Origin of the sequence: Paracidovorax wautersii (assembly GCF_900113035.1) — a bacterium.
Lineage (GTDB): Bacteria > Pseudomonadota > Gammaproteobacteria > Burkholderiales > Burkholderiaceae_C > Paracidovorax > Paracidovorax wautersii.
Genome location: NZ_FONX01000010.1, coordinates 1 through 56502, shown reverse-complemented (window position 1 = coordinate 56502; position 56502 = coordinate 1). Strand labels below are relative to the sequence as shown.

Below are 56502 nucleotides of genomic sequence, written 5' to 3'. Positions count from 1 at the left end.
TGCCCGGGCCGCCGCACGACACACCCCCAGGAGTCCACCGCCATGCGTACCCCCGTTTCCATCGATAACGACGAACCCGGCATCGACCCGTCCGCCGACCCGAATGCCGAGCTGCCCGAGGGCGAGGACATCAACGACCGCCTGAGCGCGGAAGACGACGTGGCCGACTCGATCGAGGACGTGTCCGCCCATGCCTTCGACGACATGCCGCAGGACGGCCCGCTGAACTTCGACGACGGCACCGACATGGGCCACCCGCGCGGCAACACCGCCCGCCAGGGCGGCACATGGAAGGACGACGGCGCCGACGAGGGCGACCTGAAGCCGCCGGCGGAGCTGATGTCGGACACCAACGGGCCGAGCGACCCGGACCTCAAGCGCCAGGGCTGAGCGCGCCGTTTTTCGGCGCCTGTTCAGCCCCGGCTCAACGCCCGGCCGGCGCCAGCGCGGCGGCCAGGTGGTCGATCAGCGCCCGCAGCTTGGGCGGCATGTGCCGCGCTGCGGGAAACAGCAGGTACGCCGTGCCCTGGTAGAGCGTGTCCACCGTCCATTCGGGCAGCAGGCGCACCACGCGGCCGGCCGCCAGCGCATCGCGCGCGACGAAATCGGGCACGCAGCCCACGCCCAGGCCGGCCTCGATGGCGGCCAGGCGCATTTCGCTGTGGTTGACGGCGCAGCGGCCCGACACGGCGACTTCCACCGCTTCCCTTTCCTTGCCGCCGGATTGGCGCACGAAGCGCCAGCGCGCATCCCCGGCCTGCTCGCCCAGCGGCAGGCAGCTGTGCGCCATCAAGTCCTGCGGGGTGCGGATGCGGGGTTGGGCGGCCAGATAGGCGGGGCTGGCGAGCGCCCATTGCTGCACCGGCATCAGGGCGCGCGCGGCCATGCCGGGCGGTGGGTCGTCGGTCAGGCGCACGACCAGATCGACGCCTTCGCGCAGCGCGTCCACGGGCCGGTCCACCACCATCAGATGCACGTCCACCTCGGGGTAGGCGCGCAGGAACGCCAGCAGCGGCGCCTGCAGCACATGGCGCGCGAAGGCCTTGGGCGCGCTGAGGCGGATCAGCCCCTGCGGCGTGCCCACATGGCCCTGCGCCACGCGCAGGCTGGCCTGGGCGGCGGCCACCATCTCGCGGCCGCGCTCCAGCACGGCCAGGCCCGCCTCGGTCAGGCGCAGCTGGCGCGTGCTGCGCTGCAGCAGCGATACGCCCAGGGCGCCTTCCAGCCGCGCCACCTGCCGGCTCACGGCCGAAGGGGTGAGCCCGTGCCGCCGCGCCGCGGCCGAGAAGCTGCCCGACTCGGCCACGCGCACGAAGGCGACGAGTTCATGCATCACGTCCTGGAAATCGTCTGTTCTCACGCTGCACAGCTCCTGTTCTGCGGGCCAGTCTAGTCAAGGCCGGGGGGCGCGGCGAACATCCGGGCCTTCGTTTCGCATTCTCCCGAGCCCACCGCATGCAGCCTTCGACACTGGCCGACCGCCCCACCCTGCCCCCGCTGGCCCGCGCGCCCGTGCCCGCCGCCTTCGGCCGGGTCGAGGCGCTGCTGCTGCTGGTGGCCGTGATCTGGGGCGGCAGCTACAGCGCCGCCAAGCTCGCCACGGCGCAGGTGCCGGTGCTGCAGTTCCTGGTGCTGCGCTTCGGGCTGACCTTCGTGCTGCTGCTGCCGGCGCTGCGGGGCCTGCGGGCGGCGCAGTCGTGGCGCGCGGCGCTGGCCGGGGCCACGCTGCTGGGCATCAACCTGCTGGTGATCTTCGTGTGCGAGACCTTCGGCGTGTCGCTCACCACGGCATCGAACGCGGCGTTTCTGATAAGCCTCTGCGTGGCCTTCACGCCGCTGTGCGAATGGTGGCTGCTGGGGGTGCGGCCCAGCCGCACGGTGCTGGCGGCGGCAGGCCTGTCGCTGCTGGGCGCGGGGCTGCTGGCGTTCCAGCACGGCCGGGCGTCGGCGGGCCTGAACGGGGGCGACGGGCTGATGGTGCTGGCGGCGCTGCTGCGCGGCGTGATGGTCTGCCTCACGCGGCGCCAGGGCCAGCGGCACGGGCTGCCGGCGCTCACGCTCACCGCCGTGCAGATGGGCGTGATGGCAGCGGGCTCGGCCCTGCTGATGCTGGCCACCCACGGCACCGCCTGGCCGGCGCTGCCGCGCAGCGTGCCCTTCTGGGCGGCCATGGCCTTCCTAGTACTGTGCTGCACGCTCTTCGCCTTCTTCGTGCAGAACCATGCGGCCACGCGCACCAGCCCCTCGCGCGTGGCGCTGCTCATGGGCAGCGAGCCGCTCTGGGGCGCGCTCATCGCCGTGCTGTGGATGGGCGAGCGCATGACGGCGGAGGGCTGGGCCGGCGGGCTGCTGATCGTCGCCTCGGCCTGGTGGGTCACGCGCCGCAGCGGCCCCTAATGACGACGGGCGCCCGAAGGCGCCCGTGAAGTTCAAACCGCTCTGCTTTTCATAGCATGCAGCGCTTGCCAATCAAGCGCTGGAGCCCCAAAGCATGCAAAAGAGCGGGAGCGGTGCCCCAGGTCAGCGCACCACCATCAGCGTGAACGGCCAGACGTAGGCCTGCATGGTCACGAACACACCCACCAGGCAGGCCAGGGCGATGGAGTGGAAGAACACGTAGCGCAGGATGTCGCCTTCGTGGTTGAACCAGCGCGTGGCGGTGGAGGCGACGACGATGGACTGCGCGTCGATCATCTTGCCCATCACGCCGCCGGAGCTGTTGGCCGCGCCCATGAGGTTGGGCGACAGGCCCAGCTGGTCGGCCGCGACCTTCTGCATGCCGCCGAAGAGCACGTTCGAGGCCGTGTCCGAGCCCGTCAGCGCCACGCCGATCCAGCCCATCAGCGTGCCGAAGAAGGGGTAGAGCACGCCGGTGTTGGCGAAGGCCAGGCCCAGGGTGGTGTCGGTGCCGGAGAAGCGCGTCAGGGTGCCCAGCGCCAGCATCAGCACGATGGTCAGCAGCGAGTAGCGCACCATCCACAGCGTCTTGAAGAAGGTCCGCACGATGGCGACGGGGTTGTACTTCATCACCAGCGCCGAGACGATGGCGGCCAGCAGGATGCCGCTGCCCGTGGCGGACAGCAGGTTCAGCGTGTAGACGGCGCCTTCCGGGTGCGGCGTGGTCACCACCGGCGGCATCTTCATGATCATGTTGTGCAGCCCCTCGATCGGGAACTTGGGCGCGAACAGGCCGTTGAGCCAGGCCTTGACCGGCGGCAGGCCCCAGACGAAGACGAACACCGACAGGATCAGCCAGGGCGTCCAGGCCGCGACCAGCGCTTCCTTGCTGTGGCGCACCACGGGCTGCGCCGGCTTGGCTTCGGAGGCGCTGATGTCCTTTCCGCGCATGGCCGGCGAGGTCCAGACCTTCTTGGGCTGCCACACGCGCAGGAACAGCACCAGCGAGACCATCGAGACGATGGCGGCGATGATGTCCACCAGCTCAGGCCCCATGAAGTTGGCGACCAGGAACTGCGGGATCGCGAAGGACAGGCCCGTGACCAGGATGGCCGGCCAGATTTCCTTCATGCCCTTGAAGCCCGCGAAGGCCCAGATCAGCCAGAAGGGCACCAGCAGCGAGAAGAAGGGCAGCTGGCGGCCGATCATGGCCGTGACGGCGTGCAGGTCGTAGCCGTGCACCTGCGCCAGCGTGATGACCGGCGTGCCCAGGGCGCCGAAGGCCACCGGCGCCGTGTTGGCGATCAGCGACAGGCCCGAGGCGGCCAGCGGCGAGAAGCCCAGGCCGATCAGGATGGCGGCCGTGACGGCCACCGGCGTGCCGAAGCCGGCCGCGCCCTCGAAGAAGGCGCCGAAGCAGAAGGCGATCAGCAGCAGCTGGATGCGCCGGTCTTCGGTGATGCCCGAGAGCGAATCCTGCAGCACCTTGAAGCTGCCGTTCTGCTCGGTGAGCTGGTGCAGGAAGATGATGTTCAGCACGATCCAGCCGATGGGCAGGAGGCCGGTGAAGCCGCCCAGCATGGCCGCGCGCCCGGCCATCTCCGCCGGCATGCCATACGCGAACACGGCCACCAGCAGGGCCGCGATCAGGCCCATGCCGGCGGCGATGTGCGCCTTGATGTGGAAGAAGCCGAGTGCGCCGAGCATCACTACCACCGGAATCGCGGCCAGCGCGGTGGAGATGAACATGTTCCCGAACGGGTCGTAGATTTGCTGCCAGATCATGAGTCTTTGTCTCCGATGCGTTTGTTTGTTCGTCTGTTTCGGATGGATGGATAGGCACGGCAAACCCATCCCATCGCATGGCGGCTCCATGCCAGTCGCCCGAATGTATGGGGAATGTATGGAGAATGTTTCATCGCGTGCGTGAAATCCCGTCCGCGCGGGTTGAGCCGATTTCAAACGCGTCAGCGGCGTGTCAGCAAGCGCAAGCGGCGGCGCACCCGGGCCGCAGGGCCGCGGGCCGGGTGGGAACGGATGGACGGACGAACGAAAGGGAGCGCGCAGGGGCAGGGCGGGGGGGCCGCCCTCGCGCTCAGGCAATCAGGCGATCAATCGATCGGAAGATTCAGGCGCAGGCGGAGATGACGCCGCCGCCCAGGCAGACCTCGCCGTCGTAGAGCACGGCGCTCTGGCCGGGCGTGACGGCCCATTGCGCCTCGGCGAAGTGCAGGGCGAAGCGGCCCTCGGCATCCGCATCGGCCAGGGTGCAGGCCGCGTCCTGCTGGCGGTAGCGCGACTTGGCCGCCAGCGCGCCGGCGGCGGGCGGGTGGCCGGCCACCCAGCTCGCATCGGCCGCCTGCAGCGTGTGCGAGAGCAGCCACGGGTGGTCGTGGCCCTGCACCACGCGCAGGGTGTTGGTGTCCAGCTCCTTGCGGGCCACGAACCAGGGCGCGTGCTCGCCCGCGCCGCGCTGGGCGCCTTTTTCCTTCACGCCGCCGATCCCCAGGCCCTGGCGCTGGCCCAGCGTGTAGAACGACAGGCCCTGGTGGCGGCCCAGCACGCGGCCGCGCTCGTCCTTGATGAAGCCGGGTTCCTTCTGGATGTAGCGGTTGAGGAATTCGCGGAACGGCCGCTCGCCGATGAAGCAGATGCCGGTCGAATCCTTCTTCTTGGCGTTGGGCAGGCCGATCTCCTCTGCGATGCGGCGCACCTCGGTCTTGTGCAGTTCGCCCACGGGGAACAGCGTCTTGGACAGCTGCGCCTGGTTCAGCCGGTGCAGGAAGTAGCTCTGGTCCTTGGACGGGTCCAGGCCCTTGAGCAGCTCGAACAGGCCCGTGGCCGCGTTCTGCCGCACCCTCGCGTAATGTCCGGTGGCGATTTTTTCCGCGCCCAGGCGCATGGCGTGGTCGAGAAAGGCCTTGAACTTGATCTCGGCGTTGCACAGCACGTCGGGGTTGGGCGTGCGGCCGGCCTGGTATTCGCGCAGGAACTCGGCGAACACGCGGTCACGATAGTCGGCGGCGAAGTTGACGTGCTCGATCTCGATGCCGATCACGTCGGCCACGGCGGCGGCATCGACGAAGTCGATGTTGGACGAGCAGTATTCGCTGTCGTCGTCGTCTTCCCAGTTCTTCATGAAGATGCCGACCACCTCGTGCCCCTGCTTCTTGAGCAGGTGCGCGGTGACCGCGGAATCGACCCCGCCCGACAACCCGACTACCACCCGATGCTTGCTGTTCATGGGGCCGATTATCCCCGTGGCGGCGCGGCGGTGCCCGCGTGGGGCCGCCCGCGCAGGCCGGGCGCGTCACTATCGAAACCATAGCTGCATGCGCTGATGGCATGCGCGCCGGGGCCGGTTGCCATGCCCGACGCGGCGCGCCACCGTTCCATGGCTGCACCGCTGCGTTGCGCTGGCGGGGTCTGGCGCATCGGCCGGATGGCCCCATATGCTCAGCCATGGCCCGCCGCGTGCGGGCCCCCACGCCGACCCGAAGGACCCCGCCATGACCGCTTCCACCGCCTCGCCCATCCTCAGCCGCCAGCCGCTGGCCGGCGGACTCTGGCCCACGCTGGACCCGTTCCTCTTCTGCGCCCACCACGACGACGCCTATCCCGCCGGCACGCCCGAGCTGGGCCCGGACGCATCGCTGGCCGGCCGGCAGATCGGCCAGGACTTCTCCGGCAAGGACGGCTGGAGCATGTACCACGGCGACGTGGTGCCCGGCTTTCCGCCGCACCCGCACCGCGGCTTCGAGACCGTGACCATCGTGCGCGAAGGCCTGATCGACCACAGCGACTCGCTGGGCGCCTCGGCCCGCTTCGGCCAGGGCGACGTGCAGTGGCTGACCGCCGGCCGCGGCGTGGTGCATGCCGAGATGTTCCCGCTGCTCGACGCCGCCGGCCCCAACCCGCTGGAGCTGTTCCAGATCTGGCTGAACCTGCCCGCCCGCCAGAAGATGGTGGACCCGCACTTCACCATGCTCTGGTCCGAGCGCATTCCGCGCCTGGTGCTGCGCGAAGGCGATGCGCAGGAGGGCCCGGCCGCCCACGTCGCCGTGATCGCCGGCCGGCTGGAGGGTGCCGCGCCGCTGGCGCCGCCGCCCGGCTCCTGGGCCGCGCAGCCCGCGTCGGACGTGGCCATCTGGACGCTGCGCCTGGAGCCCGGCGCCCGCTGGACGCTGCCGGCCGCCGCCGGCGAGGGCACGCGCCGCATGCTGTATCACTTCGCGGGCAGCGGCGTCACCGTGGCGGGCGAGGCCACCGGCCACGCCGCGCTGGAGCTGCGCGCGGGCGAGGCGGTGACGCTGGCCAACGGCGGCACCGAGGACGCCGAATTCCTGCTGCTGCAGGGCCGCCCGCTGGGCGAGCCGGTGGTGCAGTACGGCCCCTTCGTGATGAACACGCAGCAGGAGATCATGCAGGCGCTGCAGGACTACCGCCGCACCGAATTCGGCGGCTGGCCCTGGGGCGACGCCGCCCCGGTGCACGGCCCCGAGCCCCGGCGCTTCGCACGCCGCCCGGGCACCGAGGCGGACGAGCTGCCCGCCGAAGCCGCCACCACGGCCTGATCCCGCCTGATTCGGCCTGACGCGGCCGGAAGGGGGGGGAGGGCAAGAGGAAGGAAAAGGGGGCAAGGGAAAGCCCCCGGCCCCACGCCCGCCGCAGTCTTGCCCCATGGCCGACAATCGCGGGCTCTTTTTTTCTCTTTCAGACACCCAGGACCGCCACCCATGCAGATCGCCAAGGACACCGCCGTCACCCTCCAGTACAAGATCACCGACCCCGTCACCGGCAAGCCGCTGGATTCGGGCGACGTGGCCTATCTGCACGGCGGCTACGAGAACCTGTTCGCCAAGGTGGAGGCGGCCCTGGAAGGCCAGGCCGCGGGCCAGACCGTCACGGTGGACCTGGCGGTGGCCGATGCCTTCGGCGAGCGCGACGAGAGCCTGGTGCGCACCATCCCCAAGAGCGAATTCCCGCCCGGCGTGAAGGTGGGCGGCCAGTTGCGCGGCGTGGGCAACGACGGCCACCCCGCCGTCTTCAACGTGGTCAAGATCAAGGGCCCCGAAGTGCACCTGGACGGCAATCACCCGCTGGCTGGCCGCGCGCTGCGCTTCACGGGCAAGGTGACCGAGGTGCGCGCCGCCACGCAGGACGAGATCGCCCACCGCCACGTGCATGGCGGCCACGGCCACCACCATTGATTTGATGGTGCGGCGGGCGGCCCATCCGCCCGCATGCCCAACCGCTGTTCATTCGATAGCTGAAGGCCCTTGATCTGCAAGGGCTGGCGGCTCAAATCATCTTGATCCGGGCAGGGTGGGCATTCAGCCCCGCGCCTTGATCGCCGTCTGCGTGATGGCGCGGCCCAGGGCCTCGAAGGCGCGGCCGGCCTGCTTCTGCTCGTCCAGCCCCTCGGCGCAGGTCGCCACGATGATGGCGCGCCGCCCGCCGTCCTGCGGATCGATCACGCCCATGTGGCAGGCGCGCTGGAACTGCGTGCCGGTCTTGTGGATGAAGCGCACCGTGCGCGGCAGGCCGGCTTCGAGCCGGTAGGCGTCGTAGGTGTCGAACTTCAGGTCCTTGTAGAGCTGCTGCTGGTGCTGCGCGTTCACCAGCTGGCCGCGCACCAGGCGCTCCAGCATGGCGCCGTAGTCCACCAGCGGCGCGGTGTTGTCGCCCCGGCGGTAGAAGCGCGCATAGGCCTCGTCCATGGTCCGCACCTGCAGCTGCGATTCGGGCATGCCGAGCGCCCGCGCCAGGGCCTGCACGCGGCGCGGGCCCTGCGGCGCGCCCGCGATGCGCACCAGGTCGTCGTGCGAGAGCTTGCGCGCATCGGGGTGGAATTCGGCATAGACGCCGTAGCGCACCTCGGAAAAGTCGGTGATGCGGCCGGCGCGCGCGCCCAGCAGGCTGCGCGCGCGGCGGGCCACCACGTCGGGCCCGGCCGAGCGCAGCAGCATGTTGGCGGCGGTGTTGTCGCTTTCCATCAGCATGCGGCGCAGCAGGCCCTGCACGTCGTGCCGCGTGCCGTTGTCCTGCCAGACCACGCCGCCCGATCCGTCCACCTTGTCGCCGTCCTGCACCGCCAGTTCCTGGTCTTCGCGCAGGCGGCCGGCTTCCACCTCCTGCAGCACGGCGATGGCGATCGGCAGCTTGGCGGACGAGGCCAGGTACCAGGGCCGGTCGGCCTGGTGGGCGAAGACCTCGCCCGTGTCCAGCCGCTTCACGTACACGCCCAGCTGGCCGGGCGTGGCCTTTTCGATGCGCTCGACCTGCTGGCGCAGGGCGGCGACCCAGGCGCCGTCGGCGGCAGGTTTGTCCGCCGCCCTGGGCTGGGCCAGCGCGGCGTCAGGGCTCGTCGCCGCCGAGCAGATCGCCGTCCACAGCGCCAGCGCGAGCAGCAGCCGCGCGCGGTTGGACGATGGTGGACGCGGCAGCAGCCGTGGTGGGGCAGGGTAGGTCATGGGGTTTCCCGTGGGTCAGCAGGCCGGACTGGCAGATCGCGATGCCGACCTGCCGCAGCGTGCGGTCGGATCGGGTGGTGGAGGGCTCGCCCCGCGTGCAGGCGACGACGATGGCGCGCACCGCGTGCGGGTGCAGGGCATCGGCCGGCCGGGTGATGAGGCCCGAATCGCAGGTGCGGGCGCGCTGGGTGCCGGTCTTGTGGGCGAAGGTCACGCCGGCGGGCAGGCCGGCCTTGATGCGCTGCGGGCCGGTCTGCACGCGCTCCATCACGCCCAGCAGGTAGCGGGTGTGGGCGGGGTTCAGCAGCCGGCCCTGCGCCAGCTGCGCGAGCAGCTCGCCATAGGCGTCGAGCCGGCCGGAATTGAGGCCGGTGGCGTAGTAGGCCTCGAAGGCCTCGCCCACGCCCAGCGGCCGCAGGCTGGCGGGCGCCACGTGCAGCAGGCGCGCCAGCGTGTCCTTGACCTCGCGGTCGCCGCGCTGGGCCTTGAGCTCCAGGAAGTCGCGGCCCGACAGGTGCAGCGCCTCGGGCGTGAGCTGCGCATAGGCCTGGCGGCGCACGTCGGCCAGGGTGGTGATGCGCTCCAGCCCGCCGGGCGCGGCCTCCTGCGCCACGGCGTTCACGGCGGGCAGGCCGACCAGCTCGATCAGCATGTCGCTGGCGGTGTTGTCGCTGAAGACGATCATCTGCTCCAGCAGCCAGCGCACGGTGAGCGGCGTGCCCGCCGCCTGGCGCTTGGTGGGGCCGGCGCCGTCCACGTAGTCGGCCTCGCGCAGCGTGAGCGGCGTGTCGAGCGTGAAGGCGCCGCGCTCCACGCCGCGCAGCACGGCGATCGCCACCGGCACCTTGACCGACGAGGCCAGGTACCAGCGCTCGGCGCCATGGAACGAGAGCGCATCGCCCGTGTCCAGATCGCGCACATAGACGCCGAAGGCCGTGGCGCCGGGCAGGGTGGCGGCCCGCTCCAGCCCGCGCTGCAGTGCCGGCACCCAGGGCGCGGGCACGGCGGCAGGCGCTGCGGCGCCGCCGGCCACGGAGGCGGGGACGGCCGGCGGCGCCGGTACCTGCGCCCGGGCCGGCAGGCCGGGCAGCGCGCACACGGCCAGGGCGGCGAGGGCGCGGCTCAGCGCACGGTTCAGCGCACGGCTCGGGGTGGACGAGGCGGGCTTCGGGATCGGCAGCGGAAAGCGGATCAAGGGCATGGGGCAGGCCAGGGTGCGGCAATGAAGGCAACCGCCACCGTACCGTGCGCACCTGCGCCGCCGCGTAGCACCCCAGGCGGCGCCCGTGTCGGACGGCAGCGCATGGGCAGCAAGGGCGTACTGGTTTTATCATCAGTGGTTCATGCCGGACTTCCAACCCACCCGATCCCACCGCACGCGCCTCATGCAGATCTGGCGCTCCGCCGGCTGGCCCTGCAAGGACGCGCTGGAGATCGACCTGCTCGCCGCCGGGCTGATCGCCCAGCACGCCACGCGCGAGGGGCACGAGCTGCTGCGGCTCACCGATGCCGGCATCGCCCTGCTGGCCCAGGCGCGCCAGCGCGGCCTGCGGGCGCTCTCGGCCCACGACCGGCTGGCCCAGCGCTTCGCCCACCATCTGCTGGCGGGCGGGCGCATCGTCTGGCGCGAACTGGCCCTGCGCGCCGCGCTGGAGGCCCCGGCAGCCCCTGCGGGCGCCGCCCTCCCACCCGCGCGGCCGGCTGCCGGGCCCACGCTCTGGGCGGACGAGGGCGACGGCGGCACGGCCACGCCGCCGCCCGCCGCGCAGGTCTGGCGCATGGCGCGGCCCGATCTTTTCTCGGTGCGCAACACCAGCGTGCCGGCCTACCTGCAGCCCATGGTGCACGAGATCAAGGCCAGCCGCGCCGATCTGCTCTCCGACCTGCGCCACGCCGAAAAGCGCCAGGCCTACCAGTGGCTGTGCGAGGAGTGCTACTACGTCTTCCCGGCCGGCGTGGCCGCGCCCGAGGAGATTCCCGAGCAGTTCGGCGTCTGGGTGATGCACGGCACGCTGGACGAAGGCGGCCCGGGCGAGGGCCGCTTCGAGCTGCTGCGCCCCGCCCGCCATGCCCGCTGCACGCTGCCCTTCGCGGTGTGGATGGCACTGGGCAAGGCCACGCCGCTGCGCCTGCCCGACGAGCCCGCGCAGGCGCAGCTGGGCGATGTGCCGGACGACCCGGACGGCCCCTGAACCCTTTCTGGCCAGGCCACCGCATCTCGTATTGCGGCATCACGTTCGGGCGGTAGGCGGTATTGCGCCCCGTTCCGACAGAAATGCAGTGCATTGCCCCGATGGCATGACCTGAATCCACGAGTCGCATGAATAACCCATGCGTCTTTGTTTCATATACACGGGTTCTTGACACAATCGCGCCCGCGCAATTCAGGCCGAGCGCATTTCAAAAATCACATTCCATTTCCATCTGGAGGTTCCCATGCGTAAATTTCTTCTCTCGATCGCAATCATGATCGGAGCTCTCGCTGCCGGCATCGGCTCGGCACATGCTGCTGACGCCAAGCAGGATTTCACGCTGATCAACCGGACTGGATACGATATTGACGCCGTTTTCGTCTCCCCCAGCAAATCGGACGACTGGGAAGAGGACGTGCTCGGCAAAGACGCCCTGGCCGATGGCGAAGCATGGGAAATCAAGTTTCATCGCGCTGCGAAGACCTGCCGCTGGGATCTGAAAGTCGTTTATTCGGACGACAATTCTTCGGCCGTCTGGTCGAATATCGACCTGTGCTCGGTGGAAAAGATCACGATCAAATACAACCGCTCTTCGGGCAAGACGTCTGCGACCTTCGATTGATCGCCTGATCGGTTGACTCATTCATGCAAAGGCCCGGTCGGCAATGCCGCCCGGGCCTTTGTCTTTTCCGGGCCTGGAAATCACTCCGGCTCGCACGGAAACCCTGGGCAGGGGTTCTGGCACAGAGCCATATCACCGCCCTGCGGCCCGCCGGCGTGACCGCCCCCGCCCCGACAAGACCTTGGGCCTTTCACCTACGCCGCGTATGTGAAATCGGCAAAGCGGTTTAACATACGCCGCGTATGTCAACCGACCCCGCCACCACTGCAGCGCCGCCCGCACCGCCACGGACCCGGCGCGCCGAGGCCATGGAGGCCACCCGCGCCCGCCTGCTGGCGACGGCGCGGCGCGCCTTCGCCACCCAGGGCTATGCCCAGACCTCGATGGACGAGTTCACGGCCCAGGCCGGGCTGACGCGCGGGGCGCTCTACCACCACTTCGGCAGCAAGCAAGGGCTGCTGACCGCCGTCATCGAGCAGATCGAGGCCGAGGTCGGCGAGCGCCTGCGGGCCGTTTCCGACGCCGCCCCCACGCCCTGGGAGGGCCTGCGCCGCCGCTGCCGCACCTACCTGGAGCTGGCGCTGGACCCCGAGATCCGCCGCATCATCCTGCAGGATGCGCGCGCCGTCTTCGGCGACGTGCCGCAGGCCGCGCAGTCGGTCGGCATCGCCGCGCTCGAAGCCGCGCTGCAGGGACTGATCGACCAGGGCACGGTGGCCGCCCCGCTGCATGCCGGCGCCATGGCCCGCATGCTCTACGGCGTGGTCACCGAAGCCTCCTTCTGGATCGCCGAGACCGACGGCGACCCGGCCGAGCGTCTGGCCCAGGCCAGCGATGCGCTCGACCGGCTCCTGGGCGGCCTGCGCGCCACCCGTTCCTGACACGCCTTTTACCCACACTCCACCCACCCTCATCCAGGAGCCTTCGCCATGCAGTGGACCAACACCCCCACCCGTTTCGGCGCCCTCGCCAAGTTCTTCCACTGGACGAGCGCCGCCGCCTTCATCGGCGCCTATGTCATCGTCTATTACGTGATCTGGTTCATGGACGACACCTCCGACGAGTCCCTGCCGGTGCTCAACATCCACTGGGTGCTGGGCCTGATCGTGGGCTTCATGGTGCTGCCCCGGCTGTTCTGGCGCCTGTCCAGCGTGCAGCCCGAAGACCCGCCCGGCACCCCGCTGGAACACGCGCTGGCCCACGCCGCGCACTGGGGCCTCTATGCGCTGATGATCGTGATGCCCTTCACCGGCTACATCGGCACGGGCGCGCCGACGCACTTCGGCCTCTTCACCATCCCCGGCTTCAACGAATCCGCGCTATTCGGCTGGATCAGCCACACCTGGGGCCTGAGCTGGGAGGCCTTCGAGGCGCCCATCGACGTGGTGCACCACTTCATCGGCAAATACGTGGCCTGGGTGATGGTGCTGCTGCACGTGGCCGCCGCGCTCTACCACCACCGCGTGCGGCGCGACGGCGTGCTCACGCGCATGCTGCCCGGCCGCGACTGAGTCCGCCCCGAGCCCCCCGCCTGACGCCGCGCCCCTGCCGGCGGCGTCAGCGGGCCATGCGCCGCCGCCGGCGCATCTCTGCCACACTGTGCCCGCATCCCACGCACCTTCCCTGGCACAACGGCATGGCCTCCCCCATCGACCCGCCCCGCACGCCGCTGGCGCCGGCCGCCCGCGCGCTGGCCGAGGCTGCGCTGCAGCGGCAGAACATGCTGCTGCGCCCTGCCGGCGCCACGCCGGCAGAGGCATCGTTTCCGGCCACGCTGCAGCCCGGCGCCGTGCCGCCGCAGTTCATCGCCCCGCCGCCACTGCCCCAGCCCGCCACGCCCGACCGCGTGAGCCTCTCGCCCCAGGCCCGTGAAAGCCTGCAGGGCGCGGAAGGCGGCGATGCGCCCGGCCGCACCGGCAGCGCAGCGGGCGGGTCGGACGGGCGGCCCGCGCAGGCGCCGCTGGCCAGCCTGGGCCGGCCCGCCGCAGCGGCCACCGATGCCGCCGCCCCGCTGCGCACCACGCCCTGGCCCACGGGCGGCGTGCCCGCGCCGCTGCGCCAGGTGCTCGACGCGCTGGTACGCCAGCTGACCGCGCCCGGCCAGGCGCCGCAGCGCGTGGTGGCCGCCCAGCCCTGGTCCGCCGCGCTGGAGGCGCAGCTCGCCGCCCACGAAGACACGGCCCTGCCGCCGCTGCGCACCTGGCTGGTGGGGCAGGGCGCGGTGCAGACGGGCGAAGGCGCCCGCCCCGTGGCCGTGGCGCTGCGCGTGCCCGCCGCGTGGCTGCAGGAACAGCCCCCATCGGCCGCTGGCGCCAATGCCGCAAGCCCGCTGTCCGCCGCCTTCGCCGGCCGGCCCCAGGCGCTGGCGTCGGGCCTCTTCGCGCTGGTGCTGCAGTCGCCGGAGGCGGACGGTGCCCGCACCAGCGCGCTGCTGGCCCTCGATGTCACGCCCTGGCTCGCCGCGCAGGCCGCCACCGTCTATGGGCGCGACCCGCGCAGCGCGGGCGACCCCTGGCTGCAGATGGCCGCCCTGCAAGCCGCCGGCTGGCGCCCGCCCGAGGAGGACGAAGACGCGCGCGGCGGCCAGGGCACGCCCTGCGACACGCCCGGCTGCCCCTATCTGGGCCAGGCCGCCTGCGTGCAGCCCTTCTGCATGGCGCTGCGCGTGGCGCCTGCGGATGAAGCGCAGCGCCTGGGCGAGCGGCTGCCGCCGCCCCCGCACAACGACAAACCGCCAGGGCCCGGGTAGGGCGCTGGCGGCTTCTGGCTGCCGCGCGGGCCGGATGGGCGCGCGCGGCAGGGGTTCGCTGTCGGGTTCGCCGACGTCAATGCATCAGGGATAGAGGCCGCGCATTTCGCGGGCGCTCAGGATGCGCTGGCAGGCCACGATGAAGGTGGCGGTGCGCAGCGTGACTTTGTGTTCCTGGGCCACGTGCCAGATGCCCGCGAAGGCCTCCTGCATGATGCGGACCAGGCGGGCGTTGATCTCGTCCTCGCTCCAGAAGAAGCTGGAGAAGTCCTGCACCCATTCGAAGTAGCTGACCGTCACGCCGCCGGCGTTGGCGATCACGTCGGGCAGCACCAGCACGCCCTTGTCGGCCAGGATGTCGTCGGCCTCGGTGGTGGTGGGGCCGTTGGCGCCTTCGATCACCAGCTTGGCCTTGATCTTGCCGGCGTTGTCCTTGGTGATCTGGTTCTCCAGCGCGGCGGGGATCAGGATCTCGCAGTCCACGCTCCAGAAGTCTTCGTTGGCGATGGTCTCGGCGCCGGCGAAGCCGCCCACGCCGCCGGTGTGCCGCACATACGCCAGCAGCGCCGGCACGGCCAGGCCGTCCTTGTTGAAGATGGTGCCGGTGTGGTCCTGCACGGCGACGACCTTGGCTCCCGCTTCGGCGAAGAGCTTGCCGGCGATGCCGCCGACGTTGCCGAAGCCCTGCACGGCGACGCGTGCGCCTTCGATGGGCAGGCCGGTGAGCTTGGCGGCTTCCACGCCCACGGTGAAGACGCCGCGGCCGGTGGCCTCGACGCGGCCGAGCGAGCCGCCCAGGTCCACGGGCTTGCCGGTGACCACGCCGGTGGCGGTGGCGCCCACGTTCATGGAGTACGTGTCCATCATCCAGGCCATGACCTGGCCGTTGGTGTTTACGTCAGGCGCGGGAATGTCCTTGGAGGGGCCGATCAGCAGGCCGATCTCGCTGGTGTAGCGGCGCGTGAGGCGTTCGAGTTCGCCGCGCGAGAGCTTCTTGGGATCGACGCGGATGCCGCCCTTGGCACCGCCGTAGGGCACGTTCACGGCCGCGTTCTTCACCGACATCCAGGCCGAGAGCGCCATCACTTCGGACAGCGTCACGTCCTGGTGGAAGCGCACGCCGCCCTTGCCGGGGCCGCGGCTCAGGTTGTGCTGCACGCGGTAGCCCTCGAAGTGGGCGATGGTGCCGTTGTCCAGCTCGATGGGCACGTCAACGATCAGGATGCGCTTGGGGCGCTTGAGCGTTTCGACCCAGCGCGCGAGGCCGCCGAGGTACGGCGTGACGCGGTCCACCTGCTGCAGGTAGTTGCCCCAGGGGCCGAGGTGGTCGGCCTGGAGGTAGGAGGGCACGGCGTGCTGGACGAGGGTGTCGGGGGTGTTCGACATACGGAGGTTCCTTGAAGGAAGTCAGTTCAGGCGGATGACTGTATGCCTGCCCCCGGCGGCTGTCCAAGGCCGGAGTGTTTCGGGGTTATGCATCGGATGCATAACCTTGCCGAACGCCGTGCGATCCCGACGGACCATCAAAAACCATAGCATCTTACCCAGATTCAACAAGGGCTACGGCGCGATAAGGTCAGAAGCCCAGGCCCTTGAGCAGCTGCGTGCCGGTGCCGATCGGGTCCTGCCGCATGCGGGTTTCCTCGCGGCCCACATAGGTGAAGATGCCGTCGGCGGTCTTGCCGGCCACGTAGTCCGAGAGGCGCGCCTCGTCGAAGCCCAGCGCCGAGAGCTGGGCCGTCTTCTGCAGCACGCCGCTGGCCTGCAGGGCGTTGCGCACCAGGGGCTTGAGCTGGCTGGTGACCTGTGCGCCCGTGCTCTTGCGCAGGTAGTCGGTGGCGCCGGTGCTGCCGCCCCGGGCGATGTCGATGGCGTCGTTGAGCGTGGCGCGGTCGATGGCGGCGCGGAAGATGGGCTTGGCCTGCGCGGCGGCCTGTTCGGCGGCGCGGTTCAGGGCCGCATCGAGGTTGCCCGACAGGCCCGACTGCTGGGCCAGGTCCAGCAGCTTGCCCACGCCGCCGTGGCCCGCCGCGCCCGGCAGGCCGATGCGGATGGCCGAATCGGCCGAGAAGGCGCCGGGCTGCGAGAGCTTGTCGAGCGCGGCGTCGGACGCCTGGGCCAGCAGCGGCTTGATGCCGAAGGAGGGCGCCTGCGCGGCGGCGGGCTGGGCCGCGAGGGCCGCACAGGCCAGGGTGGCGGTGGCGCCCAGGGCGCGCCAGAAGGAGAAGCGGGAGGTCATGGGAGCGGTCTCCGAAACAGGAACATGCGCGCCATTGTGCGGCGGGGCCCGGGCCGGGCCGCCACCACGCCACACACCCCGCGCCGCACCCTGCGCTATTCGACCTTGAACTTGGAGAGCGCCGGATCGCCCTCGGGGTAGCGCAGGTCGAGTTTCTGCAGCACCTCGCGCAGCACGGTGGCGATCATCAGGTTGCGGTGGGTCTTGGAATTGGCCGGCACGATGGTCCACGGTGCCCAGGGCGTGTGCGTGGCGGCCAGCAGGGTGGCGTAGGCGCGCTGGTAGTCGTCCCACTGCTTGCGCGCCTCGATGTCGCCCATCTCGAACTTCCAGTGCTTGGCCGGGTCGTCCAGCCGCTCCTGCAGACGCTCGCGCTGCTCGTCCTTGCCGATGTGCAGCATGAACTTGACGATCACCGTGCCGGTCTCGGCCAGCATGCGCTCGAAGTCGTTGATGTGCGCCAGGCGCTGGGCGTGCTGCTCGGGCGTGATCCAGCCCTGCACCACGGGCACCAGCACGTCTTCGTAGTGGCTGCGGTTGAAGACCACGGTCTCGCCGGCCCCGGGCACCTGGGCGTGGATGCGCCAGAGGTAGTCATGTGCGCGCTCCACGTCGGTGGGTGCACGCCAGCCCACGGCGCGCAGGCCCAGGGCGCTCATGCGGCCGAACACGCCGCGGATGGTGCCGTCCTTGCCCGAGGTGTCGGTGCCCTGCAGCAGCACCAGCAGCTTGTAGCGCCGGTCGGCGTAGAGCAGGTTCTGCAGGCCGTCCAGCTCCGCGGCCAGGGCCTCCACCGCGGCCTTGTCCTTGGCCTTGTCGCCTTGCGAGAAGGGCTTGGCGCCGGGGTCGAAGCGCTCCAGCGCCAGGGGTTCGGGCACGTCCTTGCGGTGGGCGGGCAGGCTGGCGAAGGCCTGGGGCTGCCAGTCGGCCCATTGCCGGGCCAGATCGGGATCGATGCGGGAAAAGGGTGCGAAGTCCATCGGCGCGTCTCGTCTCTGCTTCTTGTGGGAGGAAACACTGTAGCCGCGCCGCGGGCCTCAGCTTGTGGGCCGAAGGCTAAGCCTGCGTCACATGCACCCCGGGCCGGCGGCCATCGTTCCAGCGCCCGCCCAGCGCGCGCTCGATCTGCGCAGCCAGCTGCAGCAGCAGGCCGTCGTGGCCCTGCCGGGCCTGGGCGTGGATGCCGAAGGGCAGGCCGTGGTCCTGCGCGCCCATGGGCAGCGAGAGGGCCGGAATGCCGCAGAGGTTGGAGAGCGGCGTGTAGGCGAAGAACTGCCAGAGGTTGTCGAACCAGTCCAGCACGTCGGGGTTGCTGCTGGTGGTGAGGTATTCGGTGGTGCCCACGGGCGGCGTGGGCCGCGCGGTGATGGGGGTGAGGATGATGTCCCACTCCTCGAAGAAGGCGCCGAAGCCGCGCGCCGTGGTGTTGAACACGGTCTGCATGCGGTGGCGCTCGGCATAGGGCAGGTCGCGGCCGGCCTCCCAGATGCGGATGTTGATGGGCTCGATCAGGTCGGCGGGCGGCGATTCGAGGCCGCGCCGCTCCAGCAGGCCGTTGATGACCTGGGCGAAGTTGCTGATGTAGCAGGTGGTCTGGGCGCGGAAGGCGGCGCGCAGGTCCACCTGCGGCAGCGCCCATTCGACGTGGTGGCCCAGGCCTTCCAGGAAGCGGCCGGCCTTTTCCAGCTCGGCCACGATGGCGGGCGTGGCGCGGTAGTCGCCCCATTCGTGCGAGAGCGCGATGCGCAGGCGGGCCGGATCGCGCCGGATCAGTTCTGTATAGGGCTCGGGCGCCGTCCAGTAGGGCATGAACTCGCCCGGCGCGCCGCCCCGGCAGGCATCGACGAAGGCGGCCGTGTCGCGCACCGTGCGGCTGTGGCAGCCCTGGGTGGAGACATAGCCCGTGATGTCCGAAGCCTGCGGCGCGATGGAGAACACGCCGCGCGAGGGCTTGAGGCCGATGTTGCCGTTGAAGCCCGCCGGGATGCGGATGGAGCCGCCGCCGTCGGTGGCGTGCGACATCGGCACCACGCCCGCCGCCACGATGGCGGCCGTGCCGGCGGAGGAGCCGCAGGTGGTGTAGCCGGTGTTCCAGGGGTTGCGCGTGACATAGACGGCCGGGTTCTCGGCCGAGCTGCAGACGCCGAATTCCGGCGTGGTGGTGCGGCCCATGAGGTTCAGCCCCGCGCGGCGCATCTGCCGCGTGAGCCAGGCGTCTTCGGTGGGGCGGTTGCCGCGCATGAAGAGCGAGCCCTGCTCCTGCAGCCGGCCGGCCAGGGTGGGGCCCAGGTCCTTCATGAAGAAGGGCACGCCGGCCAGCGGGCCCTCGGCATTCACGCCGGCCTGCAGCGGATCGGCCACCGCATCGGCGAAGACCTCCACCACCGCGCTCAGGGCGGGGTTCACCTTCGCCACGCCGGCCGCCGCCTGGGCGGCCAGTTCGGCGGCGGTCACCTCGCCCCGGCGCACCCTCTCGGCCAGGCCCACCGCGTCGTGGGCGGCCCATTCGTCCCAAGTCATTGCCAAGCTCATGTCGTACCTTGCGTTCGTTCGTAGGGATGTTTGCGTTGTCGTCCTGCCGCGCTCAGGCCCAGCCCAGGCCCAGGCGCAGCACCAGCAGCGTCGCCGTGCCGGTGAGTATGGTGCCCGTCACGTCGCCGCGCCGGGCCCAGTGGTAGAGCAGGGCGGCGGCCACGGCGGCCAGGCGCGCATCGCGCCAGTCCGACGGCAGGTGGCCCTGGTTCAGGAAGATTTCCGGCACCACCATGGCCAGCAGCGCGGCCACGGGCGCGTGGCGCAGGCCCTGGCGCAGCCAGCCGGGCAGGCGCGGCTCGCCGTGCGGCAGCAGGAAGAAGCTGCGCGTGAGCACGGTGACCAGCACCAGGGCGATGACGGCCAGCCAGGGGAGGAGGTTCTCTGCGGCGAAGGGCATGGCGGTGGCTGCGGCTCTCAGGCCTTGTTCCAGCGGCGGTCGGCCCAGATGCCCACCGCGAAGGCCGTGGCGATCGCCATGACCACGTTCAGCCCCATGGGCCAGGAGGCAGTGGCCAGCGCCACCACCGCGGCGGCGGCGGCCGAGCAGCGCACGGCGCGGTCCACCAGCATGGGCAGGGCCAGCGCCAGCAGCGCCAGCACGCCCACGAAGCGCAGCCCCCAGGCGGTGGGGATCGCATCGGCCAGGAAGATGCCGGCCAGCGACGCTGCCTGCCAGGCCGCCCAGTTGGTGAGCGCCAGCCCCAGGAAGTAGCCCTGCTGCTCGGGCGTGGCGCGCCCGCCCGGCGCGGGCTGCGGAAAGCGCTGCACGAAGCGCGCATAGATCGGGTCGCCCGCCAGGTAGGCCAGCAGCATGCGCCGGCCGCGCCCGTGGCCGCCGAAGTAGCGCCGCCAGTGCACGCTGAACACGACGAAGCGCAGGTTCAGCACCCCGGCGGTGGCGGCGATGATCCAGAGCGGCGCGCCCACGGCGATCAGCGGCAGGCAGGCCAGCTGCGAGGCGCTGGCGAACACCAGCAGCGACATGGCCAGCACCAGTTCCAGCCCCAGGCCGCTGTTGCGCATGGCCACGCCCGTCACCAGCCCCATGGCCACCGTGCCCAGCGCGGCGCCGGCGATGTCGCGCCCGCCGCGCGCGAAGGCGCGGCGCCAGGCCGCATCGGCGGGCAGCAGGCGGCGCCGTGGCAAGGAAAGCGACGGCATCAGATGACAGCGGCGGCGCCGGCCAGCTCGGCGCGGGGCGCGGCGGCCAGCAGGCGGCGCGTGTAGCCGTGCGCGGGCGCGCCGAACACGGCGGCGGTGGCGCCTTCCTCGACGATGCGTCCCTGGCTCATCACGATCACGCGGTCGCACAGCTGGGCGGCCACGCGCAGGTCGTGGGTGATGAAGAGGATGCCCAGGCCCAGGTCGCGCTGCAGCTCGCGCAGCAGGTCCAGGATCTGCGCCTGCACCGACACGTCGAGCGCCGACACGGCCTCGTCGGCCACCAGCACCTGGGGCTGGCAGGCGATGGCGCGGGCGATGGCCAGCCGCTGGCGCTGCCCGCCCGAGAACTGGTGCGGATAGCGCTGCAGCGCGGTGCGCGGCAGCTGGATGCGGTCCATCAGCTCTTCGGCCGTGCGCTGGGCGTGGCGCCGGTCCATGCCGAAGTTCATGGCGCCTTCGATCATCGAGGAGCCCACCGTGCGGCGCGGGTTGAGCGAGCGGTTCGGGTCCTGGAACACCACCTGCACGCGCGAGCGCAGCGGGCGCAGCCGGCTTTCGGGCAGCGACTGCACCTCGCGCTCGCCCCAGGCGATGCGGCCCTCGGTAGGGTCGATCAGCCGGATCATGCAGCGCGCGAAGGTGGACTTGCCCGAGCCCGATTCGCCCACCACGCCCACCGTCTCGCCGCGGTGCACGGCCACGCTCGCGTCCTGCAGCGCGGTGTTGTGGCGGGCGCGGCCCAGCCAGTCGCGGCGGGTGTAGGTCTTGCCCACGCCCTGGCCCTGCAGCAGCGGCTTGCCGCCGGGCAGCTCGCGCGCGGGCGGCGGCGTCATGCCGGGCACGGCGGCCAGCAGCATGCGGGTGTAGTCCTCGCGCGGCTGGCGCAGCACCTGTTCGCAGGGGCCGTGCTCCACCAGCGCGCCGCGGTGCATGACCATCACCTCGTCGGCGATCTCGGCCACCACGCCCATGTCGTGCGTGATGAACAGCACGGCGCTGCCCTGCTCGGCCTGCAGCTCGGCGATGAGCTGCAGGATCTCGGCCTGCGTGGTCACGTCCAGCGCTGTGGTGGGCTCGTCGCAGATCAGCAGGCGCGGCTTCAGGATGATGGCCATGGCGATCACGATGCGCTGGCGCTGGCCGCCCGAGAGCTGGTGCGGGTAGCTGGCGAAGATGCGTTCGGGGTCGGGCAGGCGCACGCGCTCGAACACCTGGAGGATGCGGCGCTTGCGCTCGGCGGCGCCTTCGGTGGTGTGGGTGCGCAGCAGCTCGTCGATCTGCTCGCCGCAGGCCAGCACCGGGTTGAGCGCGGTCATCGGCTCCTGGAACACCATGCCCATGACGCGGCCGCGCAACGCGCGCAGCCGGCTTTCGGGCACGTAGCGGCCGGCCTGCAGCAGCGGCTCGCCGCCCAGCGCGATGTCGCCCGACGTGATGGCAAGGCCCTTGGCCAGCAGCCCCATCACGGTGGTGGCGAGCACCGACTTGCCCGAGCCCGATTCGCCCACGATGCACAGCGTGCGGCCGGCCTCGATGCGCACGTCGAGCTGAGCGATGGCGTGGGGCCGGTCGGCATCGGCGGGCAGGGCCACCTGCAGGCCGCGCACTTCCAGCACGGTGGAGGGCGCGGCGGCGGAGCCTGCGGCAGCGCCGGCCAGCACTTCGCCGAGCGCGCGTTGTTGGGGATGGGGTTTCATGGCGTGGGCCCTTCTCGTTTCAGGCGCGGCGGGAGAACTTGGGATCGAGCACGTCGCGCAGACCGTCGCCCAGCAGGTTGATGGCGAGTACCGTCGGCACCAGGAAGAGCGCGGGCCACAGCACGTTGCCCGGCGCCTGCGAGAACAGCACCCGGCCTTCGGCCATGATGTTTCCCCAGGTGGGCACGTCGGACGGCAGGCCCAGCCCCAGGAAGCTCAGGATGGCCTCGGTCAGCACGGCCGAGGCGGCGATGAAGGTGCCCTGCACGATCAGCGGCGCCAGCGCGTTGGGCAGGATGTCGCGCCACAGGATGGTGGCATCGGGCGTGGCCAGGGCGCGGGCGGCCTCGACGAAGGGCTCGTCGCGCAGGCCGATCACCAGCGCCCGCACCAGGCGCGTGACGCGCGGCACCTCGGGCACGGCGATGGCCAGGATCACGGTGGGCAGCGTGGCGCCCAGCATGGCCACCAGGGTGATGGCCAGCAGCACGGCGGGAATGGCCATCAGCCCGTCCATCACGCGCATGAGCACCGCGTCGGCCGCGCGGAAGTAGCCCGCCAGCATGCCCAGCGTGCAGCCCAGGGCCACGGCCAGCGCGGCGGTGAAGCCGCCCACCATCAGCGAGATGCGGGTGCCGTAGAGCACGCGGCTCCAGATGTCGCGGCCCACGCTGTCGCTGCCCATCCAGAAGGTGTGCTGCACCTGCGCGCCGTCGGGCAGGGTGACGGCGCCCGAGGCGCCGGCCGCCACGTTGATGAAGGAGGCATCCATCGCCGCCGGGTCGATGGTGCCCAGCCAGGGCGCCAGCAGGCCCAGCAGCGCGAGCGCGGCCAGCACGATGGCGCCGCCGCGCACGGCGCCGTGGCGCAGCAGGCGAATCCAGGGGGTGGTGGGGTTCATGGGGAAGGCTCCAGGCAGGTCGGCGGGTGGGCGTTTTTTCAGTAGCGGATGCGGGGGTCCAGGGCGAGGTAGCTCAGGTCCACCAGCAGGTTCACGGCCACGTAGATCAGCGCGAAGAACAGCACCACGCCCTGCAGCACGGGGAAGTCGCGGTTGAGCACCGCATCCACCGTGAGCTGGCCCAGGCCGGGAATGGCATAGACGGTTTCGGTGACCACCACGCCGCCCAGCAGCAGCGCGGCGCTCACGCCGATCACGGTGACCACCGGCACGGCGGCGTTGCGCAGCGCGTGGTGGGTGAGCACGGCGCGTTCGCTGATGCCCTTGGCGCGGGCGGTGCGGATGTAGTCCTCGGTCAGCGCCTCGCTCACCGCGGCGCGCGTCACCCGCGCCAGCAGGGCCACGTAGGTCACGGCCAGCGTCAGGCAGGGCAGGGCCAGCTGCCGCGCCCAGGGGCCCAGGCCGTCGGCCATGCGGCGGTAGCCCTGCACGGGGAACCACTGCAGCTTCATGGCCAGCAGGTAGATGAGAACGTAGCCGATCACGAACACCGGCACCGAGAAGCCGGCCACCGAGAAGGCCATCACCGCCTTGTCGATCCAGCTGCCCATGCGCCAGGCGGCCAGCGTGCCCAGCGGCAGCGCGATGGCCACGGCCAGCACCAGGGTGCCCACGGCCAGCGACAGGGTGGGCTCCACGCGCTGGGCGATCAGCTCCAGCACCGGCTTGTTCAGGAAGAAGGAGAAACCCAGGTCGCCCTGCAGCACCTTGCCGGCCCACAGCAGGAACTGCGTCCACAGCGGCTGCGTGAGGCCCAGCTGCACGCGGATGCGGTCCAGGTCTTCGTTGGTGGCGCTGTTGCCGCCGATGATGGCCGCCGGATCGCCCGGCGTGAGCCGCACGATCATGAAGACGGTGATGGCCACCACCAGCACGACGGGCAGCGTGGAAAGAAGGCGTTTGCCGAGAAAGGCCAGCATGGTCGCGCTCCCCGGCTTATTGCTTGCGGATGTTCCAGTACACCTGGGCGCCGGCCGGCACCAGGCCGCTCACGCCCTTGCGCACCGCCGCAGGCTGGCTGAACTGGCCCACGGGCACGTGGGTCACGGTCTCGAAGGCGCGCAGCTGGGCGGCCTCGGCGAACTTCTTCTTGTCGGCGTCGGTGGTGGCCGTGGCGAACTGTTTCTTGATGGCTTCGAGCGTGGGATCGTCCTGCCAGCCGAACCAGCCCTTGTCGCCCGTGGCGTTCATCATCGACATGGTGATCGGGTTGAGGATGTCCGAGGCCGTCCAGGCGGTGAGGAAGGCGCTCCAGCCGCCGGCCGTGGGCGCGTCCTTGCGGGCGCGGCGGCTCACCAGGGTCTGCCAGTCCATGTTCTGCAGATCGACCTTGAAGCCGGCCTGCTCCAGCTGCTGCTTGGCCACCAGCGGCAGCTTGCCGATGGTGCCGTTCTCGGCCGGGCGCATCAGCACCACGGGTTCGCCCTTGTAGCCGGCTTCCTGCAGCAGCGCGCGGGCCTTCTGCGGGTTGGCGATGCCGGTGTACTCGCCCGTCTTGTCGGATTCGAACGGCGTGCCGCAGGGGAACATGCTCTTGCAAAAGCGCGTGAGGCCGGGCGCGCCCACCTGGGTGCGCAGGAAGGCCTCCTGCCCCAGCGCCAGCATGGCGGCGCGGCGGATCTTCTCGTTGTTGAACGGCGCGTGCAGGAAGTTGAAGCGCAGGATGAACTGGTTGCCCGCGGGCTGCGCATCCACCAGCTCGATCTGCGGGTTGCTGCGCAGCACGGCGTACTGCTCGAACGCGGGCTGCTCCAGGATGTCGGCCTCGCCGTTGAGCAGCGCGCTGAGCTGCGTCTGCGCATCGCGGATGAAGAGCCATTCGACGCGATCGACGTACACGTTCTTGCCGCCGGCGGTGCCCGAAGGCGCCTCTGCGCGCGGCTTGTACTTCGTGTTCTTCACGAACACGGCCTTCTCGCCGGGCCGGAATTCGTCGGCCTTGAAGAGATAGGGGCCGGAGCCGATGGTCTCCTTGATCTGCACGTCGCCGGGCGTGTCGGCCACGCGCCTGGGCATGATGAAGGGCACGTTGGACGAGGGCTTGCCCAGCGCCTCGGTCACCAGGCCGAAGGGGCTCTTCAGGCGCAGCACGAAGGTCCTGGCGTCGGGCGTTTCGTACTGGCCGATGGCCTTGGCGAGCTGGTCGCCGAAGGTGTCGCGGCTGGCCCAGCGCTTGAGGGAGGCCACCACGTCCTCGCTGGTGACGGGCTTGCCGTCGCTGAACTCCAGCCCGTCGCGCAGCGTGAAGGTCCAGACCTTGCCGTCCGGCGACACCTTCCACTGGCTCACCATCTGCGGCTGGATGCGGCCCTGCGCATCGGTGCCGAACAGCGTGTCGTAGATCATGTAGCCGAAGTTGCGCGAGATGTAGGCGGTGGTCCAGATCGGGTCCAGCACCGTCATGTTCGACGCGGGAATGATCCGCAGCGTGCCGGCGGCTGCTGATGCCGCTGCGGGCTGCGCCGATGCGCCCAAGGGCAGGCTGCAGGCCAGCACGGCCGTGAGGGCGCAGGCCCAGCGCGCGAGCTGCGCTGCGGCTCGGCGGCGGGCCGGCTGGGCGGGGAAGGACTGGGTGGTGGTTGGCATGACGGGCTTCCTGGGTCGCCGGGGCACGGCGTGTCGGGGGGCCGCACCGCATCGCGCTCCAGGCGCTGGAGCAGGGCGGCGGGCCGGGCTCTATTGAGGCATCGAAAGCGCCGAATGTGTATGTACAGTTGGCACCGCCTGTTGTAGAACAGTTGCCGCCGCGCCCTGTTTTGGGGCCGGCCCGCGCACAGCTTGCGTGCACGCCTGCTGCGCATGCCGGCTGCATGCCAACCACCACCACCGCACGCCATGATCCCTCTCGACCCCGCAAGCCCGCAGCCGCTGGTGCGGCAGGTGTACGACGCCCTGCTGGCCGACATCTCCACCGGCCGCCGGCCCGCCGGCGAGCGCCTGCCCTCGGTGCGCAAGCTGGCGCAGGCCTGCGGCATCAGCACCATGACCGCCACCAACGCCTACCAGCGGCTGGTGGCCGAAGGCCATGTGGAGGCGCGCCCGGCCAGCGGCTACTACGTGGCCGCATCGCCCATGGACAAATCGCAGCGTCGCCGCCCCTTCCAGGGCCGCACGTCGGTGGATTCGCTCTGGCTGCTCAAGCACGTGTACGAGGACGACCGCGCCCTGCGCAACGCCGGCTGCGGCTGGGTCCCTCCCGAATGGCTCTATGCCGACGGCGTGCGGCGCGCCATGGCGGCGCTGGCGCGCAAGACGCCCACGGGCCTGGCCCGGTACGGCACGCCCTACGGCTACCTGCCGCTGCGCCAGCAGATCCAGATCCTGCTGGGCCAGCGCGGCATCGAGGCCGCGCCGCACCAGATCGTGATGACGCACGGCGCATCGCAGGCGCTGCTGCTGGTCGCCAAATGCCTGCTGCAGCCCGGCGACGTGGTGCTGGTGGACGAGCCCGGCTCCACCAACCTGTTCGCCATGCTGCGCTCCATGGGCCTGAAGCTGGTGGGCGTGGAACGCACGCTGCAGGGCCCCAACCTGGCCGCGCTGCAGTCGCTGCAGCAGCGCCACCGGGCCAAGGCCTTCTTCACCACCTCCAACCTGCACAACCCCACGGGCAGCCAGATCAGCCCGGCCGTGGCCTACCAGCTGCTGCGCCTGGCCGAGCAGATGGACTTCACCCTGGTGGACAACGAGGCCATGGCCGGGCTGGAGCCGCCCGGCTCCACCTGCCTGGCGCGGCTCGACCAGCTGCGCCGCGTGATCCACGTGGGCAGCTTCTCCAAGACCGTCTCGCCCAGCCTGCGCGTGGGCTTCGTGGCCTGCAGCGAGGAGATGGGCGAGAAGATCATCTTCCAGAAGATGGTGAGCAGCCTCACCACGTCGGAGCTGAACGAGAAGCTGCTGCTGGCCGTGCTGGTGGACGGCCACTACCGCACCCACCTGCAGCGCCTGGCCGAGCAGCTGCAGCAGGCACAGCAGGCCGTCTGCCGGGGCCTGCAGGCCGCGGGCATGCAGCTCTTCATGGAGCCTGCCGGCGGCCCCTTCCTCTGGGCGCGCTTCGAGCGCGGCGACGTGGACATGCGCGCCCTGGCGCAGCGCGCCATCGCCCACGGCTTCCTGCTGGCGCCGGGCGACCTGTTCCGCAGCGACCTGCGGCCCGCGCCCTGGCTGCGCTTCAACGTCGGCTATGCCGACGATGCGCAGCTCTACCGCTTCCTGGAGCGCGAGGCGCGGGCGCTGCGGGTACAGGCATGAGCCCGGCTGGCGCTATTCATTAAATAGCGCCGCACCCTTATGGGGAAAGGGCTGCAGGCCGGAATGCCTGGAATTTCTGCAGCCCCGGCGCGAACCGTCAGCGCATCGGCACCGGCATCAGAAGCTGTGCTGCAGCCCCGCCACCACCTGCCGGCCCAGGCCCGGCATGACGGTGAGCGCGCCCCACGAGGTGGCGGCGTAGTGCCTGTCGAAGAGGTTGTGCACGTCCAGCGTCAGGCGCGTGCGCGGGTCGATCTGCCAGTAGGCCGTCACACGTGCCGTGGTGTAGCCCGGCAGGCGGTAGGTGTCGTTGGCCGTGGCGGTGCGCTCGCCCACGTACACCAGGCCGCCGCCCACGCCATAGCGCCCGCCCGAGGCCAGGCGGTCTTCGCGGATGGCGAAGAGGCCGCCGCTCACGCGCGGGATGCCCAGCAGGCGCTTGCCCAGCAGGGCCGGGTTGTTGTCGCGCAGCACCTCGGTGTCGGTATAGGCGGCGTTGGCCGTCAGGCGCCAATGGGCGTCGAGCTTGCCGGACATGTCGGCCTCGATGCCGCGGCTGCGCACCTCGCCCGCCGCCACGCTGAAGTTGGCGTTGTTCGGGTCACGCGTGAGCACGTTGGTCTTGCGGATGTCGAACACGGCCATGGACGCGATCAGGCGCTGGTCGGGCGACTGCCACTTGGCGCCGGCCTCGAAGGCCTTGCCCTTGGTCGGCGCGAAGGCGTTGCCCGACGCATCGCCGCCGGCATTGGGCCGGAACGAGCGGCCGTAGGAGACATAGACCGAGCTGTCCGGCGTGAGCATGTAGCTCAGGCCCACGCGCGGCGAGGTGGAGGAATGTTCCTGCGTGGTGTTGGTCTTGGCCAGCCGGTCCTCCAGGCTCTGGTGGAAGCGGTCGAAGCGCACGCCGGCCAGCAGCTTCCAGCGCGCAGTCAGGTCGATCTGGTCCTGCAGGAAGAGGCCCGTGGCGCGCTGGTGGTCCACCGTGTCGAAGAGCGGCGTGAGCGGCGCGGTGCGCCCCACGCCGTAGGTCGGCTGGTAGATGTCGATGGCGTACGGCGCCGTGTTCGGGTTGGAATAGATGCCGTACTGGCCCACGAAGAGCCGCCAGGATTCCACACCCGCCAGCAGCGTGTGGCGCAGGCTGCCCGTGGTGACCTTGCCTTCGACCTCGGCCTGCAGCGAGACGTCGCGCGAGGGCAGGGTGCGCCAGCTGTCGCGGCGGCGCAGCGTGCGGTTGTCGGGCAGCAGCGTGCTGTTGAGGTCCATCGCATCGCCGTAGAGCTCGGTCTCGCGGTAGGAAGCACCCACGCGCGTGCGCCAGCCCTGGCCCAGGTCGTGGTCCAGCGTGAGCTGGTGCGTGTCGCCCGTCACGTGCAGCTTGCCGCGGTTGGGCTCGCCCAGGAAGCGGTCCGCCGGCAGGGCCAGCGCGTTGCCGTTCACCTGGATGGTGCCCCGGTCCAGCGGCGTGCGGATGCGGATGAACTCGGCCTCGTACTGCAGCACCGTGCTGTCGCCCAGCGTCCAGGCGAAGGCCGGGGCGACCACGTACTTTTGGTTGTCCACCAGGCTGGTGCGGCTGGCGCCGTCCTCGGCCGCCACGTTCAGGCGATAGGCGAGGTTCTGCGAAATGGGGCCGGTGGTGTCCAGCGTCGCGCGGCGCATGCCCAGCGTGCCCACTTCCAGGCCGGCCTTGTGCGATGCGGTGAACTGCGGCTTCTTGGTGACGATGTTGAGCGTGCCGCCGGGCTCGCTGCTGCCGTAGAGCGCGGCGGCCGGGCCCTTGAGGAACTCCACCCGCTCCACCGTCGCCATGTCGCGCATGGGGCCATAGCCCCGGCCGGAGGCGAAGCCGTTGAGCAGCGAGCCGCCGTCGGTGTTGCTGAAGCCGCGGATGGCGTAGTTGTCCCAGGTGCCGCCGAAGTCATTGAGGCGCGTGACGCCGCTCACGAAGTCCACCGTGTCCGCCAGGCGCGTCGCGCCCAGGTCTTCGATGAGCTGCTGCGACACCACGCGCACGGCCTGCGGCGTCTCGATCAGGGGCGTGTCGGTGCGGGTCGCCGCGGTGTTGCGCTGCGCGCCCTGGTAGCCGGTGGCGGCATCGCTGGCGTCTTGCACGCGCACTTCGTTCAGCGTGGCGGTCGGCGCTGCCGCTGCAGCGGCGGCAGCAGCGTCCGCCGCATGGGCCGCGCCATGGGCAGCCAGCGCGGCCGTGAGCGCCAGCACGGCCTGCGCCAGCGGCGCGCGGCGGGGAGCGAACGAAGACGAAGACGGGGAGGACGGCGAGAAAGCAGGCATGGGAGGAGGACGAAGGCAACAGGCCGGATGGCTCCGGCCCGGGTGGGCAGGGGAAAGAGACGGTGGGGGCCGCGCTCGGCGCGGACCGGTGCGAAGACGGCAGGCACTCCACCGATGCGTGAAGCGGCCGAACTGTAACACCATGTTGAGAACCAATCTCATTCTCTGTCGCATTTGTGCGACGCGATGCGGGGTTGACGCACTCTTGTCTTTCATCCCTCTTGGGTCAACGAGCGCTCTTTGGCGCTGCGACGAAATGTGGTGACGGCAGCGGCCACGAAGATGGTCGTGACGGCAACATGAGGTCTCATCAACTCAACGAGACCAAATATGTCCAACGTCCTTTCAGAGGATGACCTCCGCCACAAGCTCATCAACTTGCTCAAGGAAGATGAGCGTACTCATAACAGTCTCGCGGAGTGCCATGGCTGTCTGTGGTTCGACAAGCATCCTCACGTCATTTCTGGCCCTAACTGGGCGATCGCCAGATCTGAGCAGTTCAAGCGGCTTCCCGTAGAGGTACAAGCCGCAATGAGGGACGCAGAACTCGCAATGCAAGAGGAACATCAGTTGGGGCTCATGCCACTTGGGCTATCAACGACCAGCTAGTTCCCAGCTTGACACGCAGCAAGCAATACACGGCGATCGCTCAGTCCTGCGCCTGCTCGCTGCCCCGCTGCAGCCACTCCACGAAGCGCCGCGCGCCCAGCCCCAGCGGGCGTTCCTTGGACCACACCACGTCCACCCAGAGCTTCACGCCGTTGCTGAGGTTGTCGAACGGCATCTCCACCAGCGTGCCGGCCTGGATGCGCGGGTCCACCAGCTCGCGGGGCTGCCAGCCCCAGCCCAGGCCGGCTTCGATCAGGCTCAGCGCGGCCAGGTGGTTGTCGGTGCGCCAGTGGTGGCGGGCGAAGACGAAACGCGGGTCGGTCTGCGCCAGATCGCGGCCGGCGACGACGATCTGGCGGGTGGTGGTGAGGTGGACCTCGCTGAGCGGCGCGCCGGCAGCGGCCTGCATCACCGGGTGCTGGGGCGCGATGACGGCCACCAGGGTTTCGCTGCCCACTTCCTGGAAGCCCTCGCGCCCGTCGATGCTGGGGCGTTCGAACACCAGCGCGAGCTGGGCGCGGCCGGCGTGCAGCAGGGCCATGGCGTCGGCCTGGGGGGCGGCCAGCACTTCGACCTGCAGCAGGGGATGGTCGGCGGTGAGGGCGGCCAGCGCCTCCGTCCAGGGGCCGGCCAGCAGCTCGGGGGCGATGGCGATGGTCAGGCGCTCTTCCAGCCCCTGCGTGAGGGACAGGGCCTGCGCGTTGAGTTGGCGCAGCTGCGCGCCCAGCAGCCGCGCCTGTGGCTCCAGCGCCCGGGCGGCGGCGGTGGGCTGGGGCTCGCGCCCGCTGCGGTCGAAGAGCTGCACGTCCAGCTCGGCCTCCAGGTGGGCGATGGTCATGCTCACGGCCGAGGGCACGCGCGAGAGCGCCCGGGCGGCGGCGGAGAACGAGCCGTGGTCCAGCACGGCCAGGAAGACGTTGACGCTGTCGGAGGAGAAAGCCATGGCCGGATTTCTATCAGAAAAACTGAAACAAGCTGACTTTATGTATCAGCCGCACGCACATACAGTGCGAGGCATGTCTTTGCACACCTCTTCCTCCGCCGCCGCTGTTTCCCCCGCCAACGCACCCGCCGCCCCGCGCGCTGCTGCCGCCGCCGCCGGGCTGCAGGGGCCGTGGCGCCGCGTGGTCTATGTGTCGCTCTACGAGCTGATCGCCATCGCCTTCGCCACGGCCGGCCTGGCGCTGCTGACCGGCCAGGGCGCCGGGCACTCCAGCGCCGTGGCGGTGGCCTGTTCGGCGATCGCCATCGCCTGGAACATCGGCTTCAACTGGGCCTTCGAGCGCTGGGAGGCGCGCCAGCCGGTGCGCGGGCGCAGCGTGGGCCGCCGGGTGGCGCATGCCATCGGATTCGAGGGCGGGCTGGCGCTGATCCTGGTGCCGCTCTTCGCCTGGTGGTTCGACGTGACGCTCTGGGAAGCGCTGGTGATGGACCTGGGCCTGCTGCTCTTCTTCCTGGTCTATACCTTCGTCTTCAACTGGGGCTTCGACCGTGTGTTCGGGCTGCCGGCCTCGGCGCGAGGCTGAGCCGGCTGCGCTGGCTCTAGGAACGTGTTCACGATCTAAGCGGTCCACAGCGCCGCAGCGGCCGTGCGCGTTTCCACGCCCAGCTTCTCGAAGATGTGCTCCAGGTGCTTGTTCACCGTGCGCGGGCTCATGCCCAGGATGTCGGCGATGTCGCGGTTGGTCTTGCCCTTGGCGATCCAGGAGAGCACCTCGGTCTCGCGCGGCGTGAGCGGGGTGGGGGGCGTGCGCGCAGCCGGCGCGGCGCCCGCTGCGTCCACCGACAGCAGCAGCATGGTTTCTCCGAGGCCGCTGGCGCCCAGCGGCCGGGCCGCCAGGCGCTGGCCCTCCGGCAGCGGCACGGTGCCGTCGCCCTGCCGCTGCGCCTGCGCCAGCCAGCGGAGCATTGCGGGCACGGGTGCGGGGTCGGTCACGAAGGCGGCCTCCAGCCAGCGCGTGGCCTGGGGCGAGCGCCAGGCGATGCGGTCCTGCCCGTCGAGCACCACCACGCCCATGCCGGCCACGTCCACTGCCTCGCGCGCCAGCCGGGCTGCGCGGGCGTTGGCGACGTGCGTGGCCAGCCGGGCCATCACCTCTGGCAGGCGCAGCGGCTTGACCACGTAGTCCACCCCGCCGGCCGCGAAGCCGCGCACGATCTGGTCGGTTTCCGAGAGGCCGGTCATGAACACGATGGGCACGTGCGACCAGGGCGGCGTGGCCTTGATGCGGGCGCAGAGCGTGAAGCCGTCGGTGCCGGGCATGACGGCGTCCAGCAGCACGCCGTCGGGCACGGCCAGGTCGAAGCGTTCCAGCGCCTCGTCGGCATCGCGCGCGGCCAGCACGGCGTAGCCTTCGGCGGCCAGCGCGTCGCCGATCATGCGCAGCGTGGCGAGGTCGTCGTCCACCACCAGGATGACGCGCTGCGGCGCAGCGGAAGGGGCGGCGGGGACGGAAGCGGGGGCGAGGTCAGTCGGGTTCATCGGTGTCGTCTTCGGGTTCGCGCAGCAGGCGGGTGAGCCGGTCGAAGTCGAGCTGGCCGGCCGCCTCCTGCAACTGCTCCAGCAGCGCGGCCAATTCGGGATGTGCGGCCTGGACCGCATGCAGCCGGGCGCGCAGCGCGGAGGCCTGGCCGGAGCGGGCCAGCTGGTGCAGCGCCTCGCGCAGCGGCTCCGGCAGCGGCGCTGCGCAAGCCGCCGCGGCAGCGGCCTGCGCGGGGGTGGTCGTGGTGGTGGCGGCGGCGGGGCGGGGCGTTTCGTCCGGCGCCGGGTCGTGCAGCCACTGCAGGCCCAGCGGGGACTGCAGGGCCTGCAGCAGTTCGGATTCGACCACCGGCTTGCCCACGAAGCCCTGGCAGCCCTGGGCGGCCACGCGCGCGCCGTCGTTGTCGAACTGGTTGGCGGAGACGAAGACGATGGGCAGCGCCGCGGCCGGCAGGCGCTCGCGCAGCAGCGCGGCGGTCTGCCAGCCGTCGAGATCGTCCATGGTGATGTCCAGCAGCACCAGGTCGGGCGGCGACTGGCGCACGATCTCCAGGCATTCGCGCCCGCTCGCGGCTTCGCGCACGTCGAAGCCCAGCGGCATCAGCAGGCCGGCGAGCAGCTGGCGCTGCAGCGGCTGGTCGTCCACCACCAGCAGGGTGCGGCGCGGCGGCCGGTAGCCCACCACGGGCCGCAGGGCGGCGGCCTGCGCGGGCTGCCAGGCCGGGTCGGGCGCGGCGGCGGGCAGATAGAGGCGCGCGGTGAAGGTGCTGCCCTGGCCGACGGTGCTGCGCACGCTGAGCTGGCCGCCCATGAGTTCGGTCAGCAGATGGGTGATGGTCAGGCCCAGGCCGGTGCCGGCCTCGCTGGCGCGGCGGCCGGCGCTGCCGCGCTCGAAGGGCAGGAAGATGCGTTCGAGGTCCTGCGGCTCGATGCCGATGCCGGTGTCGATGACCTCGATGCGCGCCACGTGCGCGCGGAAGTCCAGCCGCAGCCGCACTTCGCCCTGGCGGGTGAAGCGCACCGCGTTGGACAGCAGGTTGATGAGGATCTGCCGCAGGCGCTTGGCGTCGGCGCGTATCCATTCGGGCATCGCACCCAGCACTTCCACGGCGAAGGCCAGGCCCTTGGCCTCGGCCTGCGGGCGCAGCATGCCCTCGACGTCGCGCACCAGCTCGGGCAGCGGCAGCGGCGCGAGCACCTGCCGCAGCCGGCCGGCCTCGATGCGCGCGAGTTCCAGCGAGTCGTCGATCAGCGCATGCATGTGCCGGCCGCTGCGCTCGATGGTGGAGAGCGCGTCGCGCAGGGCATGCGGGTCCGGCGGGCCCTTCTGCAGGATCTGCGTGTAGCCCAGGATGCTGTTGAGCGGCGAGCGCAGCTCGTGCGTCATGCCGGCCACGTAGCGGGTCTTGGCCATGTTGGCGGCCTCGGCGCGGTCGCGCGCGGCCTGCAGTTCGGCGTCGGTGCGCTTGTGCGCCTCGATCTCCTGCAGCAGCAGCTGGGTCTGGCGTTCGGATTCGTCCTGCGCCATGCGCCGGCTGTCGGTGCTGAGCACCACCCACCACGCGCACACGGCGGCCAGCAGCGCGAGCAGGGCATAGACCTTGAGGAAGGGCCCGCGCAGGAACTGCGCGGGCGTCTCCAGCCCCTCCTGCACATAGACCACGCCGATCAGGAAGGCGAGGGCCGCGCACAGCGACACCAGCACCATCAGGTACTGGCCGAGCCGGAAATTCACCTTGGCCGCCCAGGCGCGCGGCAGCAGCAGCGTGGCCAGCCCGCGCAGCTGGTCGGCCGCGCGCGAGCCGGTCTTGCAGCGGTCGTGGCAGCGCGATTCGAGCGAGCAGCACAGCGAGCAGATGGCCGCGCCGTAGGCCGGGCAACCGGCCATGTCCTCGGACTCGAAGCGGTTCTCGCACACGGCGCAGCGCACCAGCTCGCCCGGCGCCCAGCCGTTGGCGGGCTGGCGGGCCAGGTAGTAGCGCCCGCCCGTCCACCACGCCAGCAGCGGCGACAGCGCCATCGACAGGGCCAGCGCGATGAGGGGCGAGAAGGCCGCCGCGGCCTCGCCCAGCAGGCCGGCATAGGCACAGCAGGCCACGGCGGCGGCCAGCACCATGGCGCCCAGGCCCACGGGGTTGAAGTCGTAGAGATAGGCGCGGCGGAACTCGATGCCGCGCGGCGAGAGGCCCAGCGGCTTGTTGATGACCAGATCGGCCACCAGCGCGCCCACCCAGGCGATGGCCACGTTGCTGTAGAAGGCCAGCACCTTCTCCAGCGCGCCGAACACATCCAGCGTCATCAGCAGCGTGGCGATGCCCACGTTGAACACCAGCCACACCACGCGCCCCGGGTGGCTGCGGGTGATGCGCGCGAAGAAGTTGGACCAGGCGAGCGAGCCCGCATAGGCGTTGGTGAGGTTGATCTTGATCTGCGAGACGACGACGAACAGCACCGTCACGGCCACCGCCATGCCGGGCAGGCCCAGCGACTGCATCACCTGCTGGAAGCCGGCCAGGAACATCTGCGTGGGCTCGGCCGCGCGGTGCACGCCCACCTCGAACTGCAGCGCCGCGAACGCGAGGAAGGCGCCGCCCGCCATCTTGAGCATGCCCATGGCGATCCAGCCCGGCCCGGCCACCAGCACCGCGCCCCACCAGCGCCAGCGGTTGGCGGCGGTGCGCTCGGGCAGGAAGCGCAGGAAGTCCACCTGCTCGCCGATCTGCACCACCAGCGAGAAGATCACCGCGCAGGCCGAGCCGAACATGAGCGGATCGAACTGGCTGCTGCCGCTCTTGAGGCCCGAGAGGCTGGTGAAGTCGCGGTAGAGCTGCGGCTGCGCGAGCGCGATCCACACGAAGGGCAGCAGCAGCAAAAAGAGCCAGAGCGGCTGCGTCCAGGCCTGCAGGCGCGAGATCAGCGTGATGCCGCGCATGGCGAGCGGCAGGATGACGAGCGAGGAAAGCACGTAGCACCACTGCAGCGGCCAGTCCACCACCAGCTGCAGGGCGAGGGCCATGATGGCCGCCTCCAGCGCGAAGAAGATGAAGGTGAACACCGCGTAGATCAGCGAGGTGATGGTCGAGCCCAGGTAGCCGAAGCCCGCGCCGCGCGTGAGCAGGTCCATGTCCAGCCCGTAGCGCGCGGCGCAGTAGGCGATCGGCAGGCCGGTGAGGAAGATCAGCACGCCCACCGCGAGGATCGCCCAGAGCGCGTTGGCGAAGCCGTAGTTGAGCGCAATGGCGCCGCCGATGGCCTCCAGCGCGAGGAACGAGAGCGAGCCGAAAGCCGTGTTCGCCACGCGGAATTCGCTCCAGCGCCGGAAGCTCTTGGGCGTGTAGCGCAGCGCGTAGTCCTCCATGGACTCGTCGGCCACCCAGGCGTTGTATTCGCGCCGGAAACGGAAGATCGTCTGCCTGGCCGCAGGGGCATCGGTGGGGGTTGCCATGCCGTGCAGGCATGCAAGAAACGTTCTTGAAGCGGCGCGCAGCAGCGCCGTGCGCAGGCCACTACGTTAATTGACGTATGGGCGCCCTGCAGGGTTCTCCCTAACCTTCATTCCAGCGCGGAACTTCTCCCGCCGACCGCGACGACGACCCGTGCGTCGCCCTCTCCCCCCTCGCCAGATGCAAGGAGCGCCTTCATGAAGCACCCTCTCGATCCCCGGAACGCCACGTCCCCCCTGGCCGGCGCCGATGCCGGCCGCCGCCGCCTGCTGCAGGCCATGGGCGCCGCCTCCATCGCCGGCCTGCCGGCCTGGGGCCAGGCCCAGCCCACGGCCCAGGTCAACACGACCAAGCTGGCCGTGACCGACACCGAGGTGACGGTGGGCCAGCTGCATTCGGCCACGGGCACGATGGCGATTTCGGAGACGGGCTCCATCCAGGCCGAGCAGCTCGCCATCGACCAGATCAACGCCATGGGCGGCGTGCTGGGCCGCAAGATCAAGGTCATCAAGGAAGACGGCGCCTCCGACTGGCCCACCTTCGCCGAGAAGGCCAAGAAGCTGCTCATCAACGACCACTGCGCCGCCGTGTTCGGCTGCTGGACCAGCGCCTCGCGCAAGGCCGTGCTGCCGATCTTCGAGAAGGAGAACGGCCTGCTCTACTACCCCACGTTCTACGAAGGCCTGGAGCAATCGAAGAACGTGATCTACACCGGCCAGGAGGCCACGCAGCAGATCCTCTACAGCCTGGACTGGGCGCAGAAGGAGAAGAAGGCCAAGACCTTCTTCCTCATCGGGTCGGACTACATCTGGCCGCGCACCTCGATGAAGATCGCGCGCAAGCACATCGAGAACTTCCAGAAGGGCAAGGTCGTCGGCGAGGAGTACTACCCGCTGGGCAGCACCAACTTCGGCTCGCTGATGAACAAGATCAAGGTGCAAAAGCCCGACTGCATCTTCGTGGCGGTGGTGGGCGGCTCCAACGTGGCCTTCTACAAGGCGCTCAAGGCGGCCGGCATCACGGGCGACAAGCAGCTGCTGGTGACGCTGTCGGTCACCGAGGACGAGATGACCGGCGTGGGCGGCGAGAACTTCGCGGGCTTCTATTCGTCGATGAAGTACTTCCAGTCGCTGGACAACGAGAACAACAAGAAGTTCGTGGCCGCCTTCAAGGCCAAGTACGGCCCCAACGCGGTGATCGGCGACGTGACGCAGGCCGGCTACCTGGGCCCCTGGCTCTGGAAGGCCGCGGTGGAAAAGGCCAAGAGCTTCGACGTGGACAAGGTGGTGGCCGCATCGCCCGGCATCGAGCTCAAGAGCGCGCCCGAAGGCTACGTGAAGGTGGACGCCAACCACCACCTCTGGAGCAAGTCGCGCATCGCCCAGGGGCTGCCGGACGGCACGTTCAAGGTGGTGTCCGAATCGCCCGAGCTCATCAAGCCCGATCCGTTCCCCAAGGGTTATCAGTGAGCACCCCCTGAGGCGCTGCGTGCCTTCCCCCTCTCTCTCTCGCTGCGCGGGAGGGGGACGACACCGTCGGTGCGGGGCGGCCCTTCCTCGGTGTCTCTGGCCTGGGGCCGCGCCAGCCTTCGATGCCGCGCCTGGTGCGGGCCGCTGCGGCGGCTGGTGCCGGCACGGATCGCATTTATCCCTTGGTTTGCACGCAGGAGCTGCACCATGACTTTCTCCGAAATGATGAACATCGGCCTGATGCAGGGCTTCGCGGGCCTGAGCCTGTTCGCGGTGCTGCTGCTCATGGGCCTGGGGCTGGCGATCATCTTCGGCCAGATGGGCGTGATCAACATGGCGCATGGCGAGTTCATGACCATCGGCGCCTACACCATCTACCTGGGCTCGACGCTCACGGCGCAGTACGCGCCCGGCTTCATGCCGTTCTATTTCCCGCTGGCCATCGTGGCCGCGTTCGGCTTCGCCTTCGTGGCCGGCTGGCTGGTGGAGTGGGGGCTGATCCGCCACCTCTACAAGCGCCCGCTCGATACGCTGCTGGCCACCTGGGGCGTGAGCCTGGCGCTGCAGCAGTGCTTCCGCACCTTCATCGGCCCCAAGGAGGTCAGCCCCACGCTGCCCGAATGGCTGATGGGTTCCTGGGCACCGGCCGAGGGGCTGGACATCCCCGTCAACGGCCTGTTCGTGCTGGCGCTCACCCTGGTGGTGACGGCCGGCGTGCTGATCGCGCTGCACAGGAGCCGCTGGGGCCTGCGGGTGCGCGCCACGGTGAGCAACCGCGTGATGGCCAACGCCATCGGCATCGACACCAAGAAGACCGACCGCCTCACCTTCGCCATCGGCTGCGGCATCGCCGGCGTGGCGGGCGCGGCCTTCACCACCATCGGCTCCACGGGGCCCACCTCGGGCTCGCTCTACATCGTCGATGCCTTCCTCGTCGTGACCTTCGGCGGCGCGGCCAGCCTGCTGGGCACGGTGGTGTCGGCCTTCGGCATCGCGCAGACGCAGTCGATCACCGAGTTCTTCCTGGCCGGCTCCATGGCCAAGGTGATCACGCTCTCGCTCATCGTGCTGATCCTGATGGTGCGGCCGCAGGGGCTGTTCGCCTCCAAGGTCCGCCGCTGAACGGCCGCGCTCACGTCCTTCCCGCATCCACCGGAGTCACCCCATGAACGCCTTCAAAGCCTGGGTCCAGCGCTACCAGCTCGCCAGCCTGGTGCTGCTCACCGTGCTGCTGGCCGTGGTCCTGCCACTGAGCCTCGACGTCTTCCGCCTCAACCTGGTGGGCAAGTACCTGACCTATGCCTTCGTCGCCATCGGCCTGGTGATGGTGTGGGGCTACGGCGGCGTGCTGAGCCTGGGGCAGGGCGTGTTCTTCGGCCTGGGCGGCTACGCCATGGCGATGTTCCTGAAGCTCGAAGCCTCCGACCCGGTCAGCACCAAGATCCAGTCCACGCCCGGCATTCCGGACTTCATGGACTGGAACCAGATCACCGCGCTGCCCTCGTTCTGGGTGCCGTTCAAGAGCCTGCCGTTCGCGCTGGCGGCCGTGGTGGTGCTGCCCACGCTGCTGGCCTGGATCGTGAGCTTCGCCATGTTCAAGCGCCGCGTGGGCGGCGTGTATTTCGCCATCATCACGCAGGCCGTGGCGCTGATCTGCACGGTGCTCATCATCGGCCAGCAGGGCTACACGGGCGGCGTGAACGGCATGACCGACCTCAAGACCCTCTGGGGCTGGGACACGCGCACCGACAGCGCCAAGATCGTCCTCTACTACGTGTGCGTGGCGCTGCTGGTGCTGTCCATCCTGCTGTGCCGCTTCATCCAGCAGAGCAAGCTGGGCACGCTGCTGCTGGCCATGCGCGACAAGGAAGACCGTGTGCGCTTCTCGGGCTACGACGTGGCCAATTTCAAGGTCTTCACCTTCTGCCTGGCGGCGGCGCTCTCGGGCATCGGCGGCGCGCTGTTCACGCTGCAGGTGGGCTTCATGTCGCCGAGCTTCGTGGGCATCGTGCCGTCGATCGAAATGGTGATCTACGCCGCCGTGGGCGGGCGCATGAGCCTGGTGGGCGCGGTCTATGGCGCGCTGCTGGTCAACGCGGGCAAGACGTACTTTTCCGAGAGCTTTCCGGACCTGTGGCTGTTCCTCATGGCGGCGCTCTTCATCGGGGTGACCATGGCCTTCCCGATGGGGCTGGCCGGCGTGTGGGAAGAGCGCATCGTGCCCTGGTGGAAGGGCCGCCGCGAGGCCCTGCGCCGCGCCGCCGTACCCGCGCCTTCGCCGGCGCCATGGCCCGCGCAGGCCCCGGCCGCCGAGCCGCAGCCCTCCGCACTGACCGCCCCCGCCGGCGCGCCGCTGCCCCAGGGCACGCGCCACCAGGGCGTCTGAACACCACCACCACCGCGCAGGAGCCCCATCCATGAGCAACACCGACTTCGCCCTCGCCGTGGAAGACCTCACCGTCTCCTTCGATGGCTTCAAGGCCATCGACCAACTCACGCTGTACGTGGACAAGAACGAGCTGCGCGTGATCATCGGCCCCAACGGCGCGGGCAAGACCACGCTGCTGGACCTCATCTGCGGCAAGACGCGCGCCACCGGCGGCAGCATCAAGTTCAAGAACGAGGAGCTGACGCGCATGGCCGAGCACCAACGCGTGCGCCTGGGCATCGGCCGCAAGTTCCAGACGCCGTCCATCTACGAGAACCTGTCGGTCTTCCAGAACCTGGAGGTGTCGTATCCCACGGGCCGCACCGTGTTCGGCGCGCTGGCCTTCCGCTGCACCAGCGCGGTGAAGGAACGCGTGCAGGCCGTGGCCGAAGACATCGGCCTGGCCGAGCGCCTGGAGACCGAGGCCGGCCTGCTCTCGCACGGGCAGAAGCAGTGGCTGGAGATCGGCATGCTGCTGATGCAGGAGCCGGAGCTGCTGATGCTGGACGAGCCCATCGCCGGCATGAGCGCGCGCGAGCGCGAGCTGACGGCCGAGCTGCTGGAGCGCATCTGCCGCAACCGCGCGGTGATCGTGATCGAGCACGACATGGAGTTCGTCAAGCGCATCGCGCACAAGGTCACGGTGATGCACCAGGGAAAGATCCTGGCCGAAGGGCCGATGGACAAGGTGCAGGCCGACCCCAAGGTCATCGACGTGTACCTGGGGCATTGAGCATGCGGTGCGAACGTTATTTCGTGGCCCGTGGCGCTGTAGAGCGTGCTTTCGGGGGGGGCTTCCACCACCACGGGCAGCCAGCGCCGCGCCTTCTCCTTGGCTGGCAAGGCAGAGCACCGAGCTGGCCGGGAGTGCCGGGTGGCCCCTGCAGCGAAATCAAGGAGGAGGCGAAGCCGGGGGACATTCGCGGAAGGGGCCACCCGGCGATCCCGGCCCGTCCACCCATCCCGCACATCAAGAACTCTGCACCGACGGCGCCCGACCGAACGCAGAGCCCACACATCCGAGCCGACATGGCAGGCATCCCAGAGCACCCCCCAGGAGCGATCCCATGCTGAAAGTCACCGACCTCCACGTCGCCTACGGCCAGAGCGAAGCCTTGCACGGCATCTCGTTCGAAGGCCATGCCAACGAAACCGTCGCCATCATGGGCCGCAACGGCATGGGCAAGACCACGCTGTTCAAGAGCCTGATGGGTGTGCTGCCCACCAAGAGCGGCAGCATCCGCGTCGCGGACCAGGACGTCACGCGCGACGAAAGCTTCCGCCGCGTCGCCAAAGGCATCGCCTACGTCCCCCAGGGCCGCATGATCTTCCCCACCCTCACCGTGGAGGAGAACATCCAGACCGGCCTGGAGAACGCCAAGGACAAGCGCATCCCGGACGAGATCTACGCGCTCTTCCCCGTGCTCTGGGACATGCGCCGCAGGAAGGGCGGCAACCTCTCGGGCGGCCAGCAGCAGCAGCTGGCCATCGCCCGCGCGCTGGTCACCGACCCCAAGGTGCTGCTGCTCGACGAGCCCACCGAAGGCATCCAGCCTTCGATCATCAAGGACATCGCGAAGGCGCTCAACGAGATCCGAAAGATGCGCCAGCTGACCATCGTCGTGTCCGAACAGGTGCTGAGCTTCGCGATGGACGTGGCCGACCGGCTCTTCGTCATCGAAGGCGGCCGGCTGGTGCACGAGACCACCCGCGCCGACACCGACCAGCAGCGCATCAAGTCCTACCTCTCCGTCTGACCACCATCCACCCCCCAAGGAGCCTGCCATGACCGACACCCTCATCAAAGTTGACCTCACCAAGTCGCCCACCGAGAACGAGAACATCCACAACCGCTGGCACCCGGACATTCCCATGGCCTGCTGGGTCAACCCGGGCGACGACTTCATCCTGGAGACCTTCGACTGGACCGGCGGCTTCATCAAGAACAACGACAGCGCCGACGACGTGCGCGACATCGACCTGACCACCGTGCACTACCTCTCCGGCCCGGTGGGCGTGAAGGGGGCCGAGCCGGGCGATCTGCTCGTCGTGGATCTGCTGGACATCGGCGCCAAGCAGGACAGCCTCTGGGGCTTCAACGGCTTCTTCTCCAAGAAGAACGGCGGCGGCTTCCTGACCGAGCACTTCCCCGAGGCGCAGAAGTCCATCTGGGACTTCAAGGGCATGTTCACCAGCTCGCGCCACATCCCCGGCGTGAACTTCGCGGGCCTGATCCACCCCGGCCTGATCGGCTGCCTGCCCGACCGCGCGATGCTCGACCAGTGGAACGCCCGTGAGCAGCAGCTGATCGACAGCGACCCCACCGCGGGCCTGGCCAACCCGCCCTCGCCCGGCACCGCCCACATGGGCCGCATGCAGGGCGAGGCCCGCGACAGGGCCGCCGCCGAGGCCGCCCGCACCGTGCCGCCGCGCGAGCACGGCGGCAACTGCGACATCAAGGATCTCTCGCGCGGCGCGAAGGTGTATTTCCCGGTCTATGTGGACGGCGCGGGCCTGAGCGTGGGCGACCTGCACTTCAGCCAGGGCGACGGCGAGATCACCTTCTGCGGCGCCATCGAGATGGCCGGCTGGGTGCACATGAAGGTGCAGCTCATCAAGGGCGGCATGGCCAAGTACGGCATCAAGAACCCCATCTTCAAGCCCAGCCCCATCGTGCCGACCTACAACGACTACCTGATCTTCGAGGGCATCTCGGTGGACGAGGCCGGCAAGCAGTACTACCTGGACGTGAACGTGGCCTACCGCCAGGCCTGCCTGAACGCCATCGAATACCTGAAGAAGTTCGGCTACAGCGGCGCGCAGGCCTATTCCATCCTGGGCACGGCCCCGGTGCAGGGCCACATCAGCGGCGTGGTCGATGTGCCCAACGCCTGCGCCACGCTCTGGCTGCCCACGCAGATCTTCGACTTCGACATCAACCCCAGCGCCAGCGGCCCCGTGAAGATGCTCGACGGCAGCATCGACATGCCCCTGTCGCACGACATCGCCTGAGCGCGCGAGAAGGAAAGCCCGCCCATGCCCACCTACGACTACCACTGCGCGGACTGCGGCGGCTTCGACGCGCTGCGCAGCGTGGCCCAGCGCAACGAGCCCGCGGCCTGCCCGGTCTGCGGCGCGGCCTCGCCGCGCGTCTTCGCCAGCGCCCCGCACCTGGCCTGCACGAGCCCGGAGCAGCGCCGCGCGCACGAGACCAACGAGCGTGCCCGCCACGCGCCGCGCTCCTCGCGCGACACCGAGGCCGGCAGCTACGGCCGGCTGCGCCACCCCGCGGGCTGCGGCTGCTGCAGCGGCGCGGGCAGCGGCAAGCGCAGCGCCACCGTCACCGCGCCCGGCGGCGCCAAGGCCTTTCCATCCAAGCGCCCCTGGATGATCAGCCACTGAGCGCGGCGCCCGGACGGCCTTTTCCTCTCGTCACCGATTCACAGTCATCCCAGGAGCCCCGCCATGATCCACGGCGATATTTCGAGCAGCGACGACACCGTCGGCGTCGCGGTCGTCAACTACAAGATGCCCCGGCTGCACACCCAAGCCGAGGTGCTGGACAACGCCCGCAGGATCGCCGACATGCTGGTCGGCATGAAGGCAGGCCTGCCGGGCATGGACCTGGTCATCTTCCCCGAGTACAGCACCCACGGCATCATGTACGACCGCCAGGAGATGCTGGACACGGCCGCCACCATCCCCGGCGACGAGACGGAAATCTTCGCCGCCGCCTGCCGCAAGGCCAAGGTGTGGGGCGTTTTCTCGCTCACCGGCGAGCGGCACGAGGAGCACCCGCGCAAGGTGCCCTACAACACGCTCATCCTCATGAACGACCAGGGCGAGATCGTGCAGAAGTACCGCAAGATCATGCCGTGGACGCCCATCGAGGGCTGGTACCCCGGCGACCGCACCTACGTCAGCGACGGCCCCAAGGGCCTGAAGATCAGCCTCATCATCTGCGACGACGGCAACTACCCCGAGATCTGGCGCGACTGCGCCATGCAGGGCGCGGAACTCATCGTGCGCTGCCAGGGCTACATGTACCCGGCCAAGGAGCAGCAGATCCTCATGAGCAAGGCCATGGCCTTCGCCAACAACAGCTACGTGGCCGTGGCGAACGCGGCGGGCTTCGACGGCGTGTACAGCTACTTCGGCCACAGCGCGCTGATCGGCTTCGACGGCCGCACGCTGGGCGAATGCGGCGAAGAGGAAATGGGCGTGCAGTACGCCGCGCTCTCCAAGCACCTGATCCGCGATTTCCGCCGGCACGGCCAGAGCGAGAACCACCTCTTCAAGCTGCTGCACCGGGGCTATACCGGCGTGCTGAATTCGGGCGAGGGCGAGCAGGGCGTGGCCGACTGCCCCTACGGCTTCTACCGCCAGTGGGTGACCGACCCGGCCGCCGCGCGCCGCACGGCCGAAGCCGTCACGCGCAGCACCGTGGGCACGGCGCAATGCCCGATCGAGGGCGTCCCGCATGGCGCGCGGGAGCCCTGAAGCGGGCGCCAGCGGCTACCGGCCCCGGGACGAGTAATCGCTCTCGATCCACGCCAGCGCGCTGGCCTGGCTGAGCTTGAAGCCGGCCTCCACGCGCGCCTCGCCCAGCAGCTCGCCAGCGGCGTCGTGCGCCGTCAGCACGGCGTACGGATATTCCTCGTCCGGCACGATGCGCAGCGCCACCCGGACGAGGTCGGCGCCGGAACCGACGGCCACCTCCTTGTGCAGTTGCGCGTGCAGTTGCTGCTCGTGGCGGCGCAGCACTTCGGAGGCCGTCTTCACCAGCGTGTGGAAGGCCGGCGCATCCAGCGGCTTGGGGTTCTTCTTGTCGCGGCCCATCGTCCAGGGGCCGACCAGCGCCGGCTCGGACTCGCCGCGCAGCGTCATGGACACGGCCCAGCCGTCGTCGTCTTCGTTCTTGATCACTTCGGCCGTCCAGCGCTCGTCGCGCCAGAGGCGCGCTTCCTGGATCGGCGCGTCGGGGGTGTCGAGCGCCGCCTCGTCGGCCGCTCGCAGGGGGGAATCGTTCATCGGCGTATTGTCCGGCAGGCAGGCACGCCGGACGCCGTGGACGCGCGCGAGTGCGCAGCGCCCCGGCTCAATCCCCGCGCCGCTTCAGGGCCCCGGACGCCTGCGTGGTCACCAGCCAGATGCCCCAGCAGACCAGCGCCAGCGCGGCGGCGTTGCGCCATTCCAGGATGCTTTCGCCCAGGAACAGCGCCGACAGCAGCGCGCCGAACACCGGGATCATGAAATTGAAGGCGGTGATGAGGCTGACGCGGTTGTGCTGGAGCAGCAGGCTCCAGATCGAGATGGCCAGCGCCGAAAGCACCGCCATGTAGCCCAGCAGCGCCGACGAGGCCGGCGTGATGTGCCCCAGCGATCCGCCCAGCGCATAGCCCGCCGCCAGCAGCACGGCGCCGCCCACCACCAGCTGCCAGCCGGTCATGGCGACCGGGTCCATGTGCTGCGAGATGCGCTTGCCGTAGATGCCGCCCACGGCCAGCACCAGCGCGGCGATGACCACGAAGCCTTCGCCCAGCAGCGTGAATTCCACGCCCGGCAGCGCGCCGGCCAGCCCCCCGCCCAGGTTGACCACCATCACCCCCACGAAGCCCGCGCCGCAGCCCAGCGACTTGCGCCAGGTCAGCCGGTCGTTGTGATAGAGCCAGTGCGCCAGCAGCACGCTGAAGAAGGTGCTGGTGGCGTTCATGATCGAGGCCTTCACGCCTGTGGTGTGCGCCAGGCCGATGTAGAAGAACACGTACTGCACGCTGGTCTGCACCAGGCCCAGCACCACCAGCTGGCGCCACACGGAAGGCGGCCAGCCGCCCAGGCGCCGGCCGGTGGCCGCGGCCCAGGCCAGCAGCAGCCCGCCCGCCGCCAGGAAGCGCCAGCCCGCGAAGACCAGCTTGGAAGGAATGTCGTCGCCCGCGATGCCCAGGAGCGCATAGCCCGACTTGATCGCCGGGAACGAGCTGCCCCAGAGCAGGCAGCACAGCAGCGCCAGCGCGAACACGCTGCCGCGCCGGGTGAAGACGGTCGAGGCAGGAGCAGCAGCAGCGGCGGAGGCGGGCGCGGCGGGCGCAGGAGAAGCGGCAGAGGACACGGCAGGCACTTTCATCATCGACCGGGGCGCCCAGGCCCCGGGGTGCAGTCATTCTAGGCAGTGGTACGACGACTGCCGCGCGCCGGCCCGCAATGCCCTGGCGGCAGCGCCCCGGGCCGCGCCACACGCCCCTCCACGGCTCCGGCACGCCGCGCCTTTAGCTATCCAATTGATAGCATCATGCCCAATCAACAAAAGCGCTGCGGGCATATTTCGCTTGCATCCGCCGAATGGACGGCCCCCTGTGGCACGATGCGCCCCGGCCCGCTGCCCGCTTGCCCGTGCGGCCGGCCGCCCCCTCAACCGCCCCAGGAATGGCCGCCGTGGACACACCCATCTCCCCACCGCCCGCCGGCGACGACGACCACGCCGCAGCGGCCATGCCGCCGCCCCCCTTGCCGCCGCTCTCGCAGGCCTGGTGCTTCTGGCTCAAGCTCGGCTGCATCAGCTTCGGCGGGCCGGCAGGGCAGATCGCGCTGATGCACGAGGAGCTGGTGGAGCGGCGGCGCTGGATCTCGGAGCGGCGCTTCCTGCACGCGCTCAACTACTGCATGCTGCTGCCCGGCCCCGAGGCGCAGCAGCTCGCCACCTACATCGGCTGGCTGCTGCACCGCACCTGGGGCGGCATCGTGGCCGGGGCGCTGTTCGTGCTGCCCTCGCTCGCGCTGCTCATCGGGCTGTCGTGGCTCTATCTGGCGCATGGCGACGTGCCGGTGATCGCGGGCCTCTTCTACGGCATCAAGCCGGCCGTCACCGCGCTGGTGGTGCAGGCCGCCTGGCGCGTGGGCGGGCGCACGCTCAAGAACGGCTGGCTCTGGGGCATCGCCCTGGCGGCCTTCGTGGCGCTCTTCGCGCTGCAGCTGCCGTTCCCGCTCATCGTGCTGGGCGCCGCGCTGGCGGGGCACCTGGGCGGCAGGCTCTCGCCGCAGTCGTTCGCGGCGGGCGGCGGCGCGCATGGCGGCCGCGCGGCAGGCCAGCCGGCCGCCCCCGCCCTGATCGACGACGACACGCCCACGCCGCCCCATGCGCGCTTCAGCTGGCCGCGCTTTCGCGCCGTGCTGCTGGCCGGCGGCGGCCTGTGGCTGGCGGCCATGGCGGGCCTGGTGGCGCTGCAGGGCTGGCAGGGCGCGCTGACGCAGATGGGCTGGTTCTTCACCAAGGCCGCGCTGCTGACCTTCGGCGGCGCCTATGCCGTGCTGCCCTACGTCTATCAGGGCGCGGTGGAGCACTTCCACTGGCTCACGCCCGCGCAGATGATGGACGGGCTGGCGCTGGGCGAGACCACGCCCGGCCCGCTCATCATGGTGGTGGCCTTCGTCGCCTTCGTGGGCGGCTGGACGCAGGCCCTCTTCGGCCCCGGCGCGCTGCCGCTGGCCGGCGCCGCCGCCGCGGCCGTGGTGACTTTCTTCACCTTCCTGCCCTCGTTCGTGTTCATCCTGCTGGGCGGGCCGTTCATCGAATCCACCCACGGGCAGCTGCGCTTCACCGCTCCGCTCACGGCCATCACCGCCGCCGTGGTGGGCGTGATCGTCAACCTGGCCGTGTTCTTCGCCTGGCACGTGCTCTGGCCGCAGGGCCTGGGCGGGCGCTTCGACGCGGCCAGCGCCGTCATCGGCGTGCTGGCCGGCGTGGCGCTGATGCGGCTGAAGTGGGGCGTGATGCCGGTGCTGGCGCTGGCGGGGCTGGCCGGCGTGGGCTGGCGGCCGCTGCTGGCGGGGGGCTGAGGGCAGCGCCGGCATCGGCCACGGCGGCGACGGCACCCATGGCCGGCAGCAGCCGCGCCACGAATTCCCGCGCCGCCGCGCTGCGCGAGGCGCCCCGGCGCCAGAGCACGCCCGCGCGGCGCACGGTGGCGGGATCGGTCAGCGCGATGGCGCGAATGCCCGGGCCGGCCTGCGCGGCGGCGCGTTCGGCCGCGATGGTGGCCAGCGGCCCGCTGCGGCAGGCCTGCAGCAGCGCGTCCACCGACTCCATCTCCACCCGTACCGCGGGCGCCACGCCGGCCTGCGCGAAGGCCGCGTCGATCATGCGGCGCGTGGCGAAGCTCTGCGGCAGCAGCGCCAGCGGCACGCCGGCAAGCTCGCGCATGCGCAGGCTGCGGCGGCGCGCCAGCGGGTGGCCGGCGTGCACCACCAGCTGCAGGCGTTCGTCGAAGAGCGGCTCGGCCTCGATCTCGTCGCGGTGCGCGGGGTGGAACGAGATGCCCACGTCCAGCCGGCCGGCGATCAGCTGCTCCTCGATCGGGCCGCCGCGCAGCTCGCGCACCACCACCTGCACGCCGGGGTAGTGCGCGCTGAAGGCAGCCACGGCCTGCGGCAGCAGGTGCGTGAGAAAGGTGGGGATCACGCCCACCGTGAGCGTGCCCGCCTGCAGGCCCGCCATGTCGGCCAGCGCCATGCGGCCGGCCTCCAGCTCCTGCAGCGCGCGCGCCGCGTGGCTGCGGAAGGCCATGCCCGCCTGCGAGAGCTGCAGGCCGCGCCCCAGCCGGTCGAAGAGCGGCAGGCCCAGCTCGGCCTCCAGCTGGCGCAGGCCGTGCGACAGGGTGGACTGGGTGACGAAAAGCGCGTCGGCCGACTGCGTGAGGTGCTCGGTCTCGGCCACGCTCAGAAAGTAGCGCAGCTGGCGCAGTTCCATGGCGGGGAATCCTGGGTGGATGTGGTGCAAGGGCAGGGGGAACATCGTTCGATGCCATCGAACGATGCATTCCATATATACCATTGGATCGCAGGCTCGCCGGGGGCTAAGGTCGCCCCCCATGACTGCATCCGCTGCCAACGCCCTCCTGCGCATCGAGCGCATCGAGGCACGCATCCTCGACATCCCCACCATCCGGCCGCACAAGTTCTCGTTCGGCGCCATCCATCGCCAGAGCCCGGTGATCGTGCAGCTGTGGCTGGCCGGCGGCGCCTGCGGCTTCGGCGAGGCCGCGACCATTGGCGGCCCCTCGTGGAACGAAGAGTCGCCCGAGTCCATCCTGCACGCCATCACGCAGTACCTGGGCCCTGCCGTGGCCGGGCAGGACGCCGGCCGCTTCGAGCGGCTGCTGGCGCGCATGGACGCCGTCTGCAAGGGCAACCGCTTCGCCAAGAGCGCCGTGGAGATGGCCGTCATCGACGCCGTGGCGCGCTCCTTGAGCCTGCCCGCCTGGCAACTGCTGGGCGGCAAGCAGCGCGAGAGCCTGCCGCTGGCCTGGACGCTCGCCAGCGGCGATTCCGCCAGCGACGTGGAAGAGGCCGAGCGCATGCTGGCCGCCCGCCGCCACCGCATCTTCAAGCTCAAGATCGGCGCCCGCTCGCCGGAGGACGACGTGGCCCACGTCACCCGCATCGCGCGCGGCCTGGACGGGCGTGCCGCCCTGACGGTGGACATCAACCAGGCCTGGGACGGCAATACCGCGCGCCGCTGCGTGCCCCAGCTCATCGACGAGGGCGTGAGGCTGATCGAGCAGCCCGTCGCGCAGTGGAACGTGGAGGCCCTGCGCCAGCTCACCGCCAGCCTGCCCGGCGGCGCCCTGGTGATGGCCGACGAGACCGTCTGCACGCCGCAGGACGCGATGGCGCTGGCGCGGCAGGGCGCCTGCCACGTGTTTTCGCTCAAGGTCGCCAAGCACGGCGGCCTGCTGCGCACGCGCGCCGTCGCCGCCGTGGGCGAGGCGGCGGACATCGGCTGGTACGGCGGCACGATGCTGGAGACCTCGCTGGGCAGCGCCGCATCGGCCCACGTCTTCGCCACCCTGCCCGGCACGCACCACAACTGCGAGCTGTTCGGCCCGCAGCTGCTGGTGAACGACATCGTCGCCACGCCCATGGAGGTGCGCGACTTCGCCCTGCAGCTGCCCGACGGCCCCGGCTTCGGCGTGGAGGTGCTGCCCGAGGCGCTGCGCCGCTTCGACCGTGCCCGCGAGGGCCTCACGCCCGTGCATGTGGACCTGGGGCGCGGCACCACGGGCGCAGCGACCACGCCCCCCGCCGAAGCCGCCCCGGCCGCGCCACCCGGCTGACCGGCGCACCCGCGCAGGGCATCGACCGCTCACCGATTCCGATCCGATCCCGATTCAGACCCACAAAAAACAGGAGACAAGACCATGGCCCCCAACGCCCTTCCGCCTTCCCGCAGCGCCATCGCCGCCGCCATGCCCACTCGCCGCCACGCCCTGGCCCTCGCGGCCGGCACCATCGCCACCGCGGCGGCGGCCACGCTGGCCGGCCTGCTGCCCACACCGGCCCATGCGCAGCAACCCGCAGCAGCCGATGCCGCCACCGTGGCCGCCTGGCCCGCCAAGCCCATCCGCTGGGTCGTGCCCTTCCCGCCCGGCGGCGCCATGGACGTCATCGCCCGCACCCTGGGCGAGCGCGCCGGCCGCGCGCTGGGCCAGCCCTTCGTGATCGAGAACCGCCCCGGCGCGGGCGGCAACATCGGCGCGGACGCCGTGGCCAAGGCCCCCGCCGACGGCTACACCATCATGATCACCTCCATCGGCATGGCGACCAACAAGGCGCTCTACGCCAAGCTGAGCTACGACCCGGTGAAGGATTTCGCCCCCGTCAGCCTGCTGGCCGTGGTGCCCAACGTGCTGGTGGTGAACGCCCGCAGCCCCGACAAGACGGTGGCCGACGTCATCGCGCATGCCAGGCGCGATCCGGGCAAGCTCACCTATGCATCGGCCGGCAACGGCACCTCGATCCACCTGGCGGGCGAAGTGTTCGCCTCCATGGCCCAGCTCAACCTGCTGCACGTGCCCTACAAGGGCAGCGGCCCGGCCATGACCGACATGCTGGGCGGGCAGGTGGATCTGATGTTCGACAGCATCACCTCCGCCGCACCGCACATCCAGTCCGGCAAGCTGCGCGCGCTGGGCGTCACCAGCGCCAGGCGCTCGGCCACGCTGCCGGGCGTGCCCACCATCGCCGAGGCCGGCGTGCCCGGCTACGAGGTCTCGCCCTGGTTCGCCGTCTTCGCCCCGGCCGGCACGCCCGCGCCCATCGTGCAGAAGATCAACGCGGCCCTGCTGGACGCGATGAAGCAGCCGGAGACCCAGGCGCGTTTCGAGGCCATCGGCGCCGAGCCCATCGGCAGCACGCCCGCGCAGCTGGCCGCGCACCTGGACAAGGAATTGGCACGCTGGGGCAAGCTGATCAAGGAACGCAACATCCGGATGGATTGATCGAAGAAGGGCGGGGCCGCCCGCTCAAGCCTTGTGCTTGGCCGCATACATGGCGGCATCGGCGCGCGCCAGCAGCGCATCGGCCTGCGCCGCATCGTGCGGATACACCGCGATGCCCACGCTGCCCGAGATGTCGAGCAGGCGGTCGTGGATATGGAAGGTCTGGCGAAGCGCCGCCGTGATCTTGCGCATGACCTGCTGGGCCACGGCCGCGCCTGCCTGCAAGCCCGGCAGCAACACGATGAACTCGTCGCCGCCCAGGCGGGCCACGGTGTCGCCCTTGCGCAGGCAGCCTTGCAGGCGAGAGGCCACCAGGCAGAGCAGCTCGTCGCCGACCGCATGGCCATAGGTGTCGTTCACCGGCTTGAATCTGTCGAGGTCGATGAACAGCAGGGCCACTTCGGATTGCATGGAAGCGGCCTGCTCGACGGCCTTCTCCAGGCGGTCGGTCAGCAGCCGGCGATTGGGCAAGCCCGTGAGCGCGTCGAAATGGGCATAGTTCCATGTCGCCTCTTCGCGCCGCTTGCGGTCGGTGATGTCGCGGATGAAGGCGGAGAACCGCTGCTGCCCCGATTGCAGATGCGGCCAGATCGACAGCTCGATCGGGAACAGGCCGTTCGAGCGGTGCAGGGCGGTGATCTCGATCGTCTTGTTCAGCACATTGGACGACTGCTCGGCCTTGAACCGCTGCAGGCCCTTGGCGTGCTGCACCCGATGCTCGTGCGGAACGATCAGGTCGCCCAGAACCCCGCCGACGGCCTCGCTGGCCGGCCAGCCGAACATCTTTTCGGCCGCGCGGTTCCAGTGGATCACCCGGCCCGTCAAGTCGATGGTGATGACCGCATCCTGGGCGGAATCCACCAGCTGGCGGTAGTTCTCTTCGCTTTCCTCCAGAAAGCGCCGCATGGAATCCAGCTGGACGATGTAGTCCTGCAGTTCCCGGTGCACGTCCGTGAGCGTCAGCGAGAAAAAGTGCAGCCGCTCATCGACAGGCATGAGGGTCAGCTGCTCGTACAAGTCCCTGGCGTTCGGTGCGAGCATGTCTTCAGTCTCCCTTTGTCAGGGCCCCCTTCGCCGCCGCAGAACCGAAGTTCGACAGCGCCTGAAAGCGGCCCCCGCGCCTTTCACGCGTAAAGGCGATGCAGTGCACTGAGCCCGCATCGCCGGTATCGGCAAAACGGCCTGCACGCATGCCCCAAGAAGAATCGTCACCGAAGAGAAGAACTCTCACAGAGGCCGTGTGCGAGCGACCAGCCGCAAGATTAAGGCGGGCAGCCTGCGCGACCTACATTATTTTGACATATTTATCAATTGCTTACATTCCCGGGTGCGCCGATCCCATCCACGGGTTATGCAACCAGACAGGGCATGCAGAAAGCATCTTCAGCCCCCAGCGCACGCAGGCCCGGGACTCAGGCCCTCATGGAGGCTATCGGCACGGTGCCCATCGGCAGCGCGCCCATGCACCGGCGGCGCCGCTCAGGAAGGGAAGGGCACGGCAGGGGCTGCCGAGGCTTAGCCATCAGGGCATGCGCAAGTCCATCCCGAGATGCCTGGCCAGGGTGAACGTGAAGAACAAGAGGATCGCGAGCGCCACCAGAAAGACGGCGCCCAGCTTGCAGGCCGTGAGCAGCAGCGCACGCTTGTCCAGCTTCTTGCCGCCCTGGTCGTAATGCCACTTGATGGCGAAGAACATGCACGTGCCGAACACCAGCACCTTGAAGACGATGAAGACGACGGGGACCCAATCGATCATGTGAGACTTTCCGGGCCATGACGTGGCCCTCTGTGGAGGGCGGGCAGCGCGGCTGCGCCCACGGCACAGGCAAAGCCAAGCCAAGACGTCGAGCGACGGCCATGCAAGCATGCAGCCGCGGCCCGTTCTGGGCATGGTACGTCGAAGCAATATCCATACATCGAGAGACAACGCCCCCTTCAGATCCATGCAAGAAGACGACAACGCACCCCTCTGGCTACCGCGGCTGGCCGCGCAGGGCGGCCCCCGTTTCCTCCAGATTGCCGATGCCTTGCAGGCGGCGGTGGCAGACGGATCGCTGGCCCCCGGCGACCGGCTGCCGCCGCAGCGCCTGCTGGCAGCGCAGCTGGGCGTGGACCTCACGACGATCACGCGCGCCTACGACGAGGCCAAACGCCGCCACCTGCTGGAGGGGCGCGGCGCCCGGGGCACTTATGTCGCCGCGCCGAAAGTCGAATGGGGCGCGGTGCTCGATCTGAGCATGAACATCCCGCCGCCCCCGGAGGGCGTGGACTTCGGCGACCTGCTGAAGCAGGGCCTGTCGCAGGTCCTGCTGGGGGCTGATGCCGAATTGCTGATGACCTACCAGCTGGGCGGAGGCAGCGATGCCGACCGCGAGGCCGGAGCCCGGTGGCTCGCGCCGATGCTGGGCGATGTGGACGCTCGCCAGGTCGTCGTCTGCCCCGGCGCGCAGGCCGCGATCGCCGCACTGATCCTGGCGCTGACGGAGCCCGGCGACGTGATCCTCGCGGAACCCACGGCCTACCCCGGCTTGATGGCCGCAGCCGCCCCATTCGGCCGGCGCATCGTGGCGGTGGAGGCGGACCCGCACGGCATGCTGCCCGAGCGGCTGGAGCAGGCCTGCCGCCAGCACCAGCCCAGGCTGGTCTATCTCAACCCGACGCTGCAGAACCCCACCGCCATCACCATGCCCGAACACCGGCGCAGGGAGATCGCCAGCGTCGCGGAGCGCTGCCGCGTCCGCATTATCGAAGACGACCCCTACTGGCTGCTGGCGGATGCCCCGCCGCCGCCGATCGCCACGTTCGCCCCGGGGCAGGTGTACTACCTCTCGACCCTGTCGAAATGCCTGACGCCCGGCCTGCGCATCGCCTTCGTGGTCCTGCGCGATGCGCACGAACGCGAACGTTTCCTCATCGCGCTGAGGTCATTCGCGCTGATGGCCGCGCCCTTGACCGCCGCCCTCGCCACGCAATGGATCCTCGACGGCTCGGCCGCCGCATTGATGGACGGCGTGCGCAAGGAAGCGCGCCTGCGCCATCGGATGGCGAGGGACATTCTGGCGGGGCGTTACAGCGGCACGGGAGACGGCCTGCATGTGTGGCTGGAGTTGCCAGGGTATTGGAGCTCTGCAGAGCTTGTGCGTGCGACCCGCAGCGAGGGGATCGCGGTAATGCCGGCGGAGGCGTTCGCTACCAGCAGCGGATTGGTGACTGCCGATGCCATTCGGATATCGCTGGGGAGCATCCAGGAGCGGGGGCGCTTGCAGGCGGGGCTTCGGAGGTTGTCGCAATTGCTTGCGCGGCAGCCCTAGGGAAGGTCTGCATAAATCGCCTGCTGTCGTGCTTGGCAGTGACGTGAAGCACTGAGAACGTGTTCACGATCTAACGCTGCACATGCTCCGCCACGGAAGCGTCCATTTCCCGAAATCATCTTCGATCCGCTCTGCAAAGTGGGCATTGCAGGTATCGCACTCTTCATCGTCGAATGAGTCAATCGTTGCCCACTTGGTCCGGGATGGCGTATGCCAATTTTTTGAACTTGACCTCAGGCATTCTCAGGCCGCAGTAGCGGCAGCACTTCTTGGCCTTGTCGCCCAAGAAGACGCGATCACTGCCTGGCTGAAAGGTAAAAGAATAATCGATTTTGTAGCGCGCTTTAACCCATTATTCAACCTCGACCATCCTGGAGTTGATCTCGGTGCGAGATTGCTTGGCGTCGGATTTATCGGACATCGCCATGAAGTGGATGATAGGTGCAGCCTGCCTTGTTGGAAATAGTCAATATTTCGGCATGCCAGGTGAGGTGGCCTTGGATTATCGGCTCCTCTTCGCGCTTTCGGTCACGCCATCCGCAATTTCAGTTGCAATGTCAGCCGCAGGGAAATGCGAATTGAAGTTTCGCTGATTGCATTTTATCGGCCGACTGTTACAAAAATTTGCTTCAGTCATTAAAAATAATGCCGAAGAATAATTCGCAGGGTGTGCCCGAATGGATTCGAGAGATATTTAAATCTAGCGCTACCGTTATTTTGGCGTTGAATCAATGACGGGGTGGTTTATGAAAATTGATGCTTCTCAGATTTATCAATCTCAGCCGAGCAGTTCGAGGTTGGTAGTTAATTCGATATCGAAGCCTATGAGGGGCCAGCAGGAGGCGGTGAACTCCGTCACTAGGGCTACGATATCACCAGAAGCGTATCGGGCTGCGGCGACAGGGGACGTGCAGTCAGTCGATGTAAATCGACCTCTGGCCGGCCTTAGCTTGAAGGATCTGCTTGGCAAGTACGATTTCAAGAATGTCACGCCAGAGCAGTTCGCTCAACTAGCGGGCGAGCTACTTGCCCGCAAGGAAATATCCAAAGAGGTTGCTGGAAACTTTATGGGGACCGATTTGGATAAAGTTGAATCCATTCCGAGGAACAAGCCTATAAACATGCTTGAGCATATGGAGATGATGGCCGAAGTTGCGAAAACTCCCTCTCCTATTGCTATCAAATCGCGGGATGAGGAACTGTCAACTCTGAAGAATATGATCTCTTTTGCCAAGGGCGAACGCTTATCTCTAAGCTAGGCATACTGCTTAGAACCTGTTTACGATCTTCGACACAGCAAAGCCAAGAATGCCAAGTGGACGAACTGCAAGCTGGTGTTGAGCAACCTCTCGCAGTTCTTCCATAAGCGCCTGTTCTTGTCCAACCAGGCAAAGCTGCGCTCCACCACCCAGCGCTGAGGCATCACCTTGAACGCGTGCAACTCGCTTCGCTTGGCGATCTGAACGGTGACGTGCTCGCCCAGGATCTCTTGCACGCCCAGGGCGAACGGCTTGCCCACGTAGCCGCTGTCGCACAGCAGGCTTCGCACCCTGCCCAGCGCAGGTCGGCAGCGCTGCAGCGCCTGCAAGGCTCCTTTGCGGTCCGTCACTTCTGCCGTGGTCACTGCAATGGCGTGCGGTAGCCCTTGGGTGTCCACTGCAATGTGGCGCTTGACGCCCGAGACTTTCTTGCCCGCGTCATAGCCCTTGTGGGTCGCTGTATCCGTGTTCTTCACGCTCTGTGCGTCCACGATCAAGAGCGCGCTCGAGGCGCTGCGCCCCAGTCTCTCGCGGGCCGCGCCAACCTGATTTTTTGAGGGCCTGCTCCAGCACGCTTATCCCGTGCAGGTCAGGCTCGCTCCACTTGCGCCAGTACGCATACACGTTCTGCCACTTGGGAAACTCCGGCG

50 protein-coding genes and 1 pseudogene are annotated in these 56502 nt (G+C 69.7%); 26 read left to right on the top strand and 25 right to left on the bottom strand.

The features are described 5' to 3' along the window. Positions 1-42: 42 nt before the first annotated feature. On the top strand, positions 43-390 hold the full coding sequence (locus BM070_RS14995; RefSeq protein WP_092940227.1) for a serine/threonine protein kinase: 348 nt from the start codon (positions 43-45) through the stop codon (positions 388-390). Positions 391-424: 34 nt separating this feature from the next. On the opposite strand, the gene BM070_RS14990 is transcribed toward BM070_RS14995, so the two are convergent. Further along, positions 425-1360 (bottom strand): LysR family transcriptional regulator, encoded by a 936-nt coding sequence (locus BM070_RS14990; RefSeq protein WP_175518513.1) that lies wholly within the window; start codon positions 1358-1360, stop codon positions 425-427. A 95-nt stretch (positions 1361-1455) separates the two neighbouring features. Between BM070_RS14990 and BM070_RS14985 the strand changes: the two genes are divergently transcribed. Further along, the gene (locus tag BM070_RS14985) at positions 1456-2397 is read left to right on the top strand and encodes a DMT family transporter (RefSeq protein ID WP_092940225.1); all 942 of its coding nucleotides are present in this window, start codon (positions 1456-1458) and stop codon (positions 2395-2397) included. A gap of 123 nt (positions 2398-2520) precedes the next feature. Here the strand turns inward: BM070_RS14985 and BM070_RS14980 are convergent, their stop codons facing one another. Further along, positions 2521-4182, bottom strand: a complete 1662-nt coding sequence (locus BM070_RS14980; protein ID WP_092940224.1) for an L-lactate permease — start codon at positions 4180-4182, stop codon at positions 2521-2523. 343 nt (positions 4183-4525) lie between these two features. Then, the gene (gene mnmA, locus BM070_RS14975) at positions 4526-5641 is read right to left on the bottom strand and encodes a tRNA 2-thiouridine(34) synthase MnmA (protein WP_092940223.1); all 1116 of its coding nucleotides are present in this window, start codon (positions 5639-5641) and stop codon (positions 4526-4528) included. Positions 5642-5906: 265 nt separating this feature from the next. Here mnmA and BM070_RS14970 point away from each other — a divergent pair, with 265 nt between their 5' ends. Further along, complete coding sequence (locus tag BM070_RS14970) at positions 5907-6971, top strand: pirin family protein (RefSeq protein ID WP_092940323.1); 1065 nt, start codon at positions 5907-5909, stop codon at positions 6969-6971. 162 nt (positions 6972-7133) lie between these two features. After that, positions 7134-7607, top strand: coding sequence for an FKBP-type peptidyl-prolyl cis-trans isomerase (locus BM070_RS14965; RefSeq protein ID WP_092940222.1), 474 nt, complete (start codon positions 7134-7136; stop codon positions 7605-7607). 123 nt (positions 7608-7730) lie between these two features. Here the strand turns inward: BM070_RS14965 and BM070_RS14960 are convergent, their stop codons facing one another. Both BM070_RS14960 and BM070_RS14955 read right to left on the bottom strand, forming a co-directional pair. Then, entirely contained in the window at positions 7731-8870 is a 1140-nt protein-coding gene (locus tag BM070_RS14960; RefSeq protein ID WP_092940221.1) for a serine hydrolase, read from the bottom strand. After that, entirely contained in the window at positions 8755-10071 is a 1317-nt protein-coding gene (locus tag BM070_RS14955) for a serine hydrolase (RefSeq protein WP_092940220.1), read from the bottom strand. The genes BM070_RS14960 and BM070_RS14955 overlap by 116 nt, the downstream gene beginning before the upstream one ends. Before the next feature lie 142 nt (positions 10072-10213). On the opposite strand from BM070_RS14955, the gene BM070_RS14950 reads away from it, so the two are divergent. From BM070_RS14950 to BM070_RS14930, 5 genes are all read left to right on the top strand, one after another. Further along, positions 10214-11062, top strand: a complete 849-nt coding sequence (locus BM070_RS14950; protein WP_092940219.1) for a hypothetical protein — start codon at positions 10214-10216, stop codon at positions 11060-11062. Between the two features lie 244 nt (positions 11063-11306). Beyond that, positions 11307-11684 carry an argininosuccinate lyase gene (locus BM070_RS14945; RefSeq protein ID WP_175518512.1) on the top strand — a complete coding sequence of 126 codons (378 nt, stop codon included), beginning with the start codon at positions 11307-11309 and terminating at the stop codon, positions 11682-11684. 242 nt (positions 11685-11926) lie between these two features. Beyond that, positions 11927-12565, top strand: coding sequence for a TetR/AcrR family transcriptional regulator (locus BM070_RS14940; RefSeq protein WP_092940217.1), 639 nt, complete (start codon positions 11927-11929; stop codon positions 12563-12565). A gap of 48 nt (positions 12566-12613) precedes the next feature. After that, the gene (locus tag BM070_RS14935; RefSeq protein WP_092940216.1) at positions 12614-13195 is read left to right on the top strand and encodes a cytochrome b; all 582 of its coding nucleotides are present in this window, start codon (positions 12614-12616) and stop codon (positions 13193-13195) included. Positions 13196-13320: 125 nt separating this feature from the next. Continuing rightward, positions 13321-14433, top strand: coding sequence for a hypothetical protein (locus tag BM070_RS14930; RefSeq protein ID WP_245785240.1), 1113 nt, complete (start codon positions 13321-13323; stop codon positions 14431-14433). An 84-nt stretch (positions 14434-14517) separates the two neighbouring features. On the opposite strand, the gene BM070_RS14925 is transcribed toward BM070_RS14930, so the two are convergent. The 10 genes from BM070_RS14925 to BM070_RS14880 all read right to left on the bottom strand — a co-directional run bounded on the left by BM070_RS14925 (position 14518) and on the right by BM070_RS14880 (position 25615). Continuing rightward, positions 14518-15819 carry a Glu/Leu/Phe/Val family dehydrogenase gene (locus BM070_RS14925; protein ID WP_092940215.1) on the bottom strand — a complete coding sequence of 434 codons (1302 nt, stop codon included), beginning with the start codon at positions 15817-15819 and terminating at the stop codon, positions 14518-14520. 190 nt (positions 15820-16009) lie between these two features. Further along, positions 16010-16672, bottom strand: coding sequence for a DUF4197 domain-containing protein (locus tag BM070_RS14920; protein WP_092940214.1), 663 nt, complete (start codon positions 16670-16672; stop codon positions 16010-16012). A gap of 95 nt (positions 16673-16767) precedes the next feature. After that, positions 16768-17652 carry a PPK2 family polyphosphate kinase gene (locus BM070_RS14915; protein ID WP_092940213.1) on the bottom strand — a complete coding sequence of 295 codons (885 nt, stop codon included), beginning with the start codon at positions 17650-17652 and terminating at the stop codon, positions 16768-16770. A 76-nt stretch (positions 17653-17728) separates the two neighbouring features. Next, positions 17729-19204 carry an amidase gene (locus tag BM070_RS14910; RefSeq protein ID WP_092940212.1) on the bottom strand — a complete coding sequence of 492 codons (1476 nt, stop codon included), beginning with the start codon at positions 19202-19204 and terminating at the stop codon, positions 17729-17731. A gap of 52 nt (positions 19205-19256) precedes the next feature. Continuing rightward, positions 19257-19604: an AzlD domain-containing protein gene (locus BM070_RS14905; RefSeq protein ID WP_092940211.1), complete on the bottom strand. Its 348-nt coding sequence runs from the start codon at positions 19602-19604 to the stop codon at positions 19257-19259. A 17-nt stretch (positions 19605-19621) separates the two neighbouring features. Beyond that, on the bottom strand, positions 19622-20353 hold the full coding sequence (locus tag BM070_RS14900; RefSeq protein WP_245785239.1) for an AzlC family ABC transporter permease: 732 nt from the start codon (positions 20351-20353) through the stop codon (positions 19622-19624). 14 nt (positions 20354-20367) lie between these two features. Further along, positions 20368-22068 (bottom strand): dipeptide ABC transporter ATP-binding protein, encoded by a 1701-nt coding sequence (locus BM070_RS14895; protein WP_092940209.1) that lies wholly within the window; start codon positions 22066-22068, stop codon positions 20368-20370. A 19-nt stretch (positions 22069-22087) separates the two neighbouring features. Continuing rightward, entirely contained in the window at positions 22088-22969 is an 882-nt protein-coding gene (locus tag BM070_RS14890; RefSeq protein ID WP_092940208.1) for an ABC transporter permease, read from the bottom strand. Between the two features lie 38 nt (positions 22970-23007). Then, a complete protein-coding gene (locus BM070_RS14885; protein WP_092940207.1) occupies positions 23008-23949 on the bottom strand; it encodes an ABC transporter permease in 942 nt (313 codons plus the stop codon). Between the two features lie 16 nt (positions 23950-23965). After that, positions 23966-25615, bottom strand: a complete 1650-nt coding sequence (locus tag BM070_RS14880) for an ABC transporter substrate-binding protein (protein ID WP_092940206.1) — start codon at positions 25613-25615, stop codon at positions 23966-23968. Positions 25616-25864: 249 nt separating this feature from the next. On the opposite strand from BM070_RS14880, the gene BM070_RS14875 reads away from it, so the two are divergent. Further along, entirely contained in the window at positions 25865-27280 is a 1416-nt protein-coding gene (locus tag BM070_RS14875) for an aminotransferase-like domain-containing protein (RefSeq protein ID WP_092940205.1), read from the top strand. A 117-nt stretch (positions 27281-27397) separates the two neighbouring features. On the opposite strand, the gene BM070_RS14870 is transcribed toward BM070_RS14875, so the two are convergent. Next, on the bottom strand, positions 27398-29578 hold the full coding sequence (locus BM070_RS14870) for a TonB-dependent siderophore receptor (protein WP_092940204.1): 2181 nt from the start codon (positions 29576-29578) through the stop codon (positions 27398-27400). Positions 29579-29908: 330 nt separating this feature from the next. Here BM070_RS14870 and BM070_RS24815 point away from each other — a divergent pair, with 330 nt between their 5' ends. Next, positions 29909-30187 carry a hypothetical protein gene (locus BM070_RS24815; protein WP_175518511.1) on the top strand — a complete coding sequence of 93 codons (279 nt, stop codon included), beginning with the start codon at positions 29909-29911 and terminating at the stop codon, positions 30185-30187. Between the two features lie 40 nt (positions 30188-30227). Here BM070_RS24815 and BM070_RS14860 read toward each other — a convergent pair whose 3' ends face one another. Beyond that, on the bottom strand, positions 30228-31130 hold the full coding sequence (locus BM070_RS14860; RefSeq protein ID WP_092940202.1) for a LysR family transcriptional regulator: 903 nt from the start codon (positions 31128-31130) through the stop codon (positions 30228-30230). 160 nt (positions 31131-31290) lie between these two features. Between BM070_RS14860 and BM070_RS14855 the strand changes: the two genes are divergently transcribed. Further along, a complete protein-coding gene (locus BM070_RS14855) occupies positions 31291-31713 on the top strand; it encodes a PACE efflux transporter (RefSeq protein ID WP_092940322.1) in 423 nt (140 codons plus the stop codon). A gap of 35 nt (positions 31714-31748) precedes the next feature. On the opposite strand, the gene BM070_RS14850 is transcribed toward BM070_RS14855, so the two are convergent. Then, entirely contained in the window at positions 31749-32669 is a 921-nt protein-coding gene (locus tag BM070_RS14850; RefSeq protein ID WP_175518510.1) for a response regulator transcription factor, read from the bottom strand. Beyond that, complete coding sequence (locus tag BM070_RS14845; RefSeq protein ID WP_175518509.1) at positions 32656-36114, bottom strand: hybrid sensor histidine kinase/response regulator; 3459 nt, start codon at positions 36112-36114, stop codon at positions 32656-32658. The genes BM070_RS14850 and BM070_RS14845 overlap by 14 nt, the downstream gene beginning before the upstream one ends. Before the next feature lie 195 nt (positions 36115-36309). Here BM070_RS14845 and urtA point away from each other — a divergent pair, with 195 nt between their 5' ends. The 8 genes from urtA to BM070_RS14805 all read left to right on the top strand — a co-directional run bounded on the left by urtA (position 36310) and on the right by BM070_RS14805 (position 44509). Beyond that, positions 36310-37581 (top strand): urea ABC transporter substrate-binding protein, encoded by a 1272-nt coding sequence (gene urtA, locus BM070_RS14840; RefSeq protein ID WP_092940200.1) that lies wholly within the window; start codon positions 36310-36312, stop codon positions 37579-37581. Between the two features lie 207 nt (positions 37582-37788). Continuing rightward, complete coding sequence (urtB, locus tag BM070_RS14835) at positions 37789-38703, top strand: urea ABC transporter permease subunit UrtB (protein ID WP_092940199.1); 915 nt, start codon at positions 37789-37791, stop codon at positions 38701-38703. A gap of 43 nt (positions 38704-38746) precedes the next feature. Beyond that, positions 38747-39967, top strand: a complete 1221-nt coding sequence (gene urtC, locus BM070_RS14830) for an urea ABC transporter permease subunit UrtC (protein WP_092940198.1) — start codon at positions 38747-38749, stop codon at positions 39965-39967. 31 nt (positions 39968-39998) lie between these two features. Continuing rightward, entirely contained in the window at positions 39999-40742 is a 744-nt protein-coding gene (gene urtD, locus BM070_RS14825; RefSeq protein WP_092940197.1) for an urea ABC transporter ATP-binding protein UrtD, read from the top strand. A 334-nt stretch (positions 40743-41076) separates the two neighbouring features. After that, complete coding sequence (gene urtE / locus BM070_RS14820) at positions 41077-41766, top strand: urea ABC transporter ATP-binding subunit UrtE (protein ID WP_026432495.1); 690 nt, start codon at positions 41077-41079, stop codon at positions 41764-41766. A 28-nt stretch (positions 41767-41794) separates the two neighbouring features. Further along, positions 41795-43021 (top strand): formamidase, encoded by a 1227-nt coding sequence (gene fmdA / locus BM070_RS14815; protein WP_092940196.1) that lies wholly within the window; start codon positions 41795-41797, stop codon positions 43019-43021. Between the two features lie 24 nt (positions 43022-43045). Then, a complete protein-coding gene (locus BM070_RS14810; protein ID WP_092940195.1) occupies positions 43046-43411 on the top strand; it encodes an FmdB family zinc ribbon protein in 366 nt (121 codons plus the stop codon). 63 nt (positions 43412-43474) lie between these two features. After that, a complete protein-coding gene (locus BM070_RS14805; protein WP_092940194.1) occupies positions 43475-44509 on the top strand; it encodes an aliphatic amidase in 1035 nt (344 codons plus the stop codon). Between the two features lie 15 nt (positions 44510-44524). Here the strand turns inward: BM070_RS14805 and BM070_RS14800 are convergent, their stop codons facing one another. Together BM070_RS14800 and BM070_RS14795 are read right to left on the bottom strand one after the other, a co-directional pair. Beyond that, a complete protein-coding gene (locus BM070_RS14800) occupies positions 44525-45040 on the bottom strand; it encodes a hypothetical protein (RefSeq protein WP_092940193.1) in 516 nt (171 codons plus the stop codon). Between the two features lie 67 nt (positions 45041-45107). After that, positions 45108-46118, bottom strand: a complete 1011-nt coding sequence (locus BM070_RS14795; protein WP_434803191.1) for a DMT family transporter — start codon at positions 46116-46118, stop codon at positions 45108-45110. Between the two features lie 380 nt (positions 46119-46498). Between BM070_RS14795 and chrA the strand changes: the two genes are divergently transcribed. Continuing rightward, positions 46499-47842 (top strand): chromate efflux transporter, encoded by a 1344-nt coding sequence (chrA, locus tag BM070_RS14790; RefSeq protein WP_092940319.1) that lies wholly within the window; start codon positions 46499-46501, stop codon positions 47840-47842. Here chrA and cynR read toward each other — a convergent pair. Next, entirely contained in the window at positions 47727-48752 is a 1026-nt protein-coding gene (gene cynR, locus BM070_RS14785) for a transcriptional regulator CynR (protein WP_245785238.1), read from the bottom strand. The two genes, chrA and cynR, sit on opposite strands and share 116 nt — an antisense overlap. Positions 48753-48873: 121 nt before the next feature. Between cynR and BM070_RS14780 the strand changes: the two genes are divergently transcribed. Together BM070_RS14780 and BM070_RS14775 are read left to right on the top strand one after the other, a co-directional pair. Next, positions 48874-50118, top strand: a complete 1245-nt coding sequence (locus tag BM070_RS14780) for a muconate cycloisomerase family protein (protein WP_092940192.1) — start codon at positions 48874-48876, stop codon at positions 50116-50118. Positions 50119-50250: 132 nt separating this feature from the next. Continuing rightward, the gene (locus BM070_RS14775) at positions 50251-51282 is read left to right on the top strand and encodes a tripartite tricarboxylate transporter substrate binding protein (protein ID WP_092940318.1); all 1032 of its coding nucleotides are present in this window, start codon (positions 50251-50253) and stop codon (positions 51280-51282) included. A 24-nt stretch (positions 51283-51306) separates the two neighbouring features. On the opposite strand, the gene BM070_RS14770 is transcribed toward BM070_RS14775, so the two are convergent. Beyond that, positions 51307-52323 (bottom strand): diguanylate cyclase domain-containing protein, encoded by a 1017-nt coding sequence (locus tag BM070_RS14770; protein WP_092940191.1) that lies wholly within the window; start codon positions 52321-52323, stop codon positions 51307-51309. A gap of 481 nt (positions 52324-52804) precedes the next feature. Continuing rightward, positions 52805-53038: a hypothetical protein gene (locus BM070_RS14765; RefSeq protein ID WP_092940190.1), complete on the bottom strand. Its 234-nt coding sequence runs from the start codon at positions 53036-53038 to the stop codon at positions 52805-52807. A gap of 187 nt (positions 53039-53225) precedes the next feature. On the opposite strand from BM070_RS14765, the gene BM070_RS14760 reads away from it, so the two are divergent. From BM070_RS14760 to BM070_RS24300, 3 genes are all read left to right on the top strand, one after another. Next, entirely contained in the window at positions 53226-54593 is a 1368-nt protein-coding gene (locus BM070_RS14760; RefSeq protein WP_092940189.1) for an aminotransferase-like domain-containing protein, read from the top strand. An 82-nt stretch (positions 54594-54675) separates the two neighbouring features. Next, positions 54676-55059 (top strand): hypothetical protein, encoded by a 384-nt coding sequence (locus tag BM070_RS24305; RefSeq protein WP_139222849.1) that lies wholly within the window; start codon positions 54676-54678, stop codon positions 55057-55059. Between the two features lie 379 nt (positions 55060-55438). Next, positions 55439-55852: a hypothetical protein gene (locus BM070_RS24300; protein WP_139222848.1), complete on the top strand. Its 414-nt coding sequence runs from the start codon at positions 55439-55441 to the stop codon at positions 55850-55852. Positions 55853-55872: 20 nt separating this feature from the next. Here BM070_RS24300 and BM070_RS14755 read toward each other — a convergent pair. Next, positions 55873-56502, bottom strand: a pseudogene (locus tag BM070_RS14755) (IS5 family transposase); the annotation flags it as partial.

Excerpts from the sequence above, each read along its gene's own strand:
- BM070_RS14885 (WP_092940207.1), bottom strand. The coding sequence starts at position 23,949 with ATGCTGGCCTTTCTCGGCAAACGCCTTCTTTCCACGCTGCCCGTCGTG.
- BM070_RS14860 (WP_092940202.1), bottom strand. The coding sequence starts at position 31,130 with ATGGCTTTCTCCTCCGACAGCGTCAACGTCTTCCTGGCCGTGCTGGAC.
- BM070_RS14960 (WP_092940221.1), bottom strand. The coding sequence starts at position 8,870 with ATGACCTACCCTGCCCCACCACGGCTGCTGCCGCGTCCACCATCGTCC.
- urtD (WP_092940197.1), top strand. The coding sequence starts at position 39,999 with ATGAGCAACACCGACTTCGCCCTCGCCGTGGAAGACCTCACCGTCTCC.
- urtE (WP_026432495.1), top strand. The coding sequence starts at position 41,077 with ATGCTGAAAGTCACCGACCTCCACGTCGCCTACGGCCAGAGCGAAGCC.
- BM070_RS14850 (WP_175518510.1), bottom strand. The coding sequence starts at position 32,669 with ATGAACCCGACTGACCTCGCCCCCGCTTCCGTCCCCGCCGCCCCTTCC.
- BM070_RS24305 (WP_139222849.1), top strand. The coding sequence starts at position 54,676 with ATGCTCCGCCACGGAAGCGTCCATTTCCCGAAATCATCTTCGATCCGC.
- BM070_RS14895 (WP_092940209.1), bottom strand. The coding sequence starts at position 22,068 with ATGAAACCCCATCCCCAACAACGCGCGCTCGGCGAAGTGCTGGCCGGC.
- BM070_RS14810 (WP_092940195.1), top strand. The coding sequence starts at position 43,046 with ATGCCCACCTACGACTACCACTGCGCGGACTGCGGCGGCTTCGACGCG.
- BM070_RS14905 (WP_092940211.1), bottom strand. The coding sequence starts at position 19,604 with ATGCCCTTCGCCGCAGAGAACCTCCTCCCCTGGCTGGCCGTCATCGCC.
- BM070_RS14920 (WP_092940214.1), bottom strand. The coding sequence starts at position 16,672 with ATGACCTCCCGCTTCTCCTTCTGGCGCGCCCTGGGCGCCACCGCCACC.
- BM070_RS14765 (WP_092940190.1), bottom strand. The coding sequence starts at position 53,038 with ATGATCGATTGGGTCCCCGTCGTCTTCATCGTCTTCAAGGTGCTGGTG.
- BM070_RS14925 (WP_092940215.1), bottom strand. The coding sequence starts at position 15,819 with ATGTCGAACACCCCCGACACCCTCGTCCAGCACGCCGTGCCCTCCTAC.
- BM070_RS14880 (WP_092940206.1), bottom strand. The coding sequence starts at position 25,615 with ATGCCAACCACCACCCAGTCCTTCCCCGCCCAGCCGGCCCGCCGCCGA.
- mnmA (WP_092940223.1), bottom strand. The coding sequence starts at position 5,641 with ATGAACAGCAAGCATCGGGTGGTAGTCGGGTTGTCGGGCGGGGTCGAT.
- cynR (WP_245785238.1), bottom strand. The coding sequence starts at position 48,752 with ATGGAACTGCGCCAGCTGCGCTACTTTCTGAGCGTGGCCGAGACCGAG.
- BM070_RS14760 (WP_092940189.1), top strand. The coding sequence starts at position 53,226 with ATGCAAGAAGACGACAACGCACCCCTCTGGCTACCGCGGCTGGCCGCG.
- BM070_RS14945 (WP_175518512.1), top strand. The coding sequence starts at position 11,307 with ATGCGTAAATTTCTTCTCTCGATCGCAATCATGATCGGAGCTCTCGCT.
- fmdA (WP_092940196.1), top strand. The coding sequence starts at position 41,795 with ATGACCGACACCCTCATCAAAGTTGACCTCACCAAGTCGCCCACCGAG.
- BM070_RS14915 (WP_092940213.1), bottom strand. The coding sequence starts at position 17,652 with ATGGACTTCGCACCCTTTTCCCGCATCGATCCCGATCTGGCCCGGCAA.
- BM070_RS14955 (WP_092940220.1), bottom strand. The coding sequence starts at position 10,071 with ATGCCCTTGATCCGCTTTCCGCTGCCGATCCCGAAGCCCGCCTCGTCC.
- BM070_RS14910 (WP_092940212.1), bottom strand. The coding sequence starts at position 19,204 with ATGAGCTTGGCAATGACTTGGGACGAATGGGCCGCCCACGACGCGGTG.
- BM070_RS14890 (WP_092940208.1), bottom strand. The coding sequence starts at position 22,969 with ATGAACCCCACCACCCCCTGGATTCGCCTGCTGCGCCACGGCGCCGTG.
- BM070_RS14845 (WP_175518509.1), bottom strand. The coding sequence starts at position 36,114 with ATGGCAACCCCCACCGATGCCCCTGCGGCCAGGCAGACGATCTTCCGT.
- BM070_RS14980 (WP_092940224.1), bottom strand. The coding sequence starts at position 4,182 with ATGATCTGGCAGCAAATCTACGACCCGTTCGGGAACATGTTCATCTCC.
- BM070_RS14805 (WP_092940194.1), top strand. The coding sequence starts at position 43,475 with ATGATCCACGGCGATATTTCGAGCAGCGACGACACCGTCGGCGTCGCG.
- BM070_RS14965 (WP_092940222.1), top strand. The coding sequence starts at position 7,134 with ATGCAGATCGCCAAGGACACCGCCGTCACCCTCCAGTACAAGATCACC.
- BM070_RS24815 (WP_175518511.1), top strand. The coding sequence starts at position 29,909 with ATGTCCAACGTCCTTTCAGAGGATGACCTCCGCCACAAGCTCATCAAC.
- BM070_RS14770 (WP_092940191.1), bottom strand. The coding sequence starts at position 52,323 with ATGCTCGCACCGAACGCCAGGGACTTGTACGAGCAGCTGACCCTCATG.
- urtB (WP_092940199.1), top strand. The coding sequence starts at position 37,789 with ATGACTTTCTCCGAAATGATGAACATCGGCCTGATGCAGGGCTTCGCG.
- BM070_RS14780 (WP_092940192.1), top strand. The coding sequence starts at position 48,874 with ATGACTGCATCCGCTGCCAACGCCCTCCTGCGCATCGAGCGCATCGAG.
- BM070_RS14995 (WP_092940227.1), top strand. The coding sequence starts at position 43 with ATGCGTACCCCCGTTTCCATCGATAACGACGAACCCGGCATCGACCCG.
- BM070_RS14935 (WP_092940216.1), top strand. The coding sequence starts at position 12,614 with ATGCAGTGGACCAACACCCCCACCCGTTTCGGCGCCCTCGCCAAGTTC.
- BM070_RS14970 (WP_092940323.1), top strand. The coding sequence starts at position 5,907 with ATGACCGCTTCCACCGCCTCGCCCATCCTCAGCCGCCAGCCGCTGGCC.
- chrA (WP_092940319.1), top strand. The coding sequence starts at position 46,499 with ATGCCGCCGCCCCCCTTGCCGCCGCTCTCGCAGGCCTGGTGCTTCTGG.
- BM070_RS14940 (WP_092940217.1), top strand. The coding sequence starts at position 11,927 with ATGTCAACCGACCCCGCCACCACTGCAGCGCCGCCCGCACCGCCACGG.
- BM070_RS14800 (WP_092940193.1), bottom strand. The coding sequence starts at position 45,040 with ATGAACGATTCCCCCCTGCGAGCGGCCGACGAGGCGGCGCTCGACACC.
- BM070_RS14875 (WP_092940205.1), top strand. The coding sequence starts at position 25,865 with ATGATCCCTCTCGACCCCGCAAGCCCGCAGCCGCTGGTGCGGCAGGTG.
- urtA (WP_092940200.1), top strand. The coding sequence starts at position 36,310 with ATGAAGCACCCTCTCGATCCCCGGAACGCCACGTCCCCCCTGGCCGGC.
- BM070_RS14985 (WP_092940225.1), top strand. The coding sequence starts at position 1,456 with ATGCAGCCTTCGACACTGGCCGACCGCCCCACCCTGCCCCCGCTGGCC.
- BM070_RS14950 (WP_092940219.1), top strand. The coding sequence starts at position 10,214 with ATGCCGGACTTCCAACCCACCCGATCCCACCGCACGCGCCTCATGCAG.
- BM070_RS14775 (WP_092940318.1), top strand. The coding sequence starts at position 50,251 with ATGCCCACTCGCCGCCACGCCCTGGCCCTCGCGGCCGGCACCATCGCC.
- BM070_RS14930 (WP_245785240.1), top strand. The coding sequence starts at position 13,321 with ATGGCCTCCCCCATCGACCCGCCCCGCACGCCGCTGGCGCCGGCCGCC.
- BM070_RS14870 (WP_092940204.1), bottom strand. The coding sequence starts at position 29,578 with ATGCCTGCTTTCTCGCCGTCCTCCCCGTCTTCGTCTTCGTTCGCTCCC.
- urtC (WP_092940198.1), top strand. The coding sequence starts at position 38,747 with ATGAACGCCTTCAAAGCCTGGGTCCAGCGCTACCAGCTCGCCAGCCTG.